64 protein-coding genes, 2 pseudogenes and 1 riboswitch (1 of these 67 cut by a window edge) are annotated in these 55437 nt (G+C 52.8%); of the genes and pseudogenes, 19 read left to right on the forward strand and 47 right to left on the reverse strand.

Annotation, left to right across the window (positions count from 1 at the left end):
• Positions 1–502 carry the 5' portion of a C40 family peptidase gene (locus CCE92_RS07700; protein ID WP_162287833.1) on the reverse strand. Its footprint begins 122 nt before the window's first position, so the window shows 502 of its 624 coding nt (coding positions 1–502); its start codon is at positions 500–502; its stop codon lies beyond the left edge, outside the window.
• Positions 503–934: 432 nt separating this feature from the next.
• Between CCE92_RS07700 and CCE92_RS07705 the strand changes: the two genes are divergently transcribed.
• Positions 935–1738, forward strand: a complete 804-nt coding sequence (locus tag CCE92_RS07705; protein ID WP_088006937.1) for a SurA N-terminal domain-containing protein — start codon at positions 935–937, stop codon at positions 1736–1738.
• Between the two features lie 68 nt (positions 1739–1806).
• Here the strand turns inward: CCE92_RS07705 and CCE92_RS16040 are convergent, their stop codons facing one another.
• The 10 genes from CCE92_RS16040 to CCE92_RS07750 all read right to left on the reverse strand — a co-directional run bounded on the left by CCE92_RS16040 (position 1807) and on the right by CCE92_RS07750 (position 9447).
• Complete coding sequence (locus CCE92_RS16040) at positions 1807–1959, reverse strand: hypothetical protein (protein WP_164474944.1); 153 nt, start codon at positions 1957–1959, stop codon at positions 1807–1809.
• Between the two features lie 18 nt (positions 1960–1977).
• On the reverse strand, positions 1978–2844 hold the full coding sequence (locus CCE92_RS07710) for a permease (protein WP_088006938.1): 867 nt from the start codon (positions 2842–2844) through the stop codon (positions 1978–1980).
• A gap of 51 nt (positions 2845–2895) precedes the next feature.
• Entirely contained in the window at positions 2896–3345 is a 450-nt protein-coding gene (locus CCE92_RS07715) for a MarR family winged helix-turn-helix transcriptional regulator (protein ID WP_088006939.1), read from the reverse strand.
• A 1257-nt stretch (positions 3346–4602) separates the two neighbouring features.
• Positions 4603–5703: a flavin monoamine oxidase family protein gene (locus CCE92_RS07720; RefSeq protein WP_088006940.1), complete on the reverse strand. Its 1101-nt coding sequence runs from the start codon at positions 5701–5703 to the stop codon at positions 4603–4605.
• A 101-nt stretch (positions 5704–5804) separates the two neighbouring features.
• Complete coding sequence (locus CCE92_RS07725; RefSeq protein ID WP_162287834.1) at positions 5805–6257, reverse strand: GatB/YqeY domain-containing protein; 453 nt, start codon at positions 6255–6257, stop codon at positions 5805–5807.
• Between the two features lie 65 nt (positions 6258–6322).
• Entirely contained in the window at positions 6323–7165 is an 843-nt protein-coding gene (locus CCE92_RS07730; protein ID WP_088006942.1) for an ABC transporter permease, read from the reverse strand.
• Positions 7165–8160: an efflux ABC transporter ATPase subunit, DrrA-related gene (locus CCE92_RS07735; RefSeq protein WP_088006943.1), complete on the reverse strand. Its 996-nt coding sequence runs from the start codon at positions 8158–8160 to the stop codon at positions 7165–7167. The genes CCE92_RS07730 and CCE92_RS07735 overlap by 1 nt, the downstream gene beginning before the upstream one ends.
• Before the next feature lie 193 nt (positions 8161–8353).
• A complete protein-coding gene (locus CCE92_RS07740) occupies positions 8354–8929 on the reverse strand; it encodes a DUF4256 domain-containing protein (RefSeq protein WP_241535921.1) in 576 nt (191 codons plus the stop codon).
• Complete coding sequence (locus CCE92_RS07745) at positions 8916–9182, reverse strand: phosphatase (protein ID WP_088006945.1); 267 nt, start codon at positions 9180–9182, stop codon at positions 8916–8918. Before CCE92_RS07745 ends, CCE92_RS07740 begins: the two co-directional genes overlap by 14 nt.
• A 31-nt stretch (positions 9183–9213) precedes the next feature.
• Entirely contained in the window at positions 9214–9447 is a 234-nt protein-coding gene (locus CCE92_RS07750; RefSeq protein WP_088006946.1) for a hypothetical protein, read from the reverse strand.
• Between the two features lie 184 nt (positions 9448–9631).
• Here CCE92_RS07750 and CCE92_RS07755 point away from each other — a divergent pair, with 184 nt between their 5' ends.
• Genes CCE92_RS07755 through CCE92_RS07765 form a run of 3 tightly spaced genes read left to right on the forward strand, consistent with a single transcriptional unit; the run spans position 9632 to position 11250 of the window.
• The gene (locus CCE92_RS07755) at positions 9632–10057 is read left to right on the forward strand and encodes a DMT family transporter (protein WP_088006947.1); all 426 of its coding nucleotides are present in this window, start codon (positions 9632–9634) and stop codon (positions 10055–10057) included.
• Positions 10058–10069: 12 nt separating this feature from the next.
• The gene (locus tag CCE92_RS07760; protein ID WP_088006948.1) at positions 10070–10735 is read left to right on the forward strand and encodes a Crp/Fnr family transcriptional regulator; all 666 of its coding nucleotides are present in this window, start codon (positions 10070–10072) and stop codon (positions 10733–10735) included.
• An 11-nt stretch (positions 10736–10746) separates the two neighbouring features.
• Complete coding sequence (locus CCE92_RS07765; protein WP_088006949.1) at positions 10747–11250, forward strand: DMT family transporter; 504 nt, start codon at positions 10747–10749, stop codon at positions 11248–11250.
• A 26-nt stretch (positions 11251–11276) separates the two neighbouring features.
• On the opposite strand, the gene CCE92_RS07770 is transcribed toward CCE92_RS07765, so the two are convergent.
• The 4 genes from CCE92_RS07770 to CCE92_RS07780 form a co-directional block, all read right to left on the reverse strand.
• Positions 11277–12056, reverse strand: coding sequence for a hypothetical protein (locus CCE92_RS07770; RefSeq protein ID WP_088006950.1), 780 nt, complete (start codon positions 12054–12056; stop codon positions 11277–11279).
• Positions 12057–12190: 134 nt separating this feature from the next.
• Positions 12191–12343, reverse strand: a complete 153-nt coding sequence (locus CCE92_RS15840; RefSeq protein ID WP_155522831.1) for a hypothetical protein — start codon at positions 12341–12343, stop codon at positions 12191–12193.
• 172 nt (positions 12344–12515) lie between these two features.
• Complete coding sequence (locus tag CCE92_RS07775) at positions 12516–13475, reverse strand: alpha/beta hydrolase (protein WP_088006951.1); 960 nt, start codon at positions 13473–13475, stop codon at positions 12516–12518.
• Positions 13472–14011 (reverse strand): helix-turn-helix domain-containing protein, encoded by a 540-nt coding sequence (locus CCE92_RS07780; RefSeq protein ID WP_162287835.1) that lies wholly within the window; start codon positions 14009–14011, stop codon positions 13472–13474. The genes CCE92_RS07775 and CCE92_RS07780 overlap by 4 nt, the downstream gene beginning before the upstream one ends.
• 185 nt (positions 14012–14196) lie before the next feature.
• Between CCE92_RS07780 and CCE92_RS07785 the strand changes: the two genes are divergently transcribed.
• Positions 14197–15087, forward strand: a complete 891-nt coding sequence (locus CCE92_RS07785) for an oxidoreductase (protein ID WP_088007017.1) — start codon at positions 14197–14199, stop codon at positions 15085–15087.
• Positions 15088–15246: 159 nt separating this feature from the next.
• Positions 15247–15783, forward strand: a complete 537-nt coding sequence (locus tag CCE92_RS07790; protein ID WP_088006953.1) for a hypothetical protein — start codon at positions 15247–15249, stop codon at positions 15781–15783.
• A 288-nt stretch (positions 15784–16071) separates the two neighbouring features.
• Here the strand turns inward: CCE92_RS07790 and CCE92_RS07795 are convergent, their stop codons facing one another.
• The 21 genes from CCE92_RS07795 to CCE92_RS07895 all read right to left on the reverse strand — a co-directional run bounded on the left by CCE92_RS07795 (position 16072) and on the right by CCE92_RS07895 (position 33217).
• A complete protein-coding gene (locus tag CCE92_RS07795) occupies positions 16072–16377 on the reverse strand; it encodes a hypothetical protein (protein WP_088006954.1) in 306 nt (101 codons plus the stop codon).
• Between the two features lie 299 nt (positions 16378–16676).
• The gene (locus tag CCE92_RS07800) at positions 16677–17012 is read right to left on the reverse strand and encodes a hypothetical protein (protein WP_088006955.1); all 336 of its coding nucleotides are present in this window, start codon (positions 17010–17012) and stop codon (positions 16677–16679) included.
• Between the two features lie 68 nt (positions 17013–17080).
• Positions 17081–18142, reverse strand: a complete 1062-nt coding sequence (locus CCE92_RS07805) for a DUF3221 domain-containing protein (RefSeq protein ID WP_088006956.1) — start codon at positions 18140–18142, stop codon at positions 17081–17083.
• Positions 18142–18690 carry a sigma-70 family RNA polymerase sigma factor gene (locus tag CCE92_RS07810; RefSeq protein WP_088006957.1) on the reverse strand — a complete coding sequence of 183 codons (549 nt, stop codon included), beginning with the start codon at positions 18688–18690 and terminating at the stop codon, positions 18142–18144. The genes CCE92_RS07805 and CCE92_RS07810 overlap by 1 nt, the downstream gene beginning before the upstream one ends.
• A 1161-nt stretch (positions 18691–19851) precedes the next feature.
• Complete coding sequence (locus CCE92_RS07815) at positions 19852–20490, reverse strand: class F sortase (RefSeq protein WP_088006958.1); 639 nt, start codon at positions 20488–20490, stop codon at positions 19852–19854.
• 18 nt (positions 20491–20508) lie between these two features.
• A complete protein-coding gene (locus tag CCE92_RS07820) occupies positions 20509–21864 on the reverse strand; it encodes a copper amine oxidase (protein ID WP_088006959.1) in 1356 nt (451 codons plus the stop codon).
• A 182-nt stretch (positions 21865–22046) separates the two neighbouring features.
• Complete coding sequence (locus CCE92_RS07825; RefSeq protein WP_088006960.1) at positions 22047–22769, reverse strand: anti-sigma factor; 723 nt, start codon at positions 22767–22769, stop codon at positions 22047–22049.
• Positions 22750–23328 carry an RNA polymerase sigma factor gene (locus CCE92_RS07830; RefSeq protein WP_088006961.1) on the reverse strand — a complete coding sequence of 193 codons (579 nt, stop codon included), beginning with the start codon at positions 23326–23328 and terminating at the stop codon, positions 22750–22752. The genes CCE92_RS07825 and CCE92_RS07830 overlap by 20 nt, the downstream gene beginning before the upstream one ends.
• An 829-nt stretch (positions 23329–24157) precedes the next feature.
• Positions 24158–24703, reverse strand: a complete 546-nt coding sequence (locus tag CCE92_RS07835; RefSeq protein WP_088006962.1) for an AAA family ATPase — start codon at positions 24701–24703, stop codon at positions 24158–24160.
• Positions 24704–24735: 32 nt separating this feature from the next.
• The gene (locus tag CCE92_RS07840) at positions 24736–25455 is read right to left on the reverse strand and encodes a nucleotidyltransferase domain-containing protein (RefSeq protein ID WP_088006963.1); all 720 of its coding nucleotides are present in this window, start codon (positions 25453–25455) and stop codon (positions 24736–24738) included.
• Positions 25445–26017 carry an AAA family ATPase gene (locus CCE92_RS07845; RefSeq protein ID WP_088006964.1) on the reverse strand — a complete coding sequence of 191 codons (573 nt, stop codon included), beginning with the start codon at positions 26015–26017 and terminating at the stop codon, positions 25445–25447. Before CCE92_RS07845 ends, CCE92_RS07840 begins: the two co-directional genes overlap by 11 nt.
• Positions 26018–26044: 27 nt before the next feature.
• Positions 26045–26506, reverse strand: a complete 462-nt coding sequence (locus tag CCE92_RS07850; protein WP_088006965.1) for an NUDIX hydrolase — start codon at positions 26504–26506, stop codon at positions 26045–26047.
• Positions 26503–27030, reverse strand: coding sequence for an NUDIX hydrolase (locus CCE92_RS07855; protein WP_162287836.1), 528 nt, complete (start codon positions 27028–27030; stop codon positions 26503–26505). The genes CCE92_RS07850 and CCE92_RS07855 overlap by 4 nt, the downstream gene beginning before the upstream one ends.
• A gap of 15 nt (positions 27031–27045) precedes the next feature.
• Entirely contained in the window at positions 27046–27591 is a 546-nt protein-coding gene (locus tag CCE92_RS07860) for a GNAT family N-acetyltransferase (protein WP_088006967.1), read from the reverse strand.
• 249 nt (positions 27592–27840) lie between these two features.
• Positions 27841–28170, reverse strand: a complete 330-nt coding sequence (locus tag CCE92_RS07865; RefSeq protein WP_088006968.1) for an IDEAL domain-containing protein — start codon at positions 28168–28170, stop codon at positions 27841–27843.
• 54 nt (positions 28171–28224) lie between these two features.
• Entirely contained in the window at positions 28225–28875 is a 651-nt protein-coding gene (locus CCE92_RS07870; protein ID WP_088006969.1) for a DsbA family oxidoreductase, read from the reverse strand.
• Between the two features lie 78 nt (positions 28876–28953).
• The gene (locus tag CCE92_RS07875; RefSeq protein WP_088006970.1) at positions 28954–29382 is read right to left on the reverse strand and encodes an Rrf2 family transcriptional regulator; all 429 of its coding nucleotides are present in this window, start codon (positions 29380–29382) and stop codon (positions 28954–28956) included.
• 112 nt (positions 29383–29494) lie between these two features.
• A complete protein-coding gene (locus CCE92_RS07880; protein WP_088006971.1) occupies positions 29495–30160 on the reverse strand; it encodes a hypothetical protein in 666 nt (221 codons plus the stop codon).
• A gap of 65 nt (positions 30161–30225) precedes the next feature.
• Positions 30226–31071 (reverse strand): hypothetical protein, encoded by an 846-nt coding sequence (locus tag CCE92_RS07885; RefSeq protein WP_241535922.1) that lies wholly within the window; start codon positions 31069–31071, stop codon positions 30226–30228.
• A gap of 78 nt (positions 31072–31149) precedes the next feature.
• Positions 31150–31686, reverse strand: coding sequence for a GNAT family N-acetyltransferase (locus CCE92_RS07890; RefSeq protein WP_088006973.1), 537 nt, complete (start codon positions 31684–31686; stop codon positions 31150–31152).
• A gap of 160 nt (positions 31687–31846) precedes the next feature.
• Positions 31847–33217: a DUF2254 domain-containing protein gene (locus tag CCE92_RS07895; protein ID WP_088006974.1), complete on the reverse strand. Its 1371-nt coding sequence runs from the start codon at positions 33215–33217 to the stop codon at positions 31847–31849.
• Positions 33218–33485: 268 nt separating this feature from the next.
• Here CCE92_RS07895 and CCE92_RS07900 point away from each other — a divergent pair, with 268 nt between their 5' ends.
• Positions 33486–34937 carry a UDP-N-acetylmuramoyl-L-alanyl-D-glutamate--2,6-diaminopimelate ligase gene (locus CCE92_RS07900; protein ID WP_088007018.1) on the forward strand — a complete coding sequence of 484 codons (1452 nt, stop codon included), beginning with the start codon at positions 33486–33488 and terminating at the stop codon, positions 34935–34937.
• 119 nt (positions 34938–35056) lie between these two features.
• Here the strand turns inward: CCE92_RS07900 and CCE92_RS07905 are convergent, their stop codons facing one another.
• Both CCE92_RS07905 and CCE92_RS07910 read right to left on the reverse strand, forming a co-directional pair.
• Positions 35057–35389, reverse strand: a complete 333-nt coding sequence (locus CCE92_RS07905) for a hypothetical protein (protein ID WP_088006975.1) — start codon at positions 35387–35389, stop codon at positions 35057–35059.
• A 15-nt stretch (positions 35390–35404) separates the two neighbouring features.
• Positions 35405–35671: a hypothetical protein gene (locus CCE92_RS07910; protein ID WP_088006976.1), complete on the reverse strand. Its 267-nt coding sequence runs from the start codon at positions 35669–35671 to the stop codon at positions 35405–35407.
• A gap of 264 nt (positions 35672–35935) precedes the next feature.
• Between CCE92_RS07910 and CCE92_RS07915 the strand changes: the two genes are divergently transcribed.
• Positions 35936–36346: a hypothetical protein gene (locus tag CCE92_RS07915; protein WP_088006977.1), complete on the forward strand. Its 411-nt coding sequence runs from the start codon at positions 35936–35938 to the stop codon at positions 36344–36346.
• A 122-nt stretch (positions 36347–36468) separates the two neighbouring features.
• On the opposite strand, the gene CCE92_RS07920 is transcribed toward CCE92_RS07915, so the two are convergent.
• From CCE92_RS07920 to CCE92_RS07930, 3 genes are all read right to left on the reverse strand, one after another.
• A complete protein-coding gene (locus tag CCE92_RS07920) occupies positions 36469–37422 on the reverse strand; it encodes a carbon-nitrogen hydrolase family protein (protein ID WP_277621519.1) in 954 nt (317 codons plus the stop codon).
• A gap of 40 nt (positions 37423–37462) precedes the next feature.
• Positions 37463–38107, reverse strand: coding sequence for a pyridoxamine 5'-phosphate oxidase family protein (locus CCE92_RS07925; protein WP_088006978.1), 645 nt, complete (start codon positions 38105–38107; stop codon positions 37463–37465).
• 100 nt (positions 38108–38207) lie between these two features.
• A complete protein-coding gene (locus CCE92_RS07930; RefSeq protein ID WP_088006979.1) occupies positions 38208–38963 on the reverse strand; it encodes an SDR family NAD(P)-dependent oxidoreductase in 756 nt (251 codons plus the stop codon).
• A 239-nt stretch (positions 38964–39202) separates the two neighbouring features.
• Here CCE92_RS07930 and CCE92_RS07935 point away from each other — a divergent pair, with 239 nt between their 5' ends.
• The 9 genes and pseudogenes from CCE92_RS07935 to lysA all read left to right on the forward strand — a co-directional run bounded on the left by CCE92_RS07935 (position 39203) and on the right by lysA (position 47909).
• On the forward strand, positions 39203–39505 hold the full coding sequence (locus tag CCE92_RS07935) for a hypothetical protein (protein ID WP_088006980.1): 303 nt from the start codon (positions 39203–39205) through the stop codon (positions 39503–39505).
• A 96-nt stretch (positions 39506–39601) separates the two neighbouring features.
• Positions 39602–39779, forward strand: a riboswitch (Lysine riboswitch).
• A gap of 76 nt (positions 39780–39855) precedes the next feature.
• Positions 39856–41058 (forward strand): aspartate kinase, encoded by a 1203-nt coding sequence (locus CCE92_RS07940; protein WP_088006981.1) that lies wholly within the window; start codon positions 39856–39858, stop codon positions 41056–41058.
• A 13-nt stretch (positions 41059–41071) separates the two neighbouring features.
• Entirely contained in the window at positions 41072–42061 is a 990-nt protein-coding gene (locus CCE92_RS07945) for an aspartate-semialdehyde dehydrogenase (RefSeq protein ID WP_088006982.1), read from the forward strand.
• A complete protein-coding gene (dapA, locus tag CCE92_RS07950) occupies positions 42061–42945 on the forward strand; it encodes a 4-hydroxy-tetrahydrodipicolinate synthase (protein ID WP_088006983.1) in 885 nt (294 codons plus the stop codon). The genes CCE92_RS07945 and dapA overlap by 1 nt, the downstream gene beginning before the upstream one ends.
• Positions 42945–43675, forward strand: a pseudogene (gene dapB / locus CCE92_RS07955) (4-hydroxy-tetrahydrodipicolinate reductase). Before dapA ends, dapB begins: the two are co-directional and overlap by 1 nt.
• Position 43676: 1 nt before the next feature.
• Complete coding sequence (gene dapD / locus CCE92_RS07960) at positions 43677–44396, forward strand: 2,3,4,5-tetrahydropyridine-2,6-dicarboxylate N-acetyltransferase (RefSeq protein WP_088006984.1); 720 nt, start codon at positions 43677–43679, stop codon at positions 44394–44396.
• A gap of 48 nt (positions 44397–44444) precedes the next feature.
• Complete coding sequence (locus tag CCE92_RS07965; protein WP_088006985.1) at positions 44445–45596, forward strand: M20 metallopeptidase family protein; 1152 nt, start codon at positions 44445–44447, stop codon at positions 45594–45596.
• Positions 45593–46660, forward strand: coding sequence for an alanine racemase (locus CCE92_RS07970; RefSeq protein ID WP_088006986.1), 1068 nt, complete (start codon positions 45593–45595; stop codon positions 46658–46660). The genes CCE92_RS07965 and CCE92_RS07970 overlap by 4 nt, the downstream gene beginning before the upstream one ends.
• A complete protein-coding gene (gene lysA / locus CCE92_RS07975; protein ID WP_088006987.1) occupies positions 46641–47909 on the forward strand; it encodes a diaminopimelate decarboxylase in 1269 nt (422 codons plus the stop codon). Before CCE92_RS07970 ends, lysA begins: the two co-directional genes overlap by 20 nt.
• Before the next feature lie 97 nt (positions 47910–48006).
• Here lysA and CCE92_RS07980 read toward each other — a convergent pair whose 3' ends face one another.
• From CCE92_RS07980 to CCE92_RS07995, 4 genes are all read right to left on the reverse strand, one after another.
• Positions 48007–48576, reverse strand: a complete 570-nt coding sequence (locus CCE92_RS07980) for a hypothetical protein (protein ID WP_088006988.1) — start codon at positions 48574–48576, stop codon at positions 48007–48009.
• A gap of 123 nt (positions 48577–48699) precedes the next feature.
• Entirely contained in the window at positions 48700–51135 is a 2436-nt protein-coding gene (parC, locus tag CCE92_RS07985; protein ID WP_088006989.1) for a DNA topoisomerase IV subunit A, read from the reverse strand.
• On the reverse strand, positions 51132–53102 hold the full coding sequence (gene parE / locus CCE92_RS07990; protein ID WP_088006990.1) for a DNA topoisomerase IV subunit B: 1971 nt from the start codon (positions 53100–53102) through the stop codon (positions 51132–51134). The genes parC and parE overlap by 4 nt, the downstream gene beginning before the upstream one ends.
• A gap of 105 nt (positions 53103–53207) precedes the next feature.
• Entirely contained in the window at positions 53208–53615 is a 408-nt protein-coding gene (locus CCE92_RS07995) for a CoA-binding protein (RefSeq protein ID WP_088006991.1), read from the reverse strand.
• Positions 53616–53772: 157 nt separating this feature from the next.
• Here CCE92_RS07995 and plsY point away from each other — a divergent pair, with 157 nt between their 5' ends.
• Positions 53773–54366, forward strand: a complete 594-nt coding sequence (gene plsY, locus CCE92_RS08000) for a glycerol-3-phosphate 1-O-acyltransferase PlsY (RefSeq protein ID WP_088006992.1) — start codon at positions 53773–53775, stop codon at positions 54364–54366.
• A gap of 17 nt (positions 54367–54383) precedes the next feature.
• The gene (locus CCE92_RS08005) at positions 54384–54686 is read left to right on the forward strand and encodes a HesB/YadR/YfhF family protein (RefSeq protein WP_338152467.1); all 303 of its coding nucleotides are present in this window, start codon (positions 54384–54386) and stop codon (positions 54684–54686) included.
• Positions 54687–54699: 13 nt separating this feature from the next.
• On the opposite strand, the pseudogene CCE92_RS16195 reads toward CCE92_RS08005, so the two are convergent.
• Both CCE92_RS16195 and CCE92_RS08015 read right to left on the reverse strand, forming a co-directional pair.
• Positions 54700–55002: pseudogene (locus CCE92_RS16195) on the reverse strand (hypothetical protein); the annotation flags it as partial.
• Positions 54986–55423 (reverse strand): acyl-CoA thioesterase, encoded by a 438-nt coding sequence (locus CCE92_RS08015; RefSeq protein WP_088006993.1) that lies wholly within the window; start codon positions 55421–55423, stop codon positions 54986–54988. The gene CCE92_RS08015 and the pseudogene CCE92_RS16195, both read right to left, overlap by 17 nt.
• Positions 55424–55437: the final 14 nt, after the last annotated feature.

Below are 55437 nucleotides of genomic sequence, written 5' to 3' on the forward strand. Positions count from 1 at the left end.
AGATGCCCGCTTTGTAAGTGCCTGAGAAGAAGACGAGATCGCCAGGCTGCGGATTGCTCACTTTATCCGCCATGTTGTAATAGCCTTGGGCGTTTGTGCGGGAGACATTGTGACCCGCCTGGTTCAGCGAGTGATAAATGAAGCCGCTGCAGTCGAAGCCGGCAGGGGTCGAACCGCCCCAGACGTATGGCACGCCGACGTAGCGTTTTGCGACATCCGCCACTGCGGAATACGCATTCGTCGTGAACTGCGATTTGACTTGCGGAGCGGCTGCAGTTGCAGCACCGCTTGTCTCAATGGTCTGCCCCGCATAGATCAGGTGACTTGAAATGCCGTTGATCGCCTGCAGGCTGTTTACAGTCGTTCCGTATGTCTGGGCGATTTCCCACAGTGTATCTCCATAGCTTACTTGATGAGTGGCTGCGCTCGCCGGTGCGGCGGCTGCAGATGACAGGGCGACAGTGGCAGTAAAGGCGAGTAGTGCTTTCTTTGTTTTTCTCATTCTCATTTCCGCTCCTTCAAAACGTAAATCCGTTTAGTAGTTGTCCGTGCCTCGTCAGTAAAAACCATATGTGGTGTTGCCAAAAATTCATCTTTCGTTTGAAGCCTTGCTCAGTGTATCATGGCTTTTCGGAAAATAAACCGATGTAATGGCTTTGTGAGTGCTTTCTAATCTTTTTGTTACAGTCTGTGATGTTTTTAATTTTGTGTAATACAGGGCTGAAGCCAATAGCCTCAGCGGATGAGCATGGTTGGCAGAAGCGGAACGGGGATTTTCCTGTAACATAGGAAAACCGGAAATCGGCCCGATTCTGCTGTCCGGCATGTGGTTTTCCAGACCGGCGGCTGGCGGCTGCAGGCCGAATTGGTTCCACTCATGCCTTTTCGTGGTACAATAGCGGTCATCACGCAATGGTGCGGAAGGAGAAGGACGATGATTAAAAAGAAAAAATGGATGTTGAGTTTAGCTCTGAGCGGATCCGTGGCATTGCTCGCGGCTTGCGGAGGAGCAGAAGAGACGGCGGAAGAACCCGCAGAGGTAGAAGAACCGGCAGAGGCGGAAGAGCCTGCAGAGGCGGAAGAGCCGGTTGAGGAAGGGACAGAAGAAGAAGCGGAAGCCCCGGCAGTCCCTGAGCCGGACTTGGAAGGAATTCCTGACGTCGTGGCTGAAGTGAACGGCGAAGAGATCACACGGGAGGAATTCGAGTCCGTGTACACAGCGCAATTCCCGCAAATGGCCATGCAGGCGCAGCTGACCGGCCAGGAAGTGGATCAGGACCAGCTGAAACAGCAGCTGGCGGAAAGCTTGATCTCCCAAGAATTGCTTATTCAAGAGACGGCCAATCAGGAACTGACCGCTTCCGAGGAAGAAGTGGATGCGGCGCTGACTGAACTGGCGGAGCAGAATGGACTGGCTTCAGCTGAGGAGTTCCTGACAGCGCTGGAAGAGCAGGGGCTGTCTCCGGAAGAAGTCCGGGCCCAAGTGGAAACGCAAGTGAAAGTGGAGAAACTGATCGCCGAAGAGACGGGTGAAATCAATCCGACAGAGGAAGAACTGCAAGCGCTCTATGACCAGATTCAAGCGCAGCAGGAACAGGCGGGCGGCGGAGAACTTCCGGCTTTTGAAGAAATCAAACCGGATCTGGAACAGCAGATCATTCAGCAAAAAGAACAGGAAGCCATACAGAACCTCGTCGCGGAACTTCGTGAAACTGCCGACATCACCGTCAATCTTTAATGAATCTGATACGGCAGCTAAAAAACAGGCAGCGGAAATCCGCTGCCTGTTTTTTCGCGTGCAATCAGTCAACAGCACTGGCGCTCGCCGGCTGCTTTTTCCTCTTCCGAACGTTCCGGCGGCGGACAGCAGTCCGTGTCATTCCGCTTCACTTCTTTGATTTCAACCGCACAGCAGCTTTCCTCTTTGTTTTCTCCGAACAGTTTGATGAACAGATCCATGGGAAACACTCCTTATAATTAGATTAGGTAAAACAGGAATCCGGATAATGTAGCCATCGTGATGACGGACACAATGAACGCAGCGACGAGCCGCTTTTGGAAAATGCTGTTCAGAAGCGTCACTTCAGGCAGGCTTGCACCGGCAGACGAGATCATGAGCGCCATGACCGGGGCGATGGCCATCCCTTTCGCCAGCAGTATGGCGGAGACCGGAACCATGGCGGAGAGCCGGATGTAAAGCGGAATGCCGATGACTGCAGCAAGCGGCACCAGCCACCAGGATTCTTCGCTGAACAATCCGGCCAGCCATTTATCCGGGACGGCCCCTTGGATCACCGCCCCGATGGCGGCACCGGCAAGCAAGTAGGGAAAGACCGACCGCATCAGCTTCACCGTTTCATTCCATGCATGTTTCAGATTGAATGTCCCAGGTGCCGGATGGTACCCGTTCAACACGACTTCTTTCACGCCGGATTGGAAACCGAACTTCTCGAGTGCAAAACCGACTGCGACCGACAAGGTTCCTGCAATGACCGTATAGGCAATGGCGACTTTGACACTGAGCATGACGGCCATCAGCGTGATGATGGTCGGGTCGAGCACCGGCGAGGCGAATAAAAACACCATGACGACACCGAATCTGACGTTTTTCTGCAGCAGAGTGACCACAACGGGAATGGTCGAACAGGAACAGAACGGGGTAATGAACGCGATCGCAAGTGCAGCAACGGAACCCGTCATGAAATTCCGCCCATCCAGCAAGCGGTTGAGTTTGTCGAACGGCATGATTCCCTGCAGGACATTTACAAGGAACGAAATAGCGAAGAACAGCACAGCCAGTTCAGCCGCGAGTGAAATGAAACTTTCCAGCGCCTGGACAAACACGGAATCACCTCCTTTATTTATTTGCAGTATGCAAGTATTAGCGGAAAAAGATCACCCCGGGAAGGGGGTGCAGCAACGATCCGATTTCAGCATGGCGTTATTCAGCAGCTGAATGGAGCGGAAGACCGTTTCCTGTTCTTCTTCACTCAACTTATCAAAGACATCTTTCAGGTATGCGTTCATTTCAGCGTCGATCCTTGCCGCGGTCTGTCTGCCTTCAGTCGTAAGGGACAGCAGCTGGATGCGCCGGTCATCGGGGTTCGGCGTCTTTTTGACAAGTCCCAGCTTGATCAGGGCCTGGACTTGCCGGCTGAAGGTGGTGATGTCCGTTCCGAGCGTTTCAGCCACTTGCTGCATGGACGGGGCATGCTGCCGTTCGATTTCAAAAAGGATCGAGCTCTGGATGGGCGACAGGTCATGTTCATCCGTCCGGCAGCAATTTCGGTTCAAAAAACCTAGGCGCCGGGTCATGATTTGAATTTCTTCGCGAAGATCGTGCATCGGTGATCACCTCTGATTCAGTTATACCCCATTAACTTGCAATATGCAAGTATTTTATTTCAGAATTAGGGTTACATCAATATGCAAGAGCCATCGGTTATCCGAAAGCAGTTGAAAAAGCGAGCGGCAGATGATGTGAAAGAGAACGAAAAAAAGCAACCCACCCTTTGAGTTTTCCCGGCTCCTAGGTGGGTTACTTTCTCACGTTTGAGGGCCATTACCGGACCGTATCCTGCAGCCGTCCAATGCACCACATTGGGCGGTTATTATTATTCTCTAGTTTCAGTATACCACTGATGTTCAAGGATTCAAACACATGCAGGCAGGTGGCAGTTATCCGTCATACGAAACGGCGGCTGGGGACTGTAATGAAACAAAGAGCAGCGGAATTGACAGAAAAATTACAGCGAGCAAATAATAGACGAAAGATGGATTAGATGACATTGAAAATCAAACCATAGCGCAGATCCGGATACGAAATGCAACGGGAATCAGAGAGCTTAACGAAGCTTGGTTGAAAATAGCCAGCGGATTGGCAAGTCAGAACGGCTTGTGATCCGCAAGCATTGAAAGTTTATCCGGACGCAATCTTTTGAGTAAATTCAATATGAATACAATGAAATAAAAGCTGTGGAAACAGATACGATAAATCCTTTGGAATACACAAAACTGACGATCAGCAAAAAACAGCCGGATTTCCCGAAAAACCGCTTTTGTCTCACTATTAAAAGTATACTTATTAAACGAAACGTTACTTCCTATAATTTATATTATGTAAACTAAAAATAATTTTCGCTTGCTGAGTGACTCCGCACTGCCGCGGCATCCCTTCTATTGCCGTGCTCACTGTCTCTGCATTTGCTGTGTATCCATATACCTTCATTTCTCCAGTGCCCGGTGATTTGAGCGCATTGAAAGTAAAACCCCATTGCTGTCCGTTTTTGCAGATCGTATGGTTCATTGCAGAACCCATAAATTAAACGGCTGCAAATTTCATCGGTCACTTCATCACATTAGGTATTTCTGCTCGTGTAGCTGTCCGGAGACTTTTAGCATTAATCCGCTGTTTTCATAAATACTAGCCATGCGCCCATAGTTTCTTACTAACATATAACAACATTCCTCGCTAACATATAACAACATTCCTCGGGTTTTTGCTGAACTGGATTAGACACCTTCACCATCATTTATTCTGCCTAATAAATCTCAAGAATATAGCCGGCCCCAAAAATACGGCAGCCGGCTACTGTTAATTGCTCATGTCCTGCTCATGGACAAAATCCGTGAAACCGCACTTTCAGCGGACCGGATGGCACCTTCGAGATGACCGCTGTACTGCGGATCGGTTTCAGTGCCGGCAAACAGCAGTTTCTGTGCCCATTCGCCTTCAACCATTGGCTGTCCATAGGTCCCGTAAGCTTTAATCGGGCTCAAGTCTTCTTCCGATGCAGTATCCGCATCCGCCGACCAGTCTTTGTATAGGATCGCTTCCGGATTTCCTGCTTCCTCGCCAAAAACTTTCACGAGCTGAGCAAGAACAAGCTCTTTCACTTTCTCTTCTCCCAACGCTTCCCGTGCTGCTGCCGGGGTTCCGAAGAAACCGAAAAGCGCACCCGCCCCCTGTTCAGGAGAAGCGTCATAGATCTCTTGCAGCGGCCCGACGGAGCTCAGAACAAATCCGGAGACGCCGGTTTCCCGCCAGAATGGGCGGTCGTAAACTGCGACCGCTTTGGCCTGTTCAGCCATCCATGTAGGCTTATTTTCGATATCGCGCAATAAATCCCGAGGAAGTGAAGGGGAAAATGCGATGTATTTGGCCGTCAGGCGGGGCGGCATCGCCAAAATGACGGCCCGTGCCTGGATGGATTCGGTTTTACCGTCAGCACGGACAGCTTCGACGATGACATTCCCTGTTTCATTCAGCCGGACTTCGGTCACCCGGGTCTCCAGCTCGATCGTGCCTGGCGGAAGTGTCGCAGCCAGTGCGTCGATGAGTGACTGGACCCCTCCTTTCAGCCGCATCCGTCTGTCTTCGGCGTATCCTTGGAGAATGCAGCGTTCCGGCGGCTGGGTCTGGAACCGTTCCAGCAGCACTTCACCTTCGTTATACTGATCGAACGTTTCAAGCTTCAGTTCGTCCACAAGAGATGCGATTGCATGCTCGCCGGGCCAGAACCAAGTCGGTCCGAGGTCGAACCGTCCCAATTCAGGGCTGTCCGGAACTTCCGTGCTCAATGCTCTGCCGCCGATCCGGTCTCTGCTTTCCAAGACCCGGCAATCGATTCCCTGTTTTGTCAGCAGGAATGCTGCATGGAGTCCGCTGAGCCCCGCACCTGCAATGATGACTGGATTATTCATAGGCTGCCTCCTTGGATGATGGAATGGATTCATTGAATTATATCGTGCACAGGGATACAAAAAAAGAAACGAAAAAAAGGGGATGCCAAATCCCCCTTCTTCTACTGCTTCAGCAGCCGGGACACCGTCTCGTTGATGAACTTGCCGTCTGCTTTCCCTTTCAGTTTCGGCATGATGACTTTCAGCACCGCCCCTTTGTCGGAAGGGCCGGTCGCTCCGGTTTCGGTGATGACTTCCCGGACGGCCGCTTCGACTTCCGCCTCGCTCATCTGCTCCGGCAGATAGCGGGACAGTTCGGTGAGCCGTTTTTCGAGTTTGTCGATGACAGCTGCATAATCCCCTTCGGCTTTCTGGTATCCTTCAAGTTCTTCTTTCGTCTGTTTGACTTCGCGGCTGACGACCGTCACTTCCTCATCGGCCGATAATGGGCCTTTTGAATTGATCTCTTCGTTCTGCAGAGCGGATTTGAGCTGGCGGAGAGTCGCGAGCCGCTCTTTGTCCTTCGCTTTCATGGCTTCCTTAATATGCTGGTCAATGTCCGATTTGATCGTCATGGCTGTCTGTCCTTCCATTTGGTAGTCGGTTCAATCCGCTGTCTCCAGTGTAGCAGAAACGGCGCTCAGTTTTTATTCCGGTATAAGTAAAGCGTGATCGGGGCGAAAATGGCGGTCATGACCACCGAGACGATCAGGACCCAGAGCACATCCCCCGCCGTTGCCGTTCCGTGCATGAGTCCGCGGACCGCCGTGGCAAGGAGGGAGATCGGATTGATTTCGACAAATCCCTGGAGCCATGACGGCAATGTTTCTGGTGCGACAAAGACGTTGCTGACGAAGGTCAGCGGCATCAGGACCATGAAGCTGATCATCATCAAGGTTTTTTCCGAACGGACGATCAGTCCGAAAACTGTCCAGATCCATGAAAAGCTGAATGCGAACACCAGGATCAGCAAAACGGCACTGAAGAGGCCCATCGCCCCTCCTTCCGGCCGGAACCCGAGCGCAAACCCGAGCGCGATCATGATGGCGGAAGCGATGGTGTACCGGATGACATCCACGAGCAGCGCGCCGACCAGCGCCGACGGCAGCCAGATCGGCAGTGTGCGGAACCGGTCGAAAATGCCTTTCCGGATGTCGTTGTTCAAATCGATTCCCGTGTAGATGGTGATTTGGGCAACGGTCATGACCAGGATGCCGGGAAGCAGGAACTGGAGGTAATCGGCGGTCGACCCGGCAATCGCACCCCCGAACAAGTACGTGAACATCAGCAGGAAAATGATCGGGAAAACCGTGACATCGAACATCTGCTCCGGCACATGCTTGATCCGAAGCAGCGCCCGTGTGGCGAACGCGGCAGTAGAAGCCGCGGCATTCGGCCGGGCGGGCCGGTTTCCGGAAGCGACCGCCGCGTGCAGCCGCGCGTCCGGATTGTCGGTTTCCCTCCGTTCAATAACGTCCGTCATCAAGATTCCTCCTCGGTGTGCGCGTCCGGACTCACAGATTGTCCGGTCAGTGTCAGAAACACTTCATCGAGACTCGGTCTGCCGAAAGAAAAATCACTGACCGCAATCCGTTCCCTGGCCAGCTCGCCAAGCGCTTCCGCTGCGAGGGAAGGGTCCTCGACCTGCGCCGTCAGGGCGGACGGGTCGCCTGCACTGAAAACAGCCATCGCCAGGCGTTTTTCGAGAATGGCCGCTGCCCGGTCCCGGTCATCCGCATTTGCCAGCTCAACATGGAATGTGCCGCTGCCGACCGATGCTTTCAATTCGGCGCTGGAGCCTTCCGCTATGATCTTTCCGTCATGGATGACCGCAATCCGGTCCGCCAGCTGATCCGCCTCCTCCAAGTATTGCGTGGTGAGCAATACCGTCGTCCCGGCCCGGACCAGTGTCCGGATAATCGCCCACACCTGATTCCGGCTTCTCGGGTCGAGCCCTGTCGTCGGTTCATCCAGAAACAAGAGATCCGGCGTCACCACAATACTGGCGGCGATATCGATCCGCCTCCGCATGCCGCCTGAATAGTTTTTCACTTGCCGCTTTGCCGCGTCTTCGAGGCCGAACGCCCGCAGCAATTCGTCCGCGCGCCCTTTCGCTTCCCGCCGGCTGTAGCCCATCAGCCGCGCCATCAGGATGAGGTTTTCAATGCCGGTCAAATCTTCATCGATGGAGGCATACTGGCCCGTCAGGCTGATGCGGTTCCGGATGTCATCCGCTTCCCTGGACAGGTCATGACCGAAAATCCGGGCGGTCCCGCCGTCCGGTTTCAGCAATGTGGCGAGCATTCGGATGGTCGTCGTTTTCCCTGCTCCGTTCGGTCCTAAAAACCCGTACACCGTCCCTTTCCTGATCGCCAGGTCGACGCCGTCTACGGCGCGATGCTTGCCGAAGACTTTGACGAGGCCATGCGCTTCAACCGCCCATTCGGTCTCCGGTGATGCTGTTTGCAGTCCTTCCATTCCGATCACCTCTGATTGGTTATCAATAAAACCAGACAGCAAAAAAGGAACACTTGTTCTATATCAGCATACGCCTTTCATCATTCCGGCGCAAGTTAACTGTCTGAAAAATCAGCGATTTTATTCCCTGAAACTAGCTGCGGAATGCAGCGAAGTCAAACTCCCGCGACCTGGTTCCGTGCGGGTGCCAGTGTCAGACCCGCAGCAATCCGCGGAATCCCCGGGCGGCATAGTAAGAATCCGCTCCGTTATGGTATGTGAAGACCCGGCCGTAGCGCCGGTCGCAGAAAAGTGCCCCACCGAGTTTCCGGACATCATCCGGCGTCCGGATCCAGCTCGATGTCTTCTTATCGAATTCGCCGAGTGTCTGGAGGGCGCGGTATTGTTCTTCCGTCAGCAGATCAACGCCCATTTCCGCAGCTATTTGGAGCGCACTGAATTCCGGTTTATGTTTTTTCCGCGATTCCAGCGCTTCCTGGTCGTAGCAGCAGCTCCGCCGGCCTTTTGGGCTTTCCGGCGAGCAATCCATGAAGACCGGCTCATCGGCCGCATCCGGGAGTCGGATGACATCGGGTTCCCCTCCGCTTTGTTCCATTTCATGCAAAGCCATTAATTTTTCCGGCGCCGCCTCCAGCCGGTCCCGGATGTCCGTCCACTCGATTCCTTCGTGACGGTGCATGTTCTGGTTGAAACGGGCTTCCGCCGCCCGCAGCAATTCTTCCCGCTGTTCCGCCGTCAGTCCGCTTCCGTGTCCATCATTCATTGCCATGTCGATCCCCTTTCTGTTTCCAGTCTTCTCTAAGTGCTTGCACGATGAAAAAAAGTCCGGCCGCGCTTACCAGGGCGGCAAGCGACAGCGGAAGTGTCCCCACTTCCCTTAAAGCGGTGCCAAAAATGCCATATCGGGTGTCCCAGCTTGTGTTCATAATCACTTCTGAATAGACCGCCGCCGCGACCAGTGACGATCCGTACACGACGGCTCCGGTCAGCAGAAGCAGCAATCCTGTCACAGCTTTCTTCACAGTGGACTCTCCCCCTTTGTATGTACACCGTTCAAATCCAGCCGAGCAGGCTGCCGGTCAAAAACGCCAGAAGAAAGCAGCTGAATGAAAAATAGATAGCTCCTATTCCTTTCCTGCCGCACCGGACGCTTTCGATCCCGTACAGGAGGAACATCACCGCAAGGAGCGGATAAGCTGCCATGAAACTGATTCCCTCCATGACAAGGCTCCCGATGTACAATGCGAGGACCGCCACTGCTAGCGTGACATTGATTTTCCGGATCAAGTCATCTCCCCCTTTTCTTCGCTTCCGTCTGACATGGTCTCACTTAGTTAAACTCTACCATAGTTCGGTGAAACCGCAGGCCGTTCTCTCGACAACTTCCCTTATTCTCGCCATAATGGGACATATGTCCTTTCGGCGGTTTTCTCGATTCTGTACTGTAGGCCGTAAAGGAGGCGATTCACTGATGAAAGGAATTTTATTCGCGCTCGCCGGAGGGTTTTTCCTGACGTTCCAAAGCGCCGCCAATGCGGTCATCAGCCAGCAGACCGGAACATGGCAGGCCGCCACGCTGACGCAATTCACCGGTTTTCTCGCTGCGGTGGCCATCGTGCTCGTCCTGAGAGATACCTCGTACCGGCAGCTGAATCAAATCTCCCCGCTTTACGCATCCGGCGGCACGCTGGCCGCGTTCGTCCTGTTCAGCAACATGACCGCGGTCCATTTGATGGGCGTGACGATGACCATCGGCATTTTCCTCGTGGCGCAGCTCCTGTCAGCCGTCGTCATCGACAGCAGGGGCTGGCTGGATATGCCGAAAAAGAAAATCGGGCGCCCTCAGATCGCCGGTCTCGTGCTGATGATCGCGGGAGTCATTGTCCTGAAGTGGTAAGGAGGAAACGAAATGGATGAACGGATCAACTCGAGCCTCGACCGGTTCAGCCTCGGGAACCTGTTCCCGGAACACGTCCGGCAGGAGATGCGGCTGGAGACATATAAAGGCGGAGAACGCCTGTTTTCGCAAGGGGATGAAGCGCACGCCCTTTACTTGCTCATCGAGGGAAAAATCAAGATCTCGATGCTGTCACCGGAAGGCAAGCGGCTGATCCTGGCGTTCAAAACGCCGTTCGACCTGGTCGGCGATATCGAGTACATCCGGGAATGCCCGCTGATCAATACGGTGGAAGCTGTCACCGATCTCACGGCAATCCGGATTCCGTACACGGTCCTCCGGCAAGAGATGGCGGACAATCCCGCCTGGCTGCAGTTCCTCCTTGAGACGATCACGCGGAAATTCGAGCTCAAAACCCACGTAATGAACTTCAATCTCCTGTACCCTGTCGATGTCCGCATCGCGAGTTACTTGCTTTCCATGACGCCGAATAAACCCGTCATCGATTCCACACCGCTTGTCGACATGGCGGATCTGATCGGCACAAGCTACCGCCATTTGAACCGCGTGCTGGAACAATTCGAACAGGCGGGTTGGATCTCGAAAAAACGCGGAAAGATCACCATCCACAACCGGGCGGCCCTGCTGGAGCAGGCCGGCCACAATATTTACGAATAGGAGCGGATCCCATGGCAATCGGAATCCTTCTTGCACTGGCGGGCGGCATGTTCGTCGCCCTGCAGAATACATTCAATGCAAACGTGAAAAAACGGGTCAGCATCTGGTCCACGACGGCACTTGTGCTCGGACTGGGCTTCATCGCCTCGTTCGCCGCTGGCCTTTTATCCGAAGGAACCGCCCTGTTCCGTTTCACAGCGGAACCGTGGTTCTGGTTCAGCGGGCTTGTCGGCATCGGCGTGGTCGTCTGTGTGACGCAAGGAGTCCAGATGCTCGGGCCGAGCAGCGCCATCTCCCTCGTCATGGTCTCTCAAATCTTCTTCGGCCTGATGTGGGATACGCTCGGCTGGCTCGGACTGCAGCAAGTTCCGTTCACTTGGCAGTCCCTCATCGGCGTCCTGATGATCAGCGGCGGTGTGGTGCTGTTCCAGCTCGGACCGTCCCGAAGCCGGAAGCGCGCTGCATTCCCTGCCTTCCGGAAGGGATCCGCCCCCGCACCTTCTTCCAGGAACTGAAACAGGACTGTCCGGAGGAACCGGCTCTACTCCTCCGGCAAGTACCGGTACTGGAAATCTCCCACGGGAGTTTCAGCGATCAGCACACCCGCGAATTCCCCTTTAGGGTTCGGTGAATAAATCGCGGTGCCGACACGGAGCGCGCCGGCCGAAAACTCGTCCGCGCCTTTCGGGTCGTCCGCTTTCTCCTGGATTTCGCCGATCAAGTATTTTTTGCCGGACTCGATTTCGTTTTCCCCGATGAATTCTTCCGGGGTCCGGGTATACAGGCGGCCATCGTATTTGATGAAGTCCCGCGGCAGCTGAAGCTCCGACAAGTCTTCTTCCGTTATTTTCGTTTCATTCAGCACATCGGTGGAGCTGCCGGTCACCGCCGTCAGAACAGGATCCGCTGTTTCACTCCGGCCGAACCAGATCTTGCGCCCGTCGTCGATCTTGACGATCTGCGCTTCCTGCTCACCGATGAACACTTGGTCCGTATCCGCCGGCAGGAGGCCGCAGTACAGGTACGGTTTATCGACTCCGGCATACACCGACCATTGCGCGTTGCAGTCGTCCGCCCTTGCCCAATTCCAGCCATCCTCCGTTTGGTCGAACCACGACACATTGTAGGTCTCCTTGCCATCTTCTTTCCGCCAGAACACCGCATATCCGCCGTCGGCTTGTTCATGGAGTGTGACAAGGAAGTTATTTTCCGGAATTCCAAGCTGCTCGATGTGCGCCTCGTACGCTTCTTCCAGCGTGCCGGGTCCGCCGCAAGCGGCAAGGAAGATCGCCGCTGTCAAAAGTGAGACCAAATTCTTCATGTGGACAGCCCCCTTGCTCAGGATGTCGTTTAAATTGAATATTGTTACTATTTTTACTTTACCATACATTCATTGCTTGCCATTAAACTGCATAAAAAAAGAAAGTGCGGTTTCGGCACTCTCTTTCACTCCTGCTATTTGCGTCTCTGCACTTGGTCGTGATGACCGGTCGTCAAATCGGTCCGTCTTTTTCTCCGTTTCATTAAATACACAGTACCGGCAATCAGAAGACCGAGCGATACAACGACTATTGCGATTACGACTAAAAGGAATAACAATGTATCCATTCTATCTCCTCCCCAATCGTCTCCTTACTCAATACCCGAAAGGTCTCCGGTCTTAACCCAACTGCTTTTTCGGTTTGGTTTCTGAGTGCTCAGCCCAATCGTGTAATACGCCAAGCAATCATTTCCCGCTCCATGAAAAAAAGCGCCACTGCAGCGGGCGCTCACGCTTCATTCATTGCTGGCGGTAATGACTTTTCCACGCTCTCAGCCAATCCCCAATCACTTGTTTCAGCTCGTCATCGACCGGCTCTTTGATCTGCTTCTTATAATCGTTCATGATGCTGCTGATGGACGGGTCCTTATCCGTTTTCCGGAGGATGTGCGTCATATCCGGAATAAGCCGCGCTTCGCACGGTCCGCTGACGAGTCCGCAAATGCCTTGGACTTGTTCGGGTTTCACCTGGACATCCTTCTGGCCGGTGACGGCGAGCACCGGGCACGTCACATCCGGCAAATAATCCCGCACGTCGTACTGTCCGTGCTCCCGGTTCCATTTCGCGTTGATTTTCTGGCCCTTGAACCGCATGACCGGTTCATCACTCGATAAAAGCTTTTCCGCCATTTGCGTGTTCATTTTCTCGATTTTCTGGTCGACTTTCAAAAGCCGTAGAATAAACCCTTGGAATCCGGTCTTTGTCTGCATGTCCTCTTTCATCTGCGCCCGCTGCCAGGCAGTTGTATCACCGAGCGGCTCTGCAGTCCCGGCAATCAGGATCATGCCTTGCACATTCTGCCGTTTATTGACCGCAGGAGCAATGAGGGCGCCTTCACTGTGGCCGAGCAGAATGAGGCCATTTTCGTCGATGGCGGGATGGGAGGCTGCAAACTGCACGACGCGCTCCACATCATCGATCAAATCGAACAGCCCCGCGCTGTAGAAATCCCCTTCGCTTTTCCCGACCCCGCGCTTGTCATAGCGCACCGTAGCGAATCCGAGCGACGCGGCCAAGTCACCCAATTCCTTGTAGGCATTGATCGGCAGCCGTTTGGCGTTGCCGTTCCGGTCGATGTCGCCGCTGCCGTGCACAAAAACGACAGCCGGGAAAGGTCCCGCGCCCTCCTTCGGAAGTGTCAGCGTACCCGCAAGCGCCGCAGCGCCTTCAATCCGTATTTCCTGTTCTGTGAACATCATTTCCCTTCGCCCTTCCCTGGTATGATGATTGTGCTGATCGTCCGCTGCCGCCGCTTGTTTCCCGGCTTATTGCCGGTCAGTTTGGCCATGACGCTGCGGTACTCCCGGATCCAGTCTTCGAATTCCTCATCCGTCGCAAACACACTGGCCGTCCGGAAACTGACGCCGTCCCGGATGAAGTCTTTGTCCGGCTGTGACAAATAACGCTGGTATTCAGCCTGCAGGTAAGCGGTGAACGCGGTGAAATACTTCATGTTCTCTTCGTCGGAAATGGTCGAGATATCGGCACTCGGTGTCTGGAAAAGCTGCTGCGATAAGCTGTAGCTGTTTTTCACTGTTCCCCTGATCTGTTCCTGGTGCCGGATTTCCAGTATTCCGGCTTCTTTCAGTTTATTGACATGACGGTAAAGGGTCGCCGGCGGGATATCGTCCAACTGCTGTTCCATTTCCTGCACGGTCAGTGTCAATTCCGGCATCAGCGTCTGGACGATCCGCATCCGCACCGGGTGGAGAAGAAGATCCAGCTGGCTGTCCATATCATCGCCTCCTTTCATAAGAGTGGCAGGTCTTTAGAGAAAGTATAACTTCTTTTATTATCAAAATCAATAATGATACTATTCAAACCACAAACCGCTTCCGGTCGGGAGCGGAAAAATTTGTCTGGAATCCGCCCTTCTGGTACTGTATCAGCAAGGAACGAACAGGAGGAGAACATGTGGAAATGATTTCAATGAACGGAAAGACCGCCATTGTGACAGGCGGAAACAGCGGTATCGGATTCGAAGCGGCTAAAGCTTTTGCGGGTCGCGGGTTTCGTGTCTTATTGGCGGTCAGGCGGATCGGCAAAGGCCATGACGCCGTGGCCCGCATTCAGGAAAACCACCCGGATGCGCGCGTCGATGTGCAGGAACTGGACATCGCCGACCTTTCAAGCATCCGGGCATTTGCGGAACACGTCAGCACCCGATACGAGAAACTGGATCTTCTCGTCAACAATGCCGGCGTGATGACGCCGCCTCTTTCACAGACCGCGGATGGCTTCGAGCTGCAGTTCGGCAGCAACCATCTCGGCCATTTCGCGCTCACCGGCATGCTTCTGCCGCTGCTGAAGAACACGCCGGACTCGCGCGTGGTGACGATCAGCAGTCTCGCCCACCGGAATGCTTCCATCGATTTCGATAATCTGGACGGGGCGGACGGCTATAGACCGATGCAGTTCTACGGTCAGAGCAAACTCGCGAATCTGCTGTTCGCAAAGGAACTGGACAGGCGGCTTAAAGCGCACGGACTGGAGACGATCAGCATCGCCTGCCACCCAGGCATTTCCGCGACGAACCTGTTCAAGATCGGACAGAAAGACGCGCCGGAATTCCTGAAGAAACTGGCCGGGAAACTGCTCCAGACACCGGAAATGGGAGCGCTGCCGACCATTTACGCAGCGACGGCCCCGAACCTGACAGGCGGCGAATACATCGGTCCCGATGGCAAAGGGCAGCGGAAAGGCTATCCGACGCTGGAGCGGCCGGACCCTGCGGCGCTGGATGAAAAGACGGCGGAGCGGCTGTGGAATGTCTCGGAGGAAATGACGGGCGTCGTGTATGATTTTTCTTAAGTAAGATGTTGGTGTGTTTACTTGTTTTATTCTGAAGTGGAAATATTGCAGGTGCTTGTGAGAACGGACAGGAAACGCATGGGTACTGCCCCTTCTCCAGCATTTCCATAAGATGCGGGACATGAAAAATGCTGCCTGCTCATTTAGGAGGAGGATAGGATGAAAACTCATATATTGATCGGTATCCTGCTTTTCCTTACTGCTTGCTCGATGAACAAGGAGGAACTGACCGTCACCGGGGAGATTACAAAAATAAGCGAAGAAGAAAAGGAAATATGGATCGGCCGCAATCCGTTATATGTAGATGAACCTGAGGAGTTCGAGTTAGGCGAAGTCGTACGGATCACGTACTCGGCACCTGAAACGGATACTGATGTATGGGACCAGCCGGAATATGAAGTCATCCATGTCGAGCGGTTGCCGAATGATTTATATACTGATTTGCGGGAAACCGCCTGGGCATACCTGCCGGGCGATATTAAAGAAGAAATAGCAGCCTCTGCAAGAACGGATGCTCATATAGAAACCGGCATCAGTAACGCCAGCGATCCTTATGCTGAATTGGATAGCCTGGAGTATGACAATCAGGAAGTTTGGGAAGTGTTTTATGATTCCCCGAATTTTATCCAACCGTATAAAGTTTTGATAGACCAAGGAAGCTTAGAAGCTATCGGCCTTCGCCGGCCCGAAAACTAAAAATGCAGTTGGCGGGACAAGGAGGGGATTTCCCTGAATAGGTTCTGTTCTCTCTCGCAAAATAGGTAAGTCACTATCAAAAATGACTTCTAAATCGCAGTTGGATTGAGATTTAAGAACTGATTATCAATCCTATTTACTGGGAATTCACTCCAACCGACAAAGATTATAACAAAGTAGACCTGCTGTAAATCACCGTGCAATTTCCAGGCATAATACTTTGGGAAAAGGAAGATGAATTGGCGACCATATAAATTTATCGTCGAATTTTACTGGAGAGTTTCATAATTATCCCCACCACATAACTGTTACAAAAAATGCCCAAGCCGAGGCACTGGGCGCTACTATAAAAAATATTAACAAATAGAACATACGACTTTTTTCAGCGGCGCCTTGTTTCTTGAACAAACGAAGCAGTAAGAAACCCGCTATCAAGTATAAAAAAATGCCGAGCACTGTCATTCCAGTCAGGTAATAAACAGGATGAATGGGCACGGAGTTTTCACTTAAAAAGTAAGCCGTCTCTTGCCCGAAAAAACATAAAACGGTAGCCAGCAAGAAGACCACAATCAAGCTGATTTGGTTATTTCTCATCAAAGAACCTCTCTCTTATATTAAGTAATCAAGCTTTTTTAGTGACTATGTTAAGCAATTCTATTGGATAAAGGGATAAAATGTATCCCTAAACTTTATCGCGCTCCGATTACGTAAGGATTCATTAATCTGTTCTCCATAAAATTTTCCTACTTCAATTCACTCCGTTTATCACTTGGTGAAATTGTATATATCCCATATCTAAACAATGCAATATGCAAGTGGCACATCAACGGTTCGTTTGAACTTCTGACTAACTTAAATGTAACTCAATTACGCTCAAGTTACTCCAGCTCCAATTAATCCAGCTCTTGGACCCCTTTACCTACTACACTCCTTTTGGCCAGATCAATAAATACAACCAGATTTCCAGTTGTAGCGGTGGCTGTGTTATTGAATACAACCAAATAAATCTCTTCTTCATCATAGTTAGAGTCGATTTTGGATTGGATTTCAGGAGATACCGCTTTTTTAATTACTACAGAATCTTTAGGACTCGTTGGAATAAGCTCTTGCTCCTTGTCAGAAAGACTATTGAACGCAATCATTTCAATTGGCAGTTCTTTTTCAGCAGACATAGGAGAACATGCTGTTAACATGGCAAGAAAAAAATTGAAAACTATTATTTTCCTCATAGAAATCCTCTCCATAGCTTTAAGCAGGAATTATTTGAAGTGGAATTTATCCAAAGGTTCGATGCCGTTTACTTGCCACTTAAATTTTTTACCTCTATCGCTGCTGTTTGTGGAGGACTAGAATATATGAACGCCGGACTGTGCTTAACGTGGATTTGTTGCCCCCCTTCCAGCTTGGAAATCGTCGAGTGATCTATCTCCTCCAAGGTGAAAACGATTCCATCCCCTTTATATTTTCCCCATAACTCTTCCCAAGATAGTTGTAACTCCTCTTCACTTAAACCGGGAACGACCCAGACTGATGAATCGGATACAGAAAGTACATGTCCCGTTGTTTCAGTGTTAGTTCCCTTCTTTTCTTCCATTTCACTTAGTTTATTTTCAATGAGACGGGAAATGTCCATTCCCTCACCGAAAGACAGTCCTACTGCACCGTCCGAATTACTGATCGTGATGGTTCCCCGAAAGTCATTGGGGTCATCCGTGCCCAGGTAAAAGATTCCACCGCCTGCGCCTAAATTGACATCTTCACCTTGCTTCTCTGCCTTACTATAAGTCATATCCAAACTTGCATAGTAGTAATTTTCTTCTCCAATTTCAACAGGTGTTACCCACCCGGTACCATTGACACCGACTGATTGGTGTCCCATTTGAATTTTGCCTTCCATTGAAATGTCTGCAGAATCTTCTTTAATGGTTACATTTAGACTAATGGATGTGTTTTTGCGAGTCAGCTCAATCCCGTTCAGGTTCAAAACCTTCTCTATATCAGTATCAGGCGCAGATGGTGAGCTTCCGGGAAGTACAAATGGAACATTCGGATCAAGAGGTCCCTTGAGTTGGATTATATGCTTATTAAGCGAATCGGCGGGTCCGTCAGAGTGGAAAATTCCTTCCTTCGAATTTCTTTCTTCGTCAACTTTTATCTCTTGGCTGAACAAGTAGCCAGTAAAGCTGACGAAACAAAAAATGAATACTGCTGTAAGGACACGATGAAACCCTTCATTTTTGGGACTCTGTTCTTTTCTAATCTGTCGGAACACTTTTCTTTTTTGTTCTTCGTTAAATCGCTTTTCACGGAATATGGTCTTATTTGCTGTCTTTCGCAACTTCTCCAGTTTATCCTCCATCAGAACCCCCTCCCTTCCAGTATCGTCTTCAGTCTATTTTTCCCCCGGCGCATCCTGGTTTTGATGGTATTCTCTTGAAGACTCAATAATTGGCTGATCTCAGGAATTGTTAAGTTCTGATAATAGTACAAGAGCAAAACTTCTCTGTATTTTACAGGCAGCTTGAAAATGTGCCCCAGTAATGCCTCTTCCTCACTTCTGCTGACAGCAAGCTGTTCAGGAGAAGGAGTTTCAGAACGGGAAAGATTGAAAAATCGGGTTCCCATGACCACTCTTTTCTGCCAAGAGCTTTTCAGGATATCTTTACATCGGTTGATCGTTATGCGATAAATCCATGCTTTGAATGACTTGATTTCCGAATATGTGTGACGCTGCTGAAATACTGTGACAAACACTTCCTGTACCACGTCCTGAGCCATTTCCCAATCTTTTAAATAAGTAAAAGCAAGTCTAGTCAGCGATTCTCCGTAGTCATCCATTACGACTTCCAGCCATTCTTCAGCACTTTTACTGTCCGAAATGTTTTCAGTTCTGTCGGGTATATCCATCCTTCCCCTCCTTTCTCCGGGCACGAGTTATAGTATCGCTAAGACGAATCGGAAGCATTATTAGTTTCAGTTTGATATGAATAAAAAATAGCCATATAAGAATTCCCGTTTATTTGTAACTGGTTCCGTTTCCTCTCGCAAACTGAGTATATTTAAATGGTTAATTTTATTTTTAATTAGTATGATTTCAGATAGACCTGATTGGAAACCTACTGCTTTAGCAATAAGAGTGTCAGGAACCATAACCTGCACAAAAGGCGCCGATTTCAGCACATTCATTTTCTTTTTCTAACCATTCTTTAAATTGCTGTTAATAGACGTATAAACTTTCTTCTAATGCTGTCATTTGGTTTTCCATTCCAGTTCTTTTGAATTTTGCTATACCTCTTATACTGTTCGAACGATATTTCTTAAGTTAATTCAATTCCATTTCCGACATTCCTGCATCCTCAAGGACCTCTTCTCTCTTGTATTTCCCATTTTTGTCCGATTTTTCATATAATTCAACCTTCCTATGGTAAAATGAAATTGACTCATCAAAATTGGCACCGGTAAACTGAGTAAGTATAAAAATGACACGGTTTAGTAATACCTTTCCTCTTTTGTGTTAAGACTGCATACTCACTTTAAATCTTAGGAACAGTAAAAATACACTTAGTTTTACCCAGATTTAAATAACGTGTTATTACTTTTCGTCAGCCGATCGCTAGTACCTTATATAAAGAATTGAAGATGGTTCAAATGAATGGGAGGGAGTAAATAAGGACCAGATTCCGTAATTTGCTATTCAAGTTTTTAGGCACACTATTCAGAAGATGGGAATTGGTGTTTTCCAGTACGGACGTGCAGCAGAATTTTGAGATGATTGAAAAGCTTAAAACAAGCGGGGTAGATTACCGCATAAAAATCTTAAACTTCGGCGGGGGTGTTGGAGGAGCTGAAGGCTATAATACCGTCTATCATATATACGTTCGTAAAGGTGAAGGAATTCAAGCAAGCAATTCCATTCACCACTCTCGGAAGAGCCGTTAGTTTCCTCATCTTATTCCACAAAAACGCCACCTTTCTTTTAGTATTTAAAGAAAGGTAGCGCACCCTGAGAGGACATTGAAATATTCTGTTCAGTTTCCTAACTTGATGGCTATCGGACGGCTTCTTCAATCATTTCATTAACTCCGCCGTGACGACAAGCCGGTCTTCGTAATTGCCCGTCTCTTCAACAAAATCCCCCGTGCAGGTGATCAATATCAGCTGACTGCTGAATGCGTAATCAAAAATCCTGTCAACCGGAGAGCCGGATGTCTTGTATTGTTCGACGGAAGTAACCCGGTAGGTCAGCTGTTTCCCGTCTTTTCCTTCAATCACAATTTCATCATCCGGCACAAGGTCCGGCAGCTGATAGAAGACGGCGGGACCGGTACCGGAATCGACATGGCCGGCCATGATCGCATTTCCCCGTTCTCCGGGCCGGGCGCCAGAAGTCAGCCAGCCGACTTCATCCGTGTTTACCGGCACATCCATCTGGCCATTCGGCAGCACACCGACATCAATGATGTTGGCGTCGATACCGATTGCGCTGATCCGGATCCGCTCCGCATCCAGCACCGTCCTTTCCTCTTTGATCACCCTTCCTTCAGCTGATGGTGCCGGCTCTTCCTTCAGCCGGGCAGGTCGCGGCGCATCATCCGATTTCGATGGTTCCGTACTCTTTTCGACTTCCGCTGCGGCAATCTCCGGTCCGGCTTCTGAAGCGCAGCCGGCCAAGAGGAAAATCGCCAGAGTCATCGTCAGCAGCTTCATCTTAACCGGCCTCCCTTCTTACCCTTCGTTTTTCGCTTCGCGGCGTCTAACGGCCAGCAGGCTCACCGCACCAAGCGCCATCAGGCTGACAGCGATTTCTGCCGCATAGTCTCCTTCATCGGCCATTCCGCCCATGCCGGTTTTCGGCATTTCTGTCGGCATTTCCGCTTCGAATTTTTCCGGAAACTGATCGACGATCGCGCTGGAAAGGACAGTGCCAACACCGAACATATGCGCGTAGGCTTCCCGGATCGCCGAGTAAGCAGCAGCATAATCCTTTTCAGTGTAGCTGTTGAACGCGGTTAGCAGTTCTTCGACGTGCATGTCAAGGGCCGCTTCCACATCTTCCGCTTTCAGCCGTCCGTCTGTCGCGGCTTCGAGGAATGCCGCCTGTTCCGCTTTATATTCCTCAAGCGCCGCAATTGCCGCTTCTTTCGCCGCTTCATCACCGGCGGCAGTTGCCGTTACATAATCGACGAAGTAACCGATATGGCTGCTCCAGATATCCTTGAACTGCTGGGCTGCTTCCTCGCCATAAACCGAACCGATGGCGGCGGACAGGTCATCCGTATTCGCAGTCAGTGCCGCGGCTGCAGCTTCGAAGTCGGGCGCTCCGTCGATCCCCTTCTGCATGGCGGAAATTGCCAGCGCCGCATGCTCAGACAGGAGATAATTCAAGTCCGCGCGGAGATCGGCTGCCAGTGTGTCCACGCTGGTATTCCCGAATTTTTCAGGGAACTGGTCCGTAATCGCCCAGGCAAGCCCTTTGCCGAATCCAAACATATGATGCAGCGAGTGACGCAGGTTCTCATACGTCTTATCGAAGTCTTCCATCGTATAATTCTCAAACGCCCAAATGAGCTGGTCGATATGCATCTGAAGCCCTTCTTCAAGTTCAGATGCTTTCAGCCGGCCTTCTGTCGCCGTTTCAAGGAACGCTGCCTGCTCCGCTTTGTATTCTGCGAGATTCGCCAGCGCCGCTTCTTTCGCCGCCTCGTCACCGGCCGCGGAAGCTGTCACATAATCCACGAAATAGCCGATGTGACTGCTCCAGATTTCCTTGAATTGCTGGCCGGCCTCTTCCCCATAGACGGAAGCGACAGCAGCCGACAAATCATCCGTATTCGCTTGGAGTGCGGCTGCCGATTCTTCGAAATCTGCTGCGCCGTCGATTCCTTTCTGCATCGTGATGACCGCGAGGTAAGCATGTTCCGACAGTAACGCGTCAAGTGCCGCACGCAGGTCCGACGCCGGTGTCGAGACAGCCGGTGTTTCATGCTTCTCCCCGTTATGCGCGCTAACAGTCAGCGCCGCACCTGACATGAGCAAAGAAAAACTGAGCGGCATGGCAACAAATGTCTTTTTCCAATTCATTGTGAATCTCTCCTTTTCGTCTGTTGTAATTGACTTCATAGATGAAACGGAGAGGGTTCCATTTTAGATCACAAATTTCTAAAAAAACAAAAAAACTTTTGTCTGCCAATCAGCCCCTTTCTGAAAATCGGTGAAAAAATCCGCCGTTCCGCCTGATGATCAGGGGAACAGCGGATTCTCTTTTAAAGCGGTGCGCTCAGGACGACTTCCCCTTCCGGAAGTTCATTGCCATAGCGCGGTTCCAGTGTGATCGCGACCGTATCCCAGCTGTCGAGGTTTTCACCGAATGTGAAATATGCGGTGCTTTCCCCGCCTTCCGCCGGAGAAAGGTAACCGGCAGGCATCGGATCGCCGTCAGCAATCAGCCAGACCTGGTACACTTGCTCCCCGCTGAGCGATTCGAGTTCTGATGTCTCTACGGCCAGTGTCAGTTCCCCATCCTCGCCTTCGATGATGGAGGCTTCTCCTGCTCCATTGAAGGCGCCGGCCGGCTCAAGAGCCACCGAACGGATTTCTTCTTCCTGCACGGCTTCTCCTCCGTTAAGCGCGAGGAAAGCGTAGCCATTACCGAGGAGCGACAGGACGAGCGCGGCTGCCAGACCGTATTTCGTCCAGCTGCGCTGAACTGGCCTTTCTGTCGTTCCGTCCTGCCTGTTCAGCACAATCGTCTCTTCTGGAGTCGTCCCTGTTTCATCTTCATCAGCGAACACAGCTGACAGAATCCGCCCTTTCATCTCGGCCGGCGGCGCCGTCATTTCCGCTAAATATGGAAGATCCCCTGTCATTTCAATCACTTCCCGGCAGTCTGCGCATGCAAGCAGATGCGCTTCGAATTTGTCTCTCTCTTCAGGAGCCATTGATCCTTCCAAATAATCAACAAGCAGTTCACAGTCCTGATTCTTCATGTGCAGCCCCCCTTTCCTGCAGATGGTGAAGGGACTTTTTCAATTTCCCCAGCGCGAGCCGTATTCTGCTTTTCACCGTACCGAGCGGAACACCGCTCATTTCCGCTATCGTCTCATGGGTGTATCCTTTAAAATAGAACAGTTGGATCATTTCCCGCTGCTCAGCCGACAGCTTCAAGACGGCCGCTTCGATCTGCTTTCTCTTTTCTTGCCATTCCACTTCTTCGATTACCGACGCATCTCCGTTTACAAGTTCCCCGGCTTCCTCAAGCGGCACGGCAGCCTGTTTCCGCTTCCGGAGTAAATCAAGGGCTGTATTCCGAGTCATCGTGAACAGCCACGAAGAAAACGTTCCTTTTCCTTCGTCAAAAACGCCGGTTCCCTTCCATAACTTAATAAAGACTTCCTGCAAGGCTTCTTCGGCCAGCTCACGGTCTGCTGTCATTTTCACTAAAAATGAAAACAGAATCCTTTCGTATCGGTCATACAACTGCTCAAGCGCTGCCCGGTCCCTTGCCTGAATCTGTGAATAAAGCTGAGTATCCGAAATTTTCTCCATTGCACGTCCCCTTCTCAGATTCGTCTGCTTCTGCCTTAACTAAACGAAGCGGTTCAGTATTTAGATTACTTGTAACCTTCGGGGTTGAACAGCTTTTTCTATGTAGCAAGGGAGAGACGATGCTTCTATTCCGTTTTTAAAGGGAAAAGCAGAATAGATAATTGCTGCTGGAATTATTTTTTTGCCAGAAAGAAAAACGAGCAACCTTAAATACTGTGCTCGTTTTCTAATTTTGTATATTTAAAAATCTAGAGACTTCCTACTTAGACCATTTGATAATAAAAGGCCATAAAATCATAATGAAACCAGAAACTGTTAACGATTGGCAGCCGACCCGTGCCGGACAAACCGATCGGCCACTAACAGAATGGTATCTCTTCCAATGAGGTCGCACTTCGCTACGGGTAAACCGCGCTAAATGCTTGGAGGCATAGGCGGTTTGCTTTTTCATGAAAAAGTAAAGGCTAACGCGAGTACGGTCACCATCAACATCGAGAAGTTGATCATTAGACCGAAAACATCGTGTCTCGCCATTTGCATCACCTCCCTTCCGATCCGGCGTGGCCATGTCGGGAAGCGAGAAATGCAACCGCCTATAGTATCCGCTTTTGCTGCCACTTAAGAATAACTTAGTCGGTTTCTTTTCTAAGGAGCAGCTCTCCCTAGTCCATCCCACATTTTAATTTTGCAGCAATAACCACGTTGAAATGCACGGTTCGAGGCTGATTAATCGTGCAATACAGCTCCCTATAATCCGGTTTTGCATAATCCCATTAATAAGCCATTGCCATGTCCAAACTTGAATCGATATCTATTAATGTATTCAATTTCAATTAGTAGCGATATTGAGAATTTCCTCAATGATATTCTCCATTTCCTGTTCACCGCAGATCCGAAGAAAATGATCAGCTTCATCAGCTGTCGGGCAGGCGGCAGCTTCTTTCCGTTGCCGGTTCAGCACCTCTCCGAAAGATGAAGCGGTCCTTAAAATGGCTGTAGTTCGCTGACTGCTCGCTACTCTTTCAGCTAAAATGGTGTCCGGGATATCGAAGTAAACAAGGATTGTCTCAAATCCGCAGTCACGGAGATATCGGAGCAGGGTCAGGCGGTCTTGCTGGTTTCGGTTCGAGTTGCACAAAATAAGGTGGCACGCTGTCTCATTGATTGCATAGTCGACGATTGTTTTTGTGAGAGCGTACTTGATTGTGTTCGGGCCCTCGGCAGGCAGTAATTTAGCGTAATTTGTATGGAGAAATTCGCCATGGTTGTCTTGGTCAATGACGACTGAATTGGCCAATCGTTTTTCTAAAGCTTTCGCAAATGTCGTTTTCCCGCTATGGGTTTTGCCCACAGTAAGGATCGCTGCTCTTTTCATTTTTACAACTCCATTTGAAATCAAGTCCAAGATCAACGGGGCTTGCCGACTGAAAAACCTTCAAACAAGCGGCCGCCGTGCGGCTTTAAGACGTGGTCGGCTAAATCGATGATCCCGTGCTTTTCATTTTTCCGGTAAAAGTCATCAAACGCCGCTGTGAAAATACTGGCGAATTCAGCGTCGTACCGCTTCATTGCCCTGACAATCCACTTGGAGGCGCCGATCCACTGGCCGTTCGTCCGGAGTACAAATTCGCTGAGGAGTTCCGCCAATGTGTTTGCGATGAACAGCTGTTCCGCCCGATCCTTACTTCCTTCAAAATCATCCAAGGCATCGGTGATAAAGTACCGTTTCAAACGGATTGTTTCGGCATTCCACTTTTCCGGCCCCCTCGCCAGCAAGTCCCGGGCTTCTTGCCGGATCACCTCAAGTTCTCCATCATCTTTAATCACGGTGCCTTCTGCCACCATACGCGGCAAGGAAGGTCTGGCCCGTTTAATATCGTCCTCAAAATACGTTTTATAGGAATCGAAATTATGGACGAAGGCTTCGACCGGCCAGCCGAAATCAATAAAAGATTCCCGGTAAGAGGCGGCTATCTTCCGGTCGAAAATGACCAAATCGAGATCAGACGTCTCCGTCGCTTCCCCGCGGACAGTGCTGCCGGCCAGGATTGCGCAGTCGCAGTCGGGGAAATAGGCTGCTAGGATACGTTTTGCTGCATCGGCTGCCGGATATTTTTCATAAGCCATTAAGCTGTCCCCTTCTTTCTGTCCTCTCCATATATTGTTCTCTTATGGAAGTATGAATATGTTCGGTCACCTGTTGTGGACGTATTCCACTTGTAGGAATCCGTCTTTCAAAAGCAGGATCATCGAATGCAGCCAGGCACATATCGGTCTTCCTGAAGCACCAGTCGCCGTCCCGTTCTCCCCGTCCGCGGAGCCGCTCATGAATCACTTCTTTCGATGCAGTGAGACAATAGTGGACTGTGTCAGGATCGATCTGCCGGAACCCTTCCTGAATGAAAGTGAAAATCTCTTTGTCAGCAAGGGTCATCGGCACAATCAGATGCCGTCCGTACTCGGCCTTTAACTGTCGAGCCATTTCTACAACAAGCACTTTCCAAAGCTTCAAGTCCTGAAAATTATCCGTTTGCTCCGACGGCCGCTTTAATGTGTCCGGGATGATTTCCCTAAGCATGAACCCGACGGTCTCTGGATCGAATAGCATGCTGTTATCTATTTTAGGCAGCAGCTCATTCGCCACAGTCGTTTTTCCGACGCCGAACGCGCCGTTGATCATGATGATCATTATGTTCCTCCTGTTTCTAATGCAATCTCATTTTACAACGGGCCGGGGCACTCTCCGCACCCAATCACGGATAAAGCGTTCCTGATGCGAATTCAGTTTCGGCAGCTCATTACGGGAAAAGAACCGGTGCTCGTGGCTTTCGTCCGTGTCATGGATCAACTCTCCGGAAAATTTCTCTGTGTGGAAGATGATTTGAACGCTGAAAACCTGATCGCCATTCTCGTATTCCGCAAAGCCCGCTTCTCCGGAATACAGACCGAACAGCTGCAGGTCGTCCGTCTCCAAGCCTGTCTCTTCCATCGTCTCCCGCAGAGCAGTCCCGATGAAGGTTTCACCGGGTTCCATGACGCCGCCCGGGATTCCCCACACATCTTTGTCCTTCCGGTGCTGCAGCAAAATCCGTCCGTCCTGTTCGATGATGATGCCGCAGCCGATGGTCATGAGAAGCTCATTGCCGATCAGTTTGCGCATCGTCTGTATGTAATTCATCGGTTCGATGGCTGTTCACCTGCCCATTTTTCAATAGTTTTCCGGTACAGTTCGAACCGCTTCCAGACGGTCGGCACGATTGAACCCGCCGCATTCATTTCATCGAGTTCTCTGAGCGTAACAAGCCGCGCATCGCATACTTCCCCGGTTTGAAGGGAAAGGCTTTCCAGTTTAATCGGCTCAGCACTTTTCCATATGTAACTGTCGAGAAAGTGCGTTTCCCGCTTTAATTCTCCCAGGAATTGAAGCTCATCGGGAGCGGCAATTAAACTAGTCTCTTCTTCAAGTTCCCGGAGCGCCCCTTCTTTGCTGGTCTCACCGCGGGTGATCGAGCCGCCTGTAAACTCCCAGGACAGCGGACTGGTCTTCACGGGATCCCGCTGCGTCACCAATAGCCGTCCATCCGGATTAATTGTATAGATTTCAACGACCACGTGGTAATCGCCTGGTGTCAGCTGATCGCCGCGGCTATGGAATTGGCCGGTATCCCTTCTGTTCTCATCCACTACGTTCCAAATCTCCAAAATGTACACCCTTTCCTATCGCGCGGTTCTGGATATCCTATACAAAACATGTCTTTTGAGAGAGCTGCCAGCCCCGATTTTCGGGTGGTCGAACTCTTTGATTTTTGTCATGCCGATCCTTCTCATGACGGTCTCCGAAGGGGCATTAACACAAGCTGTAAACGAGTAAACTTCAGTCAAATTCAAGCGTTCGAATGCAAAATCGAGACAAGCCTTAGCGCCTTCGACGGCGTAACCTTGCTTCCAGTACTTTTTATCCAGTCGCCAACCGATTTCAACGACACCTTGAAAGTCCACGTCCAGCTTCACTTCGAGCAATCCGATGAACCCGATGAATTCGCCATCTTCCTTTCGTTCAACCGCCCAGATGCCAAACCCTTTTTCATCATGGTGGTCTTCAAAACGCTGAATCAGCAAATCGGATTCCTTCCTTGTCAAAACATCCGGAAAATATTTCATCACTTCAGCATCAGCATTCAACGATGCAAATAAATCCCGGTCAGACTCTTTCCATCTCCTGAAACCCAATCGTTCGGATTCAAAAACATAACCGTTCTTCATTGGAACACTCCTGCAAATATTTTGTTTTCAGCAAATTTTTCAAACCCTTTTCAACCGCCTCGAGTATGTACTGCCCTATTATAGCTGCAGGTGAAGAAAAGATGCTATCGCTTATACAGACTGATTTAGGCAGAGATAGTTCCCGCGGGGTTTTTCACTTAACAAGGTGCCTTGGCGTCTTCCGGCTGATTCCCCCCTAAACTAATAAGAGCCCACCCCTGTCTGGGATGAGCTTGTGAATCAATTCAGTTACTTTGCCACCGATTGCTTCAGGTTGTTCAACTCGCTGGAGAGTTCGTCGAACCACTCTTTATCGCCTGTCACAAGAGCCAGGTCGATCAAAAACAAGAGCTGCCCCCGGTCTTTCGTCTGTGTCGCAGGTGCCGGCTCCACGGCGCGGAGAGGCAGCCGGATCGTCTGACCGGCCAGCTGGTCGATATCGCTCACCGCGACGGTCACGGTCACTTGTTCTTCGAGGATATCCAAATCTTCCACAAATCCGATCAGCAGTTCGCCATTCATCAGTTTTCCCTTGACCCAATCACCAATTTGCAGGAATGTGTTCTTTTCGAAGTTCATGTGATGACCCCCACTTTAATCAGTTTTTTATCGGTCGCGTGGCTGGATGTTATGTTAGCAATTGCCGTCGATGCCGCAGGATTGGCCGGCAAACAGGACTTGAGGTCTCTGTTTTTTCGCTTCTTCATCGATCAGCTGCTCGATCGTCTCTTTGGAATGCAGTCCCGCAATGGCGGTTTCGCCGATCACGAACGTCGGCACCGCAGTGATATCCGCTTCTTCATAAGCATGATCGAGGGCTTTCTGGTGGGCTTCTTCATACTGGCGCGTTTCCAGCGCCTTCCGGTATTCCGCCTCATCGAGTCCGATTTCTCCCGCCAGCCGGGTCAGCACATCGATGTTGCCGATATCCTCTTGTTCCTGGAAAAAGGCTTTCATCATCCGGTTGTTATAGGCGGTCGCCTTCCCATGTTCTTTCGCATACTGGAAACCTTCGAATGCCAGATGGGTATGCGGCTGCGGGGAGACATTGGGCAGGACGATATCGATGCCCATGCTTTTCGCTATCGGATAGACCGACTGTTCCCACGTGGACTGCAGGTAATCGCCTTCGGGTCTCAGTGTTTCATTCGGATAGGGCCGCAGTTCGAACGGCATCCATTCCACGTCGACGTCTTTTCCTTCGATCGCTTCCTGAAGCGGCTGTTCTGCCAGGAAACAGAACGGGCAGACATAATCGGAATATACCTTCACTTTTACCGTCATCGCAAAAACCGCCTTCCTAATTCTTTATCTGTAATTTTTTTCATTACAATTAGTATAAAAATAAATCCTTATTTGCCGTCAGGCTGAATCCCCGGATGGCTGCTGCCTGATGAAATCGACCACTTCTTTAATGGTGTATGCCTTCAAATACTCGCCCAAGTGTTCTTCAGCACCCAGGAAAATCCGGAACAGCACATGCTGCATATTAGCGCCGACCACACAGTGGCCGTTGGCTTCCGGACATTTGGGCTGCAGCGCACCATCGGAAGTGATTTTATAAATATCCCATAAAGAAACTTCGTCGGGATTCAGATCAAAAATGAATCCGCCGCCCGTTCCTTCCTTCGTTTTAATATAGCTGTTCTTGCGCAGCAGGCTTAACACCGTCCGGACGCGGACAGGGTGAACAGATGCACTTTTGGCGATCATATCGCTTGTCGCCATTCGGTCCGGCTGCAGTGTGAGAAACGCCAGACTGTGGACGGCGAGCGTAAAATTGCTGTTCATATCCTGCCTCCTTCCGGTCCTCGATGTTATACTGTAATTATATATGTTACAGATGAAGTGGGCAACCATTCTGCTTCAGTGGCCGGTTCAAAAATCATAGCTCCGTTTCCCGCTACTCCCCGCCTGCTGAAATCCGGAGCTGGGCACTTTCCAGTCCGGTTCGTTCTTTCAGTTCCTCCGACAGTGAAACGGTCAGTTCCTCCCCTTCCGGAACATCCGAAAAGACGTATGTGACGCCGCTGTTCACGGTGCCATCCGTCATGATCATGTCGTCGGGCTCCTGACTTGTCTCGACTACATGCTCATGGAAATTCCCGCTGATCTTCCCTTTGCCGAAGACTTCGGGCGGCAGTACGGTGAACGGCGCCTGCTTCTGCACGACCGTGACTTTCGCTGTGCTGCCATCAAGTTCGACTTGCCCATTTGCCGGCACCGCTTCCCCGTTGACAGTCAACCCATACGTCCACTGGCTTTTCGCAAATTCAGCGAGTTCGCTTTCATTGAGTGTGGCCGTCAGGCTCTGCAGCTGCTCCCTGTATAGGGCCGCTTCCTCCTTCGTATACTTCAAATCGAGTTCGAGAGAATCAGCCGTTTCCTGCAGGGCAGCTAATCGCTCTTCCAGCTCTTTAATGTCTTGTTCCTGTGCCGCGACCGTCTCCTCGAGCGGATTGATTTCATCCGCTTGTGCGGAACTGTCGTCAGCGCTCTCATCTGCACAGCCTGTCAGCAAAACGCCCGTCAGTAAAATAGCTGCAGCACCCCATTTGTTTATGACCATTTCATATCCCCCTTCGTGATGCGTTTTTTTATTCTCTTTAATCCCTGGACGTCCGGTCTGCAGCTCTAGATCCTGCCGAAAGACCGGAGAGTCCGCAGATTTTCCACTGTCAGCCGGCCCCGCCATTCCTCTTTAGCGATTTCCCATTCCTGTTCAAACTGCCCCCATGACCAAGTCGGGTCCCAATAGCCTGCCGGGTGCTGCTGCCGGATCAGAAATTCGATGTTTTGAGGAATGCTTTTCTTGAACAGTTCATAAAATTCAGACGCAGGAGATTGGGCGACTTGCAGCGGGAGCAGACAATAAGCGTTCCATTCTGCCGGATCTGTGGTGACGCTCGCAGCCGCCATCTCTCTCAGTTTACCAGAAATCCGTTTGCGGTCTTTTTCGGGCAGCTGGTCCGCCAGCCGAATAAAACACAGCAATTCATGGTGATCATATGCTTCCAAATTGTTGATATAGCAGATGGCATATTCCGTCAGCCGTTCCAGCAGCTCCGCTGGCACAAGATGGCTGTACCGATGGAAATAGCCGATGAGTTCAGCGCTCGGGTTCCCCCATGGCCAGTCCTCGCTATAATTCCACCAAGGTGCTCTTGGTGCTGTTTCCACTTCTCTCGGCATGATCTGCCAGCCCTTTTTGTCTTCATCATATGTATTAAGCAAATAAGAGATGGTTCGGTTGACCATTTCTTCGGAAGCATCCGCCTCCACCTCCGTCAAAACCTGCAGCGCCACCGATGTCGCCAGTGCAGACGAAGCCTGACACCGGAAGTCCGGTTCCAAGCCGTTTCCGAATCCGCCATCCGGGTTCTGATAAGTGCCGAGTTCCGCCAGCACGGAAGAACGGCTTCCCGATTCGAACAAGTACTCGTACAGCGCCCGATCCAGCGGTCGGGCCCTGGTTCTCATAAAATGTGCCCCTTGTTTCAACGATTCTTCCATTCTCCCCATCTCCTGTCTTCCTGCTGCATTTCATTCCGGGTTCGTTTATTTTTCTGGTTTTGTGTCAATCCAATAACGAAGGATGACGTTCCCGTCTTCTTCGATGAAATCTTCATCAGCCAAGCCGCCGTTATTGAGGATCGTTTTTCTCGATGCTTCATTCCATTCATCACAGACGACCAGGGCGCGTTCGATCCCGAGCGCGTTCGCTTTTGCCAGTGACAGTTCAAGAAGCTTCGTCGCATAACCCAGCCGTCGTGCAGAAGGGCGGATGCCATATCCGATATGGCCTCCGTTATTAAAGAGCCGAGGTGTCAGACGGTGGCGGATATTGACGACGCCGATGACGTCTTTCTTTTCGTCCGCGAGCCAATAAGTCGAATCCGGCACCCAGCCTTCCGGGAGATTTTCTCCTGCTGCATTACTCTCTAAAAAACGGATCATGTCCTTGAAATCATCCGGGTCCCTTTTAATGACCCATGGCACCATGTCCTCACCGCTTTCTTTCCATTCCCGATAAAATGCGGCATACCCTTCTTTGTAATCGAACGAAGGTGCCACTAAAGATACGCTGCTGCCCACTGTTTCCCCCTCCTTTTCTCTTATGATTTATGCAAGCTATGCTGCTCCAGCAGCAGCTGACTTCCTGACTCCATTATACCTGTCCGGGATGGACCCGGCACTCAGGAAATAAAAAGAGACGGGAAGAGGGTAAACACTCCTCTTCCCGCCTTTGCATTTCTCAGCTTTTCGCTTCGAGTTCGGCTTTCAATTTTCGGTAACCGGTCTGGTGGCCGGTAACATCCGCCAATTCCTTCAGCTTATCCAGCAGGAGATCGCGGTCGATATCGTAGATGAAATCTTCCTTGACGTTCACGATGGTGTTTTCAGCAAAACACCAGATGGGTTCATGGAGCGAACGGTCGGCTGAAAAAGACAGCATCCGCAGGGCGGAAACGATTTCAATGATGATCGGCAAATCGTCCTTCGCGTAGTGGCGGATCATGCCGAATCCCCGGTACAGGGAATCCTCGAATTGCTGTTGCTGTGTAATCACCCGGACCTGTCCGTCCTGATCCGCCAAGTAAGGCGTGAACCGGATGTTTTTCTGGATGGTCTGCATGAGGTTTCCCAGCTGGTAGATGGCATTGATGGCTGACCGGGGATCTCCGCTGTTCATCGCTTTGATGGCGACTTCCGCCAGTTTGCTCATGGCGGAGTTGCTGTCCTGGATTTCCAGTTCTTTATTGCCGAACAGAAAGTATTTTTTGTACCCTTCCGGATCCAGTTCATCCGCTCCCGGGCCCCAGTAGGAAAACAGCGGATTATCGGCCAGTATGAAATGGCCGATTTTCTCGTGCATTTCCACAACGACATCGTCTTTTTGCGCCGCTTCGACCAGCCGGCGGAAATCGACCAGCTGCAAATAGCCGGCATGATCTGTCAGCACCGTCTTTTCGTTTGCTTTGAACCGCTCTTTCAAGTCGCCTGCCTCGTCGACTTTCAGTTTTTCCATGTCCTCCTGCACTGCGTTGTCAATGATCTCTTCAGAAAGCAAGCGCATATTCGACGTCACATTATGTACTTGCATCCAGTAAATCGAATGATTGATGAAAAACAGGAAGATGATCGCCGTGATGAACGTCAAAAGGACCGTCACAATCGGGACGAGCACAAAATCATCGTTTTGGTAATTGTTGATGAACAGAAATGTAACCAGTACGTAGATGAAGCTGCCGTTGAACAGGCTGACGTACAGCTGGGTCTGCCGGTCCGCGATATAGTCCTGCAGCATCCTCGGTGAGAATTGTCCGCTGAACGTCGTCAATACGACAAGCAGGATGTTGAGCGTGAATGCGCTGAGGAGAAGGACGGAGCTGATCAGCGTGCTGACGATGAGCCGTGTCGTGTCGTAGCTGAATGACAATATGCTGTCCGCCGGAATGAACTCGAACTGAAGATCGGCGAATATCGTCACGAGTGCCAGGACGATTGCCGCCAGGACCGATAAAAGCGGACGGAACCAGAGAGAAGCACTCAGTTCATGGTGACGCTGCCTCGGCGTCATCTGGATGTATTTCCGGATTTCCCTTGGTAAAAGCTTCACTTTCATTTATGCACCGCCTTTCCACAAAGAATCGATAGTATCCCTTACCCTCTATCCGCCGAATTATCCCTCTCTGGTTTCCGGCTGACGAATTTTGTCGTCCGGGTTTTAATTACCGATTTCTTTTTATTCTGAAAAATGGTAAGATACCTAGTAATTAAAGAGTGGTTTCTTTCAATTTTTCCGGTTTTTCTTTGTGAGTGGGTTGTCTGTCACATTTTCCTAGTTCCAAAACTGAATCGATTCTATCCATATTGAAGGGATGGACAATCTCATGAACCTACAACTTCTTTTAAACCGGATTCCGATGATTCACCCGCTGCCTGCCCAGGCAGCCGAAATTGAAATCACCGGTATCACCGATAATTCCAAACTGGCGGACAGCGGCAGCCTTTTCGTTGCCGTGAAAGGGTTTTGCGATGACGGCCATGAATATATCCGATCCGCGATCCAGCACGGTGCGGCAGCTATCGTCGGTGAACAGCCACAGCCCAGTCTTCCTGTCCCCTACATCCAAGTACCGGACAGCCGGAAGGCACTCGGACAAATCGCCGGGAACTTCTATGGTAACCCTTCCGGACGCAAGAAAGTCATCGGGGTCACCGGCACGAACGGAAAAACGACGACAAGCTTTTTACTGAAGCATATTTTCGAACAGAACGGCTATACATGTTCTCTCGTCGGCACGCTCCATATCGAAGTGAACGGGGAAATCCTTCCGAGCGGGAACACGACCCCGAACGCGCTTGTCCTGCACAAGCTGCTGGCCGAGAGCCGGGATGAAGTCGTCATCATGGAAGTGTCTTCCCACGGCCTTGTCCAGCACCGGCTGGAAGGGATCCAGTTCGATTGCTGCCTGTTCATGAATCTCCACCGCGATCATCTGGACTACCATGGAACGATGGAAGCATATTTCAAAAGCAAATCCATGCTTTTCGATAAACTGAAAAAGGATGGCACTGCCGTGGTGAACACCGACGATTACTGGGGAGAAAAACTCGCGGAAAATCTCGCGGGACGGGTGGACCGGCTGGTGACCATCGGCTCAAACGGCAGCAATGACCTGCACATCCTCGGATTCCGGAAAGGCGACTGCCTGCTCATTGAAGAGGATGGCGGACAGGCGGAGCTCTGTTCTCCGATGAAAGGGATGCACAACTTCTATAACACGGCGCTCGCTTACGCCGCTGCTAAATCGCAAGGCATACCGGCAGCCCGGATCCTGGATGTCCTGCCGGATTTCAAAGGCGTCAGCGGCCGCTTCGAAGTGACGGCGCTTCCGAACGGCGCGACGGCTGTCATCGATTACGCCCACACCGCCGATGCGCTGCACTACTGCCTGACCACCGCCAAAGCGCAAGGTGCCGGCCGGCTGATCCACGTATTCGGTTTCCGAGGCAACCGGGATGAAGGGAAACGAGCGGATATGCTGGAGGTGTCCGCGAAAATCAGTGATCTCTATATCCTGACTTCCGATGACCTGAATTCGGAAACGGCGGAGGATATGCTGAAGTCATTGGAAGTGCTGAATAACGAATTCGGCAATGAAAAAGGGATGATCATTCCTGACCGGAGCCTGGCCATCCAGCGGGCGCTGGAAATCAGCAACGCCGGTGACTGGATCGTCATCACCGGAAAAGGCCACGAAAGCTACAAGCAGCGCTTCCAGCTCGGGACGAACTCCGACCGGGAAACGGTCCGGTCGATATCAGGATTACCCTCATAAAGATAACTGACCGGCAGGCTCATCGGTTTTGAGCCTGCCGGTTCACGTGCAAAAACCAAAAATCCTTAAGGCCTTAAGGACAAATGCACTTGCCGTGTTTTCAATTGAACTCTTTTTGATCAGCTGATCAGCGTCATCGGAAAGAACAGCCAGCGATCATCCACATAAGAAACGGCGAAAAAGCTAACCAAAATTCCAGCCCCGAACCAAGCGGCGAACTGCAACCCATTCTTTATTGGCTTAATGGAGCTGCCGATAGCCAGCAGGAAAAGGATGAGCACGAAAGCGATAGTCAGCTGCCCATAGCTGAAACCCGCGAGCATGCTGAAGATATACAGACTGCCAACAGCCAGCCAATAAGGTTTAGGGTTCCCGGTACTGACTGCTACAATCGTGGCAATAAATGAAACCATCAAGGACGCGACAGCGATAAGTGTCAACATGATATGCATGCGCTCCTCCCCCTACTATTTCGGTTCGACGGTCATTCGTTCACTGGTCCGAGGGCCGGCAGGAGAATGAATCACGGTTTCGGAGCCGGTCATATCGCCCTCCTCGTCGACCATAACCGTCGTGTCGGTGTCAAACGGCAAATTGAAGACATCGTACAGCACAATCAGCAGCAGGAAAACCATGATCACCAGCAAGTCTCGATTGGACGATTCCTTCTCTTTCTCCAGTTTCATTTTTTGGCGGTACAGCTTCTGGACTTTCGCTTGATCTGCCGGTCTCATCTGACTCCCTCCCCCTTCTGCTCTCCGTATCCTTTGGCCCTTCGCTGAGACAAAGGGAACAAAAGAACATTCAATTCACAGTGGAACCAGAACCGCTTTGGGTGGGACTAACCGTTAGATTGTTTCTTTCCATCCATTTTACACCAATTGTAATGAAAATGATATGATTGAAACAATATTCTGCCAATTATGGAGATAGAGAGCGAATTATCTTGGACAGGCAAATTTAGATGCTTTCTCTACAAGATAAAGGAGGTGTATACAGTGGTCCACAATAACGGACTTAAGGATGAACAATTCAGCTATGCCCGGACATGCTATGATCATTTGGCGGGATCCGTCGGTGTGGAGATTACGGAGTCGCTCGTTAAGCAAGGAATGCTGGAGGAAAACGGGAAGAATTTTTCTGTTACAGCAGAAGGAGATGCATTTTTTAGCGATTTGGGCATTGATTTGGACGGACTGCACCAAAAGAAGAGAGCCTTTGCCCGAAGCTGTCTGGATGTTACGGAGAGGACGCCTCATTTAGCAGGAGCTTTAGGTGGTGCCCTGCTTGCGCGTCTGATTGATTTGGAGTGGATTAAGCGGATTCCCGAGACACGTACAGTGGAAGTCACTCGGAAAGGGCAGACAGAACTGGAAAGGCTGCGACTCATTAGTCACCCACTAAAATAGCACCAGAAAAATCCTTATCGGCAATGGCATACCCGATAAGGATTTCCTGCTTTGCTCAGTTGGTTGACCGCTATTATAGGCCGCCGCGGATCATCGATTCCAGATGCGCAGCAGCCTTCATTCTATTTCTCCCAGTTCACGTTTTCCTGCTTCTTTTCATTCACGGTCAGCTGGAAAATATCGGGGCGCGAATAATGGCCGACGGCATCGAAATCGAACCGGCTTTCCGCAATTTTGTCCATATCGAGTTCCGCATACATGATTTTCTCTTCCCCGTACACCGGTTCTGCCACCCAATCCCCGAGCGGCCCGGCGATGCAGCTGCCGCCGCGGCAAAGTTCTTCCGGGAATCCGGCGAATTCCGGGCGGGAAGATATCGCTTCCGGATACATACTTTTAGTCGAGTACTGATTGCATGACAGAACGAAACAGCGGCCTTCCGCGGCGACGTGCCGCACGGTGGCCGACCAAGTATCCCGCGCATCGGCGGTCGGCATTACGTAAATCTGTACGCCTTTTTCATACAGAGCGGCTCTCGCCAGCGGCATGTAATTCTCCCAGCAGATGAGCGCGCCGATTTTGCCGTACGGCGTGTCAAATACCGGCAATGTGCTGCCGTCTCCTTCTCCCCAGATCAGCCGCTCGGAACCGGTCGGTTTCAGCTTCCGGTGCTTGCCGAGCAGTTTGCCGTCCGGTCCGAAAAACAGCGCCGTGCAGTACAGCGTGCCACCGCTCGACTCCTGGTCCCGCTCGATGACGCCGATCACGACATAGGCGCCGGCTTTCTTTGCCGCTTCCCCGATTTGAATCGTTTCCGCACCCGGCACGTCGATGGCGTTTTTCCAATATGTCAGAAAGTCCTTTCGTCCCTCATCCGACCGGCTGCCGACGACAGCCCCGAACGACATCCCCCTCGGATAGGCGGGGATAAAAGCTTCGGGGAATACGATGATTTCCGCACCCTGTCCGCCGGCTTCTTCAATCAGCCGGATTGTTTTTGCGACGCCTCTTTCTTTATCCATGATTTCCGATCCGGCCTGTACGACAGCCGCTTTCACTAGTTTAGTCGATGGCACTGCAGTTCACTCCTTCATTCAATGTCGGAAGCACGACGCGCTAATACAGATTTTCCTTATAGCTCTTATCCAGCATCGCCTCAACCGCCTGCTCATCCGTATTGGGCAGCTTCGCGTGGGCCGCCAGGATTTTCGCGCCTTTCGGCAGCGTCTCTTTCGGCTCCCACGTTCCCGGTTCCCAAAGCCCCGAACGGCGGAACGCTTTTGCGCAATGAATGAAGCATTCTTCCACTTCTACGCCGATTCCGAGAAGCGGCCTTTTTCCGGCGGCCGTCATGTTTTCGAGAAGTTCCTCATCCCGGATGATGCAGGCGCTTCCGTTGACGCGAAGCGTCTCACCGAGCCCCGGAATCATGAACAGCAGGCCGATCTTCGGGTTCTCCAGAATGTTCTGGAGAGAATCCATCCGCTTATTGCCCGGCCGCTCCGGAATGACGAGCTGCTTCTCATTCAGCACGAAAACGAATCCCGGGGCATCGCCACGCGGGGACACGTCGCAAAACCCGGAGCCGTCCGCTGTCGAGATGGTCAGGAACGGCGCTTTTGAAATGAACTCCCGGCAGTGGCGGTCTATGTATGTAATGACTTTGTTGTTCACGAGTTCACTCGGGTTTCCGGTGATTGACCGAAGTTCTTCCCGTGAAGTGACTTGCTGCGCGAACCCTATCGCCGCCTTCTTTGTCATGCTGCTCCCCCCTCTCGTCCTTTATTCTCCAGTATAGCCATTCCATCAGAAAAAGGAGCGCATCGGCGGACCGACCGACTCCTTTTATCGGACAGACGGTTTAAAGTGCCGCCATCCCTCCGTCCACCCGGTACTGGGATCCGGAGATGAACGAACTTTCATCGCTTGCCAGAAATAAAACCAGATTGGCGATGTCGCTCGACTCGCCGTACCGGCCGAGCGGAATGCTTTTCGACAGTGTCGCTTCGTCGACATTCAGGCCTTCTTCGAGCGAACGCATCATTCTTGTGTTGACCGGTGAAGGATGAATGGAATTCACGCGGATATTCGATTCCGCCGCTTCGACAGCCGCCGCTTTCGTCAGCCCCACGACTGCGTGTTTGGAGGTGATATACGGTGCCACGCCCGGACTGCCGCTCAGCCCGGCGACGGATGAAGTGTTAATGACGCTTCCGGATTTCTGTTTCATCATGACCGGCAGCACGTACTTCAGCCCGAGGAACACGCCGCGCACATTCACGCTGATCACTTTATCGAAATCCTCGGTTTTCTGATCGACGAGCGGGGCCACTTTCCCTTCGATGCCTGCATTATTAAAAAATACATCGATCGTCCCGAACCGCTCCACCGTTTTGTCCACATAGCCGCGGACATCCTCCTCATCTGAAACGTCCGCCTGGAAACCGGCCACGTCTCCGTACTGTTTCAGTTCTTCCACCGTTTCATCAAGTGCTTCCTGAAACAGATCCACGAGTACAACCTTCGCGCCTTCCTTCAAAAACCGCTCCGCTGTCACTTTCCCGATTCCGCCCGTCCCGCCGGTGATGACGGCCACTTTGTTCTCCAGTCTTTTCATTACCGGTTCCTCCCATCACTCGATTTAATCTGACGATTTTAGAATAATCAAAAAAGGAAGGAATTGCAATTGAACAGGAACAGCAGCGGAAAGGTTCAACCTTTGTGACGTACCGGACAGCGCCAGCCCGCTGACGGACACTGCCTTTCCCTTGCCGTCCGCTTTCCTTGCGGCGTACTATAGAAGTATCAGAATGTGTTCAGGTGCTGCCGCTAATTGAGCGCAGAAGGAGGAATTAGGTGAAGAAACTGATCGCGAGTATCCTGCTGGCCGCCGTACTCGGCGGCTGTCAGGCCGACGAGGAACCGGAAGTCCCGCTGGATAACGAAACCGTCGCTGATGCTTCATACGAAAACATGGGGGAAGGCATTTTCTACGTCCCCCACAGCAAGCTGGAAGTGACCGTGGAATCGCTGAAAATGCTTCGGGCGGAAAATCCCGGCGTGGAAATCGTCTCCATCACGGAAGTGACGGGAACGGAAGGCGGCAACTTCAAACCGATCATCGGTTACTTGATCGTGACCAGACCGCTGGAAGAATGAATAACGAAATCGCTCCTTCGGCCGATTTCTGAAGATTATCGGTTTACAAACAAAAAAATCTCCCGTATAATCGGTCACAACCTTGAAAACTTCATACTCAATGGATGAGGCGCAATGATCATGAGTACCTGAGCCCCGAAAGCTGCAACTTGGGCTGAGCGAAAGGGAGATTTGCCGAAACAGACGTCCGCTTGCAGGCGGCTTCCTGTTGGATTGCATATGAACAATATGCAGTCTGTCATTATTCTCGGAATAATGGAGTGCTTCCACTTGGATATCAGTTACACAATAGACAAGTCGGGCACATGCCGGCTTGTCTTTTTTTATTCCCTCCCGAAAGAAGGATGGCCATGAATCGGAGCGTATTGAAATTCGGCGGCACGAGTGTCGCCGATATCGGCAAGATCACCGCGATCGCGGAATACTTGAAAAACAGGACCGAACAGGGCGAACAGCTGACAGTCGTCGTCAGCGCCATGGGCAAGACGACGGATGAGCTGCTGAAGACGGTCAGTTCCATCACCAAAACGCCGAAAGAGCAAGACCTCGCCGTCCTGCTGACGACCGGCGAGCAGCAGACCATTTCCTACCTGTCGATCATCCTCAATGATCTCGGTGTCCGGGCGAAACCGCTCACCGGCTACCAGGCAGGCATCGAGACGGTCGGCCACCACTTGAAAAGCAAGATTTCAAAAATCGATACGGATACGTTCAACAGACTGTACGAGTCGAACGACATCCTCATCGTCGCCGGCTTCCAGGGCTTCAATACGGACGGTGAAATCACGACGCTCGGGCGCGGCGGGTCCGATACGACGGCTGTGGCGCTCGCCGCGGCGCTGGAATGCCCGTGTGAGATCTATACGGACGTGGCCGGTGTGTACTCGACGGATCCCCGGCTGTATCCCGAAGCCCGGCGGCTCGAACAAGTCTCGTATGAAGAAATGATGGAGATGGCGGCGCTCGGTGCCGGGGTCCTCGTTACACGGAGCGTCGAAATCGCGAAAAACTACAACATTCCGATCTATCTCGGCAAAACGCTATCGGATGAGAAAGGGACATGGGTCATGGCGAGAACAGAAATGCTGGAGAAAAAAGCGGTCACGGGAGTCGCGCTCGATCAGGACATGATCCACGTGACGTTGAACTACCCGCACTACGATCCGGTTCTGCTGGACCGGGCATTCCATCACTTGGAGCAGGAAGAGATCAACGTGGATATGATTTCCCAGATCACGAACAACGAAGGGCTGCAGCTGTCTTTCACGATGAAGGACACGGAAGAAAATCAGATCCAGAAGATTTTCACCCGGCTGCAGGCCGATTATCCGGACCTGTATTTCAAAATCGAAGACCGCTTCGTCAAAGTGTCTGTCATCGGATCGGGCATGCGGGATATGACGGGTGTCGCTTCGAAAGTATTCCGGACCCTCATCGAAGCGGACGTCCCGTTCCATCAGGTGACGACATCCGAAATCAGCATCTCGTATGTGGTGGATGAACAAAACGGCGAACACGCCGCACGGCTCTTGTGCGAGCGGTTCGATCTGTAAGGAGGAGATTCTAGTGGCAAAAATCGCAGTAGTGGGCGCGACGGGTCTCGTCGGCCGGAAAATGACGGAATTGCTCGAAACAAGACAAGTGCCGGCGGACGATCTGGTCCTGTTTTCATCCAAACGGTCTGCAGGTACGGAAGTTCCGTTCCGCGGCCGGACGCTGATCGTGGAAGAACTGACCGAAGAAAAGACGGACGGCGGGTTCGATTACGTGCTCATGTCCGCAGGCGGCGGCACAAGCCGCACCTACTCCCCGCTGTTCGAGCGGCATGGGGCGATCGTCATCGACAACTCAAGCGCATTCCGTATGGATCCGGACATCGACCTCGTCGTGCCGGAAGTGAACGAACCGGCCCTCACGCGGCGCATCATCGCCAATCCGAACTGCTCGACGATCCAGTCGGTTGTGCCTTTGAAGATCCTGGACGATGCTTTCGGTGTCACGCGCGTCGCGTACACGACGTACCAGGCCGTTTCCGGATCGGGCGTCAAGGGCATCGAGGATCTGAAGCGCGGCGAACGGGGCGAGGCGCCGGTCAATTACCCGCATCCGATCTACAACAACACCCTGCCCCACATCGATGTGTTCGGCGAGGACGGCTATACGAAAGAAGAACAGAAAATGATCGGCGAAACGCGCAAAATCCTCGGGAAGCCGGAACTCGACGTGACGGCGACTTGCGTGCGGGTGCCGGTCGAAAACAGCCACGCGGTCGCGATGAACGTCACCCTTTCATCTTCCCCGGCCCCCGCTGAGCTGCAGACGCTGTTCCGCGACAGTGAACACGTCGTGCTGCAGGACGATCCGGAACACAACGTCTATCCGACGCAGCTGTCCGCCAGCGGACGCGGGGAAGTGTTCGTCGGACGGATCCGGGAAGACAAGAGCCTGCCGAACTCGTATCACGTATGGGTGACGAGCGACAATTTACTCAAAGGCGCGGCGCTCAACGCCGTGCAGATTCTTGAACACTTACTCCAGCGAAAAGAGGGATCGTGATGACGCATTTATTCGAAGGGATCGGAGTGGCTGTCACCACCCCTTTCCGCAACGGTGCAATCGATACGGAAAGCTTCTGCCGCCACATCGAGTTCCTGATCGGCTCCGGCGTCCGCAGCCTGATCATCAACGGCACGACCGGCGAAGGGTCGACGCTGTCGCGCGATGAGAAGCGGGAACTGCTGGCACATGCGATCGAAACCGCCGCAGGCCGCGTGCCGGTCATTGCAGGGACGGGTTCGAATGCCACCGAATCTTCGGTCGCCGATTCACAAGATGCCCAGGAACTTGGCGCGGATGGCCTGATGCTGATCACCCCGTATTACAATAAAACAAGCCAGCGCGGGCTGATCGCCCATTTCACTGCGGTGGCGGACGCGGTGGAATTGCCGATCCTCCTGTATAACGTGCCGGCGCGCACGGGCATGACGATCGAACCGGAAACGGTCCGGATTTTGAGCGGGCACCCGAACATCGCCGGACTGAAAGACGCCACCGGGGATTTCAATTACCTGTCGGAAGTGAAGCTGCTGACGGATGATTCGTTCGCCCTCTACAGCGGCAACGACGACACCGTTTTGCCGTTCCTCGCGCTGGGCGGCAGCGGGCTCATTTCCGTGGCGGCGAATGTGCTTCCCGCGGAATACACGGAACTGTACGAAGCAGCGAAAACGGACCTGGACCGCGCGCGGGAGCTGCATTACCGGCTTTACCCGCTCGTCCGCGCGCTGGGCGTGGATGTGAACCCGATCCCCGTCAAGGCGCTGACCGCCCATCTCGGATTCGGCCCATACGAGGTCCGGCTGCCGCTGGTCCCGCTGGAGGAAAACGAGATCGGCACGCTGACCGCCCTGTTCGACGGACTTCGGACGGAGGTGAAGTGATGCGGCTCCTTCTCCTCGGCTTCGGCGCCATGAACAGACGGACCGCGGCGCTCGCGGAAGCCCGCGGCCATTCCATTGCCGGCGTGATCCTCAGCCGGAAAAAGAAGGGATCCCATATCCGGTGTTCACCCCTTCGGATTCGCTGCCGGAAGCGGATGCCATCATCGATTTTTCTCATCCGGCACTCGTGAAGGAACTGCTCGCCTCCGGCACGTCCCTCCCGCTCGTCATCGCGACGACCGGCGATAAGGAAGAGCTCGTCCGCCTCATGCAGGACAAAGCAGAGACGCAGCCGGTATTTTTCAGCGCCAATATGAGCTACGGCGTGCATATCCTGACGGAGCTTGTGCGGTTTGCGACACCGCTCCTCGGCAATTTCGACATTGAACTGACAGAAAAGCATCACAACCAAAAAGTCGATGCGCCGAGCGGGACACTCGTGAAGCTGTATGACGCCATCAAAGAAGCCCGCCAGGAGGCGGAGCCGGTGTACGACCGGCATGAGACGGAAGCGAAGCGGAGCGGGTCTGAAATCGGCATCCATTCCGTGCGCGGCGGCACGATTGTCGGCGAACACGAAGTGCTCTACGCCGGCCATGATGAAACGATTGCGATCCAGCACACAGCGCAGTCAAAAGACATCTTCGCGAACGGCGCGATCGATGTGGCGGAAAAACTGATCACCAAGCCGAACGGCTACTATACTTATTCAAATTTAGGAGTGGATTGACATGGTCAAAGAATTTACAGCACAGGAAATCATCCAGTACATCAGCGATTCGGACAAGAAAACCCCGCTGAAGATTTATGTGAACACCGCACTCGACAGGGAAGCGTTCCCTTCTTCCTTCCAAGTGTTCGGCTCAAACGGCTCTTATACCATTTTTGCGGACCTGACCGACTGGAAGCCGTTCTACGAATCGAATGAACAGCAGCTGCAGGATTTGGTCATTGAACAGGACCGCCGGAACAGCGCCATTCCGCTTTTGGACGCCACGAACGTCAATGCGCGGATCGAACCCGGCGCCTTCATCCGCGAACATGCGGTGATCGGCGACAGCGCGGTCATCATGATGGGCGCGACGATCAACATCGGCGCGGTGGTCGGTGAAGGCACGATGATCGACATGAACGCCGTGCTCGGAGGACGCGCCACAACCGGCAAAAACGTCCATGTCGGCGCAGGCGCTGTGCTCGCGGGCGTCATTGAACCGCCAAGCGCGAAACCGGTCGTCATCGAAGACGATGTGCTCATCGGCGCCAATGCCGTCATACTGGAAGGTGTCACCGTCGGAGAAGGCGCCGTCGTCGCAGCGGGCTCGATCGTAACGGAAGACGTGCCGGCTGGCGCTGTCGTCGCAGGTGTGCCGGCGCGCGTCATCAAACAGGCGAGCGAAGTGCAGGGCGGCAAAATCGAAATCGTTCAGGCACTCAGAAAACTGAACCAGTAATCCGCAAAGAGGCTGACCGCCTCTTTTGCGTTTATCGGAGTTGATAAGATGAATCTGCAGGAAACCCTCACCACCCACAGACGCGCGCTTCACCGCATTCCGGAACTCGGCTTCCGGGAGTTCAAGACGTCCGCTTACATCCGGAATGCACTGGATGCGCTCGGCATACCGTATTCGGTGCCGCTCGAGACGGCGACGGCCGTTTTTCTGAAAGGGAATTCCGGCCGGACGCTCGGTTTCCGGGCGGACATCGACGGACTGCCGATCGAAGAAGAGAACGACATCCCGTTCAAATCGGAACACACCGGCGTCATGCATGCCTGCGGCCACGACGGGCATACGGCCATGCTGCTGGCCTTCGCCGAGCGGTGTCAGGCACTGCAGAAAAATGACAGCCTTCCGCATAATGTGTTATTGCTTTTTCAGCCTTCGGAGGAAGCCGATGCCGGAGCGAACCGGCTGGTGCAGGCATTCCCGTTCGATGACTACAGCCCGGAAGCCATTTTCGGGCTGCATGTAATGCCGGATAACGCGGCCGGCACACTGCTGACAAAAGCCGGTCCGCTGACGGCGAGCGCGACGGAATACCGGATTTTCATTGAAGGCGCATCCGCCCATGTCGCCAACAAAGAGACCGGCGCCAATGCACTCGGCGCGCTGAATTTCATCGTCACTCAAATTCAGCAGCTGCAGCACTTTTTCCTGAGCGGACTGAATCAGAACATCGTCCACATCGGCAAGATGCACGCCGGCGAGGCGATCAATACGGTTCCGTCGAACGGTTACCTTGAAGGCACGATCCGCACGTATGAATTGGGAGACTTGAAGACGGTGCAGGAGAAATTGTCCGCGGCCGTCCGGAGTGCGGATGCATTGTTCGGTACAGCTTCGCGCATTGAATTCGCGGAAGGCTACCCGCCGGTCGTCAACGATCCATCCCTCCTCCCGATCGTCACGGCGTGCGCAGCGGATTCAGGCCTCGATGTCGTAATCAAAGACAAGCCGTATTTATTCGGTGAAGACTTTTCGTTTTACCGGAAAGCGGCGCTCACCCACTTCGCGTTTCTTGGCGTACAGGATAAAGCGCGGGGTTTCACGAGCGGCCTGCATACGTCCACGCTGAATTTTGATGAAGCGAGCCTCGTCCACGGCGTCCGGTTTTATGAAACGGTCCTGCACAGATGGGGGGATTCCGCGTGACAGCCACTCTCTCGATCAACCGGACGAATTTATTCGAACAGGCGAAACGGATCCAGGACAAGGACAATGTGCTTGCGGTCGTCAAGAACAACGCCTATAACATCGGGATGGAATTGGCGTTCCGGACATTTTATGAAGCCGGAATCCGCGCATTCGCGACGACATCCCTCACAGAGGCGGTGGCGCTGCGGCAGCTCGATGCCGGGATCACGATTTTCCTGATGAACCCGGTGACGGAATTTGATGCGCTCCGGGAACACCGGATTGCGATGACACTCCCTTCCCTGCCGTTTTTCCGGCGATACGAACAGGAACTGCACGGAATCGATGTGCACTTGGAATATAAGAATTTATTGCGCCGCTCGGGGTTCGACCGGGCGGAAGAAATGCTGGAAGTGCTGGAGGCGGGGACGGTCAGCGTCACCGGCGTCTGGACCCATTTCGCGTTCGCTGATGAAATCGGGTCGGCGGAATACGAACAGGAAAAGCGAGACTGGCTCGCACTGCTGGACGCGCTTGGTGTATGGCGCCGGAAATTCCGCTTCGTCCATGCGCAGAACAGCGCCTCCTATGTGCGGGACGGCCTATTCCCGGGTCATACGCATGCGCGTCTCGGGATTTTATTGTACGGCTCCCGGCCATACAGCGGCCTGCCGGAAGACGTGGCGCCGCCGGTCATCTCGGTGCGCGCGAACGTCATCCAAACGGTCCGGCTGAAGCGCGGCGAGAGTTCAGGGTATTCAAGCGCATTCACCGCGCCGGAAGACTGCACCGTCGCGATCGCCGATATCGGCTACGGGGACGGCATCCTCCGGACCCGCGCCCAGCATGACGTCCTGATCCGCGGCCGCCGCTACCCCATCGGCGCTCTCATGATGAGCCATCTGCTCGTCGTCGTCGATGAGCACGTCCAGCCGGGTGACGATGTGTTTATCTACAACGGCGCTCTGCGCGTCGATCATTTTACATTTCTCGGCGTCGGCGCGAATTCCGAACAGATGAGCGCGCTGAACCACCTGACGCTCACAAAGGAGATTTTTTGGCATGAACCTCACACGCAATGATAACGATGAACTGGCCATCCGGGATGTCACGCTGACGGAACTCGCGGACACTTACGGCACGCCGCTCATCGTCTATGATGAAAATGAAATCCGCGAGCAGTGCCGCCGCTTCCACCGGACGCTGGCAGACAGCGGTCTCGGCTATACAGTCTCGTACGCAAGCAAAGCCTTCAGTTCCGTCCAGCTGTTCCGGCTCATGGCGGAAGAAGGTATGGGACTCGATGTGGTGAGCGAAGGCGAATTGTACACCGCGCTCGCCGCCGGTTTTCCGGCAGACCGCATCCACTTCCACGGGAACAATAAAACCGACGGCGAGATCCGCTACGCGCTGGAGGCGGGCATCGAATACTTCGTCATCGATTCACTCAGCGAAATCGGCCGGATCGACGCACTCGCCGACCGCCCTGTCGATGTGCTTGTCCGGGTGAACCCCGGTGTGGAAGCCCACACCCACGAGTTCATCCAGACCGGCCAGGAGGACAGCAAATTCGGCCTCAGCATCCGGCACGGGCTGGCTCTTGAAGGCATCCGGAAAATCCAGGCGTCCGAGCACCTTACGTTCAAAGGCGTCCACTTCCATATCGGTTCGCAAGTGTATGACCCGAACGGCATGATTCAGACGGTCGGCAAAGTGCTGCGCTGGCTGAATGACCACGGCATCCAGGCGGATGTGCTCAACGCGGGCGGCGGCTTCAGCATCAAGTACACCGATGAAGACGTCAGCTACCCGATCGAGGAAGGCATCCGGCGCATCACCGAGACGGTGAAAGATGTGTGCGCAGAAATCGGCTACCCGGTCCCGCACTTGTCACTGGAACCTGGCCGCTCCATCGTCGGCGAAGCAGGGCTGACGCTGTACCGCGTCGGCACGGTGAAGGAAATTCCGGATGTGAACACCTATGTCTCAATCGATGGCGGCATGAGCGACCACATCCGGACGGCGCTATATGATGCACAATACACGCTGGCTGTGGCCAACCGGCAGCCGGAAGGCGGATCCATTAAAACGACCGTCGCCGGCAAGCTGTGTGAATCCGGTGACTTGATCGCCAAAAACACCGAGCTGCCGCCGGTTGAGCCGGGCGACCTCCTCGCGGTCCTGTCGACAGGCGCCTATCACTATTCCATGGCGTCCAACTACAACCAGATGCTGAAACCGGCCGTCGTATTCGTAAAAGACAGCGGACACCGGGCTGTCATCAAACGGCAGGCGCTGGAGAATCTGCTCGTGAATGAAGTGATGGAGTAACAGCGAAAAAACAAGACCCGGCGATTCGCCGGGTCTTTCATTTGTTTATTGTTCACTGGACGTATTGGATCTGAACCGCTGTCACCCAGGAGCGGGCTTAACTGATCCACAGCATCCGGACATCCGCTGTCTCCCAGGAGTCCCCCTCTTTGACCAACGTGATCTCCAGCCCGATCGCTCCGAGTCCCGAAGTGTATTTCCGCGCTTCGACCACTGCTTCCTCGGCCCCGGTATAGCGCAAATCCTGGATTTCCAGCAGCACGCCTTCCAGTGACAGCGTCTCTTCGTTGAACAGACCGCGTGCTTTCAGTTCTTCGAAGTCCGCCTGCATGATGTCCATGCCATATTCATCCCCCATGTACTCGATGACCGCTTGGGCTGTTTCCTCGCTGACCGTTTCGGCTTCTCCGCCCGGCTCATCCAAATCGCCATTCTCTCCCGGCTGCATCGGTCCGGCTGTTTCGGGCAGTTCGCTGAAATCGAGCGCCATGTATTCGGCGCCATCATTCAGTCCCGGATCTTCCGCCATCAACGTCTCGAACACTTCGATATATAGCCCGGCCTCGCCATTGTCTGACTCTGCCGCTTGCGCACAGCCGGTCAGCGCCATCCCTAAAAAGCACAGACCGGATAAAACCGGTTTCCGCAAGGCGGATAGTTTTTCCATCTTGTCCATCCCCTTTTTCTCTCTATTTGTCTTTTTACCAGTTCGCCGTCTGTTTGGAAATTCCTTCAAAAAATGAACAACTGGCCCAATCCGAACTAAAAAATGATCCGCCTCACCGGCGGATCATTCTTCGTCTTTCTTTATTTCCTTAGTAAACACACTGACAACGCGTCCTTCCGCTTTTTCATCGATCATAAACGACCCATTGGAATAGCGGTCGGCCGGTTTCAGTTTCTTGACATCAAGCGGAATCCGGTTCCCTTTGTCTGTTTCGACAAAGACTTCTTCGTTCCCTCTGATTCCTAGAACGCCCGCCACCGAATGCGGATTCGATTTCACTTCGCGCAGCATGACCAAACCGCGCTTCGCCCGGGATCCGGTCTCGAATTCGCCCGGCTTCATCTTCTTCACCGCACCGCGATGTGTGACGAGGAGCAGCTCGAAACCTGCACCTTCCTCGACAAGAAGCGCAGATACAGCTTCATCGCCTTCTTTCAAGTTGGCGCCTTTGACACCCGCTGTGCGGAGGCCCGTCACCGGCACTTCGTCCATCAGGAAGCGGACGCCGTAGCCGAAGCGCGTGCCGATAAAGAATTCCGGTTCGTCCGTGTGGAGCGCTGCGAAAATCATCCGGTCGCCTTTTTTCAAGTTCATCGTCTTGATCGGTTTCGAGTAGCGCTGCATCTGGTAATCCTTCAATGCCGACTGCTTCACAAGACCGTTCGCGGAAGCAGTGACGATCGTCGCCTGTTCATCGAACGACGTAATAGGCAGCACAGACAGCACAGTTTCTTCATTTTCGAGCGGCACGATGCTCGACAGATGCTGGCCGAGATCTTTCCAGCGGATATCCGGCAGTTCATGAACCGGCTGATAAACAAAATTGCCGGCAGTCGTAAAAATGAGGATGGTGTCCTGGGTGTTCAGGTTGCCTTCGAACAGCAGCAAATCGGACTCTTTCATTGCGAATTCCTGACCGTTCGATGCCGCGTGCGATCGGAGGCTTGTGCGTTTCACGTAGCCGTCCTTCGTGACGGTGACGATCACTTCCTCGCTCGGCACGAGCAGTTCTTTCGTGATTTTCAGTTCTTCGATCTTCTCTTCGATGACCGATCGGCGCGGTTCCGCGAACTGCTTACGGATGGCGGCCAGTTCCTTTTTGATCACTTTGTTCAGTTTTTTGGCGCTTGTGAGGATGCCCGTCAGTTCATCGATTTTTTTCCGGAGTTCCTGTTCTTCCGTCTGGAGTTCCGTAATATCAGTGTTCGTCAGCCGGTACAGCTGGAGGGACACGATGGCTTCCGCCTGAGGTTCAGTGAATTTATAAGCGCTTTTCAAATTGTCCTTCGCATTGCGTTTATCGTTCGACGAGCGGATCGTCTTGATCACTTTATCGAGAATCGACAGCGCCTTCATGAGCCCCTCGACGATGTGAAGCCGGTCATTCGCTTTCTGCAAGTCGAATTCAGAACGCTTCGTAATCACTTCCTTCTGGTGCCCGATATAGGCATCGAGGAGTTTCGGCAGCGTCATCACCGTCGGCCGGCGATTATGGATGGCCACCATATTGAAGCTGTAGCTGATCTGCAGATCAGTGTTCTTATACAGGTAATTCAGCACACCGGTCGCGTCGATGTCTTTTTTCAGTTCGATCACGACCCGGAGGCCGCTCCGGTCCGATTCGTCCCGGACGTCGGCGATGCCTTCCAGTTTACGGTCGAAACGGAGGTCGTCGATTTTTTTCACGAGATTCGCTTTGTTCACTTCGTATGGGATTTCAGTGACGACGATCTGTTCTTTGCCGCCTTTTAAGCTTTCCGTCTCCGCTTTGGCCCGCACGACGATCCGGCCCTTGCCGGTTTCGTACGCCTGCCGGATACCGTCTGTGCCTTGGATGATGCCGCCTGTCGGGAAATCCGGCCCTTTCAGGACAGTCATGAGGTCCGTGACAGCCGCGTCCGGGTTGTCCATACGCATAAGCACCGCATCGAGCACTTCATGGAGCGCATGCGGCGGGATGTCCGTCGCATACCCGGCGGAAATGCCGGTCGAGCCGTTGACGAGCAGATTCGGAAACTTCGCCGGCAGCACCGTCGGTTCATTCTCGGTATCATCGAAATTAGGGATGAATTCCACGGTCCGCTTGTCGATATCCCGCAGCATCTCCGCGGCGATCGAGGACAGCCGGGCTTCCGTGTACCGCATCGCAGCCGGCGGATCGCCGTCCATCGATCCGTTGTTGCCGTGCATTTCAATGAGCATATGGCGCACTTTCCATTCCTGGCTCATCCGCACCATCGCCTCGTAGACGGAGCTGTCGCCGTGCGGATGGTAGTTCCCGATGACGTTCCCGACGGTCTTGGCGGATTTCCGGAATGCTTTGTCGTGCGTGTTCCCTTCCCGGAACATCGCATACAGGATCCGGCGCTGGACCGGTTTCAGGCCATCGCGCGCATCAGGCAGCGCGCGGTCCTGGATGATGTATTTCGAATAGCGGCCGAAGCGGTCGCCGATGACTTCCTCCAGAGGAAGGTCCTGAAACTTCTCAAGCTGTGTCAAATGACTTCCTCCTCTTCATGGATCAAATCGTTTTCAAGAATGTTGCTGTCGTCTTCGAGGCCGAAATCCACATGGCTCTCGATCCATTTGCGGCGCGGTTCGACTTTATCGCCCATCAGTGTCGTAATGTGGCGTTCGGCGCGCGCGCCGTCTTCGATCGTCACCCGGATCAGCGTCCGTGTTTCCGGATTCATCGTCGTCTCCCACAGCTGGTCGGCGTTCATCTCGCCCAGCCCTTTGTAGCGCTGGATCCCGTAGCCTTTGCCGACTTTCTTGATGGCGGCGTCGAGCTCGTTTTCGGTCCAGGCGTACTCGGTCACTTCTTTTTTGCCGGCCCCTTTCGATACTTTGTAGAGCGGCGGAAGTGCGATGTACACTTTGCCGGCATCGATGAGCGGCTTCATGTAGCGGTAGAAGAACGTGAGCAGGAGCACTTGGATATGCGCCCCGTCCGTATCCGCATCCGTCATGATGACGACTTTGTTATACGCGATATCATCGACGGCGAACTCGGAAGCGACACCGCCGCCGATCGCATGGATGATCGTCGAGATCTCTTCATTCTTCATGATATCTTCAAGCTTCGCTTTCTCCGTGTTGACGACTTTCCCGCGCAGCGGCAATATCGCCTGGAAACTGCGGTCCCGTCCCTGTTTCGCCGAACCGCCCGCCGAGTCGCCCTCGACAAGGTACAGTTCGTTTTTCTTGGCATTGCGGGACTGGGCGGGTGTCAGTTTTCCGGATAAAAGGGCGTCGGACTTCTTGCGCTTTTTCCCGTTCCGCGCATCTTCCCGCGCTTTCCTGGCGGCGAGGCGCGCCTGTGACGCCCGGATCGCTTTCCGGACGAGCGATGCGCTCAGTTCCGCGTTTTCTTCCAAGTAGTACATCAGTTTCTCTGAAACGACGGCGTCCACCACACTCCGCGCTTCGCTCGTCCCGAGTTTCCCTTTCGTCTGCCCTTCGAACTGGAGCAGCTCTTCCGGAATGCGGACGGAGACAATCCCTGCCAGGCCTTCCCGGATATCCGCCCCTTCCAGGTTCTTGTCTTTATCCTTCAGCAGGTTCATTTTACGCGCGTACTCATTGAACACGCGTGTCATCGCGGTTTTGGCGCCGGTCTCATGCGTACCGCCGTCCCGTGTCCGCACATTGTTGACGAATGACAGGATCGTCTCCGAATACCCGTCGTTGAACTGGAATGCGAACTCCACTTCGATGCTCTGCTGCTGCCCTTCGATATACGCGACATCATGGAGAACATCTTTTTCTTCATTCAAATAAGCGACGAACGCTTCGATGCCGGTCTCGAACAAGAAGGTCTCTTCTTCGCCTGTCCGCTCATCCTTCAGTTCGATTTTCGTCCCTTTCAATAAAAACGCGGATTCCCGCAAGCGTTCGGACAGTGTCTCATAATTGAACTTCGTCGACGAAAAAATGGTTTCGTCCGGCTTGAAATGGGTCAGGGTGCCGGTCTCTTTCGTCTTTCCCTTCTCTTCGAGCGTCGTGACCGGCTTGCCACCGTTCTTGAACGACTGTTCGAACACTTTGCCGTTCCGGAAAATCGTAATCTTCAGCGATTCGGACAGCGCGTTCACCACCGACGCCCCGACGCCGTGCAGGCCGCCGCTCGTTTTGTAACCGCCCTGGCCGAACTTGCCGCCGGCATGCAGCACCGTCATGATGACTTCCGGCGTAGGTTTCCCGCTCGCATGCATCCCTGTCGGCATCCCGCGCCCGTAGTCCCGGACGGAGATGGAATTATCGTTATGGATCGTCACTGAAATGCGGTCACCGTGTCCGGCGAGCACTTCATCGACGGAGTTGTCGACGATTTCATAGACCAAATGATGAAGGCCCCGCGTGTCGGTCGACCCGATGTACATGCCGGGCCGTTTCCGGACCGCATCAAGCCCTTCCAGCACTTGAATGGCCTCTTCGTTGTAGGTGTTCGGTTGTATCTTCGCCATCTGTTCCCCTCCAGCAAACATCTGTTCGTATTTTTAGTTTAATCGTATCGGTCCTATCTCTTCCTGTCAACTTCAAAGAAAAAGAGCGCGGCTGCGCCCTGTCGGTCATTTTACCAGTGCGTGTTCAACTTTGATGCAGCGGTCCATGATCACGCGGCGCCCCGCCTGTTCGAGCCGGCGGCGGACATCCCCGTCTTCGACGCCGAGCTGGGTCCAGAAAACCGGGCTGTCCGTTTCCAGGAATTCTTCGGCAAGCGCCGGAAGAAATTCGCTCCTTCTGAATACATTGACGATATCCGGCACTTCCGGAAGATCCGATAAACTCGGATAACTCGTTTCCCCAAGGATTTCGTCAGCCATCGGGTTAACAGGGATGATCCGATAACCGGCGCTCTGCATTGCTTCGGAAACACCGTAGGATGTGCGCTCCGGGTTGGGGCTGAGGCCGACGACCGCGATGGTCCGTGACCGGTCGAGGATTTCCTTGATCTCGCTGCGGCTTGGATTCTGCATATCACATCACCTGTCCTTTTCTTTTATCATACCTTAAACGGCGGTGCAACACGAAGTTTTCCCGTCCGGTTGTTCCCGGCTCGCCAGTCGTGCTAAAATCAAAGGGAATGAAACACGAACCGGCTGCTGTTCGGCAGACGGCTGGAGGAGCCGCTCTATGGAAACTATAATCGCTATTCTGCTCGCCTATCTGCTCGGGGCCATCCCATCCGGTCTGTGGATCGGCAAACTCTTTTACAATACGGATATCCGCTTGAGCGGAAGCGGAAACCTCGGGGCCACCAATACCTTCCGGACCCTCGGCAAAAAAGCCGGGATCGTCGTGACCGTGATGGATATCCTCAAAGGGACCGCGGCGGTCCTCTTGCCGCTTTTCATCGATACCGGCATCCATCCCCTCCTTCTCGGAGTCGTGGCGGTCATCGGCCACATCTTCCCGGTCCTGGCAGGGTTCCGTGGAGGAAAAGCGGTCGCCACCAGCGGCGGTGTGCTTCTCGGATACCACTGGCCGCTGTTTGTTGTCGTCGTCATTGCGTTCATCGTGATCCTGAGACTGACGAAAATCGTATCCCTTGCCTCGATTTCGCTCGGGTTCATTGCCATGATTTACACAGCGGTGTATGCCTGGCTGACCGGCGACTGGCTCTTGTTCGCCGTCATCGTCGTACTGACGGGGTTCATCGTCTATCGCCACAGATCGAACATCGCCCGCATCCGCGCCGGTACCGAACCGAAAGTGAAATGGATGTAAATGCTGAAGAAAAGGTCGTGATCCGATTGGATATCGTAGTTTCGAAAAAAGCGCTGGATTGGTTTAAAGAGGAGATGGAGGCTGAACCCGGAGACCATATCCGCTTTTTTGCCCGGTACGGCGGTTCAAGCAAACTGCATGAAGGGTTCTCGCTCGGCGTGACGAAAGACACGCCCGATGAAGCTGCCGCGGAACGGACGGTCGACGGTCTCCTGTTTTACGTCGAAGAACGCGACTTCTGGTACTTCGACGGGCACGACCTGCACGTTGGGCTGAATGAAGCCACCGGAGAACTCGAATACGACTACAAAAAAGCCTGAGTGTATCAGGCTTTTTTCGTACGAATTTTTCCAGCTGCTCGGTCTGCCCTTCCGCTTCGAGGATCATCCGCTGGCGGTCACCGAACAAATCGAAATGCGGGTAATCACTCCGGCGGTCATCGATCCATTCCTTTCGCAGCCCGTACTGCTTTCCCCAGGCGATCAGCCGGTCCAAATCCGCGCAGCCGACTTTCGTCACCGTGTCGCAGCCGGGAAAGCGGGGATCGAGCCAGTAATGCGTAAGGAACGCGATGTTGCCGGCCGCAACTTCCCGCTTCCAGTGCTCCAGTTCTGCCCGCTTAATCCCGAACGCCATCGGAAACCCGCTTGATTTCTTCATATTTGGCATGCCAGGACGGATCGATCCGCTGAAGCGATACCGGCCGGAAAGAATCTTTCTTGACGAGCACATGCTCCGACTTCGCACGGGCTGCGAGCCGGCCGTCCCCGTGGAGCACTTCATAGCCATACACCGTCCGGAGTCGGCCGTGCTCTTCCACCCACGTCCGGACAACCGCCTTTTCTCCGTAGCGCAGCGCTTGTTTGTACTGGATCGACAAATCGGTCACCGGCGCCAAGTACCCTTCTTTTTCGAGTCCTGCATATGTAAAACCGATATCCTCGATCAGTTTAGTTCTGCCGATTTCCAGCCAGACCAGGTAATTGGCGTGATAGACGACGCCCATCTGGTCCGTCTCCGCGTATCGAATTTCAATTTCTTTTTCACTGATAAACATGCCTTTTTTCACCT

It is taken from the genome of Indiicoccus explosivorum, from assembly GCF_002167005.1.
Taxonomy (GTDB): Bacteria; Bacillota; Bacilli; order Bacillales_A; family Planococcaceae; genus Indiicoccus; species Indiicoccus explosivorum.

Excerpts from the sequence above, each read along its gene's own strand:
- CCE92_RS07980 (WP_088006988.1), bottom strand. The coding sequence starts at position 48,576 with ATGGAAAAACTATCCGCCTTGCGGAAACCGGTTTTATCCGGTCTGTGC.
- CCE92_RS07805 (WP_088006956.1), bottom strand. The coding sequence starts at position 18,142 with ATGGAGGATAAACTGGAGAAGTTGCGAAAGACAGCAAATAAGACCATA.
- CCE92_RS07810 (WP_088006957.1), bottom strand. The coding sequence starts at position 18,690 with ATGGATATACCCGACAGAACTGAAAACATTTCGGACAGTAAAAGTGCT.
- CCE92_RS15840 (WP_155522831.1), bottom strand. The coding sequence starts at position 12,343 with ATGGATACATTGTTATTCCTTTTAGTCGTAATCGCAATAGTCGTTGTA.
- CCE92_RS07820 (WP_088006959.1), bottom strand. The coding sequence starts at position 21,864 with ATGAATTGGAAAAAGACATTTGTTGCCATGCCGCTCAGTTTTTCTTTG.
- CCE92_RS07830 (WP_088006961.1), bottom strand. The coding sequence starts at position 23,328 with ATGGAGAAAATTTCGGATACTCAGCTTTATTCACAGATTCAGGCAAGG.
- CCE92_RS07770 (WP_088006950.1), bottom strand. The coding sequence starts at position 12,056 with ATGAAGAATTTGGTCTCACTTTTGACAGCGGCGATCTTCCTTGCCGCT.
- CCE92_RS07860 (WP_088006967.1), bottom strand. The coding sequence starts at position 27,591 with ATGAAGAACGGTTATGTTTTTGAATCCGAACGATTGGGTTTCAGGAGA.
- CCE92_RS07880 (WP_088006971.1), bottom strand. The coding sequence starts at position 30,160 with ATGGTCATAAACAAATGGGGTGCTGCAGCTATTTTACTGACGGGCGTT.
- CCE92_RS07940 (WP_088006981.1), top strand. The coding sequence starts at position 39,856 with ATGAATCGGAGCGTATTGAAATTCGGCGGCACGAGTGTCGCCGATATC.
- CCE92_RS07850 (WP_088006965.1), bottom strand. The coding sequence starts at position 26,506 with ATGAATTACATACAGACGATGCGCAAACTGATCGGCAATGAGCTTCTC.
- CCE92_RS07865 (WP_088006968.1), bottom strand. The coding sequence starts at position 28,170 with ATGAACTTCGAAAAGAACACATTCCTGCAAATTGGTGATTGGGTCAAG.
- CCE92_RS07795 (WP_088006954.1), bottom strand. The coding sequence starts at position 16,377 with ATGAGAAATAACCAAATCAGCTTGATTGTGGTCTTCTTGCTGGCTACC.
- CCE92_RS07760 (WP_088006948.1), top strand. The coding sequence starts at position 10,070 with ATGGATGAACGGATCAACTCGAGCCTCGACCGGTTCAGCCTCGGGAAC.
- lysA (WP_088006987.1), top strand. The coding sequence starts at position 46,641 with ATGAACCTCACACGCAATGATAACGATGAACTGGCCATCCGGGATGTC.
- CCE92_RS07755 (WP_088006947.1), top strand. The coding sequence starts at position 9,632 with ATGAAAGGAATTTTATTCGCGCTCGCCGGAGGGTTTTTCCTGACGTTC.
- CCE92_RS07725 (WP_162287834.1), bottom strand. The coding sequence starts at position 6,257 with ATGACGATCAAATCGGACATTGACCAGCATATTAAGGAAGCCATGAAA.
- CCE92_RS07875 (WP_088006970.1), bottom strand. The coding sequence starts at position 29,382 with ATGAACAGCAATTTTACGCTCGCCGTCCACAGTCTGGCGTTTCTCACA.
- CCE92_RS07790 (WP_088006953.1), top strand. The coding sequence starts at position 15,247 with ATGAAAACTCATATATTGATCGGTATCCTGCTTTTCCTTACTGCTTGC.
- CCE92_RS07995 (WP_088006991.1), bottom strand. The coding sequence starts at position 53,615 with ATGCAGAATCCAAGCCGCAGCGAGATCAAGGAAATCCTCGACCGGTCA.
- CCE92_RS07965 (WP_088006985.1), top strand. The coding sequence starts at position 44,445 with ATGAATCTGCAGGAAACCCTCACCACCCACAGACGCGCGCTTCACCGC.
- CCE92_RS07895 (WP_088006974.1), bottom strand. The coding sequence starts at position 33,217 with ATGAAAGTGAAGCTTTTACCAAGGGAAATCCGGAAATACATCCAGATG.
- CCE92_RS07900 (WP_088007018.1), top strand. The coding sequence starts at position 33,486 with ATGAACCTACAACTTCTTTTAAACCGGATTCCGATGATTCACCCGCTG.
- CCE92_RS07735 (WP_088006943.1), bottom strand. The coding sequence starts at position 8,160 with ATGGAAGGACTGCAAACAGCATCACCGGAGACCGAATGGGCGGTTGAA.
- parE (WP_088006990.1), bottom strand. The coding sequence starts at position 53,102 with ATGGCGAAGATACAACCGAACACCTACAACGAAGAGGCCATTCAAGTG.
- CCE92_RS07785 (WP_088007017.1), top strand. The coding sequence starts at position 14,197 with ATGATTTCAATGAACGGAAAGACCGCCATTGTGACAGGCGGAAACAGC.
- CCE92_RS07825 (WP_088006960.1), bottom strand. The coding sequence starts at position 22,769 with ATGAAGAATCAGGACTGTGAACTGCTTGTTGATTATTTGGAAGGATCA.
- dapA (WP_088006983.1), top strand. The coding sequence starts at position 42,061 with ATGACGCATTTATTCGAAGGGATCGGAGTGGCTGTCACCACCCCTTTC.
- CCE92_RS07910 (WP_088006976.1), bottom strand. The coding sequence starts at position 35,671 with ATGAGACCGGCAGATCAAGCGAAAGTCCAGAAGCTGTACCGCCAAAAA.
- CCE92_RS07835 (WP_088006962.1), bottom strand. The coding sequence starts at position 24,703 with ATGAAAAGAGCAGCGATCCTTACTGTGGGCAAAACCCATAGCGGGAAA.
- CCE92_RS08015 (WP_088006993.1), bottom strand. The coding sequence starts at position 55,423 with ATGTTTATCAGTGAAAAAGAAATTGAAATTCGATACGCGGAGACGGAC.
- CCE92_RS07705 (WP_088006937.1), top strand. The coding sequence starts at position 935 with ATGATTAAAAAGAAAAAATGGATGTTGAGTTTAGCTCTGAGCGGATCC.
- CCE92_RS07720 (WP_088006940.1), bottom strand. The coding sequence starts at position 5,703 with ATGAATAATCCAGTCATCATTGCAGGTGCGGGGCTCAGCGGACTCCAT.
- dapD (WP_088006984.1), top strand. The coding sequence starts at position 43,677 with ATGGTCAAAGAATTTACAGCACAGGAAATCATCCAGTACATCAGCGAT.
- CCE92_RS07930 (WP_088006979.1), bottom strand. The coding sequence starts at position 38,963 with ATGAAAAGACTGGAGAACAAAGTGGCCGTCATCACCGGCGGGACGGGC.
- plsY (WP_088006992.1), top strand. The coding sequence starts at position 53,773 with ATGGAAACTATAATCGCTATTCTGCTCGCCTATCTGCTCGGGGCCATC.
- CCE92_RS07885 (WP_241535922.1), bottom strand. The coding sequence starts at position 31,071 with ATGAGAACCAGGGCCCGACCGCTGGATCGGGCGCTGTACGAGTACTTG.
- CCE92_RS16040 (WP_164474944.1), bottom strand. The coding sequence starts at position 1,959 with ATGGATCTGTTCATCAAACTGTTCGGAGAAAACAAAGAGGAAAGCTGC.
- CCE92_RS07905 (WP_088006975.1), bottom strand. The coding sequence starts at position 35,389 with ATGCATATCATGTTGACACTTATCGCTGTCGCGTCCTTGATGGTTTCA.
- CCE92_RS07925 (WP_088006978.1), bottom strand. The coding sequence starts at position 38,107 with ATGACAAAGAAGGCGGCGATAGGGTTCGCGCAGCAAGTCACTTCACGG.
- CCE92_RS07840 (WP_088006963.1), bottom strand. The coding sequence starts at position 25,455 with ATGGCTTATGAAAAATATCCGGCAGCCGATGCAGCAAAACGTATCCTA.
- CCE92_RS07800 (WP_088006955.1), bottom strand. The coding sequence starts at position 17,012 with ATGAGGAAAATAATAGTTTTCAATTTTTTTCTTGCCATGTTAACAGCA.
- CCE92_RS07870 (WP_088006969.1), bottom strand. The coding sequence starts at position 28,875 with ATGACGGTAAAAGTGAAGGTATATTCCGATTATGTCTGCCCGTTCTGT.
- CCE92_RS07845 (WP_088006964.1), bottom strand. The coding sequence starts at position 26,017 with ATGATCATCATGATCAACGGCGCGTTCGGCGTCGGAAAAACGACTGTG.
- CCE92_RS07775 (WP_088006951.1), bottom strand. The coding sequence starts at position 13,475 with ATGATGTTCACAGAACAGGAAATACGGATTGAAGGCGCTGCGGCGCTT.
- CCE92_RS07740 (WP_241535921.1), bottom strand. The coding sequence starts at position 8,929 with ATGGCAATGAATGATGGACACGGAAGCGGACTGACGGCGGAACAGCGG.
- CCE92_RS07815 (WP_088006958.1), bottom strand. The coding sequence starts at position 20,490 with ATGAAGCTGCTGACGATGACTCTGGCGATTTTCCTCTTGGCCGGCTGC.
- CCE92_RS07715 (WP_088006939.1), bottom strand. The coding sequence starts at position 3,345 with ATGCACGATCTTCGCGAAGAAATTCAAATCATGACCCGGCGCCTAGGT.
- CCE92_RS07765 (WP_088006949.1), top strand. The coding sequence starts at position 10,747 with ATGGCAATCGGAATCCTTCTTGCACTGGCGGGCGGCATGTTCGTCGCC.
- CCE92_RS07730 (WP_088006942.1), bottom strand. The coding sequence starts at position 7,165 with ATGACGGACGTTATTGAACGGAGGGAAACCGACAATCCGGACGCGCGG.
- CCE92_RS07780 (WP_162287835.1), bottom strand. The coding sequence starts at position 14,011 with ATGGACAGCCAGCTGGATCTTCTTCTCCACCCGGTGCGGATGCGGATC.